This window comes from Candidatus Hydrogenedentota bacterium (assembly GCA_018005585.1).
Lineage (GTDB): Bacteria > Hydrogenedentota > Hydrogenedentia > Hydrogenedentales > JAGMZX01 > JAGMZX01.
Genome location: JAGMZX010000002.1, coordinates 48,078 through 93,656 on the forward strand (window position 1 = coordinate 48,078; position 45,579 = coordinate 93,656).

35 protein-coding genes and 1 tRNA gene are annotated in these 45,579 nt (G+C 62.9%); 9 read left to right on the forward strand and 27 right to left on the reverse strand.

Features of this window, described 5'->3' with window-relative positions:
- From KA184_00545 to KA184_00565, 5 genes are all read left to right on the forward strand, one after another.
- Positions 1-2,141 (forward strand): hypothetical protein (locus tag KA184_00545; protein ID MBP8128038.1); only part of this gene is annotated, 2,141 nt, incomplete at its 5' end.
- Positions 2,142-2,368: 227 nt separating this feature from the next.
- Positions 2,369-4,816, forward strand: coding sequence for an endo-1,4-beta-xylanase (locus KA184_00550; GenBank protein ID MBP8128039.1), 2,448 nt, complete (start codon positions 2,369-2,371; stop codon positions 4,814-4,816).
- A gap of 396 nt (positions 4,817-5,212) precedes the next feature.
- Positions 5,213-6,313: an SGNH/GDSL hydrolase family protein gene (locus KA184_00555; GenBank protein ID MBP8128040.1), complete on the forward strand. Its 1,101-nt coding sequence runs from the start codon at positions 5,213-5,215 to the stop codon at positions 6,311-6,313.
- 141 nt (positions 6,314-6,454) lie between these two features.
- Positions 6,455-7,507, forward strand: coding sequence for a GGDEF domain-containing protein (locus KA184_00560; protein MBP8128041.1), 1,053 nt, complete (start codon positions 6,455-6,457; stop codon positions 7,505-7,507).
- Positions 7,508-7,511: 4 nt separating this feature from the next.
- The gene (locus KA184_00565; GenBank protein MBP8128042.1) at positions 7,512-7,967 is read left to right on the forward strand and encodes a TerB family tellurite resistance protein; all 456 of its coding nucleotides are present in this window, start codon (positions 7,512-7,514) and stop codon (positions 7,965-7,967) included.
- 6 nt (positions 7,968-7,973) lie between these two features.
- Here KA184_00565 and KA184_00570 read toward each other — a convergent pair whose 3' ends face one another.
- The 10 genes from KA184_00570 to flgF form a co-directional block, all read right to left on the reverse strand.
- A complete protein-coding gene (locus tag KA184_00570; GenBank protein MBP8128043.1) occupies positions 7,974-8,492 on the reverse strand; it encodes a hypothetical protein in 519 nt (172 codons plus the stop codon).
- 77 nt (positions 8,493-8,569) lie between these two features.
- The gene (gene flgL / locus KA184_00575) at positions 8,570-9,493 is read right to left on the reverse strand and encodes a flagellar hook-associated protein FlgL (GenBank protein MBP8128044.1); all 924 of its coding nucleotides are present in this window, start codon (positions 9,491-9,493) and stop codon (positions 8,570-8,572) included.
- A 9-nt stretch (positions 9,494-9,502) separates the two neighbouring features.
- The gene (flgN, locus tag KA184_00580) at positions 9,503-10,018 is read right to left on the reverse strand and encodes a flagellar export chaperone FlgN (GenBank protein MBP8128045.1); all 516 of its coding nucleotides are present in this window, start codon (positions 10,016-10,018) and stop codon (positions 9,503-9,505) included.
- Between the two features lie 3 nt (positions 10,019-10,021).
- Entirely contained in the window at positions 10,022-10,381 is a 360-nt protein-coding gene (locus KA184_00585) for a hypothetical protein (GenBank protein MBP8128046.1), read from the reverse strand.
- 4 nt (positions 10,382-10,385) lie between these two features.
- Positions 10,386-10,853, reverse strand: a complete 468-nt coding sequence (locus KA184_00590; protein ID MBP8128047.1) for a rod-binding protein — start codon at positions 10,851-10,853, stop codon at positions 10,386-10,388.
- On the reverse strand, positions 10,853-11,983 hold the full coding sequence (locus KA184_00595; GenBank protein MBP8128048.1) for a flagellar basal body P-ring protein FlgI: 1,131 nt from the start codon (positions 11,981-11,983) through the stop codon (positions 10,853-10,855). Before KA184_00595 ends, KA184_00590 begins: the two co-directional genes overlap by 1 nt.
- A 13-nt stretch (positions 11,984-11,996) precedes the next feature.
- A complete protein-coding gene (locus tag KA184_00600; GenBank protein MBP8128049.1) occupies positions 11,997-12,650 on the reverse strand; it encodes a flagellar basal body L-ring protein FlgH in 654 nt (217 codons plus the stop codon).
- 27 nt (positions 12,651-12,677) lie between these two features.
- On the reverse strand, positions 12,678-13,631 hold the full coding sequence (gene flgA / locus KA184_00605) for a flagellar basal body P-ring formation protein FlgA (GenBank protein ID MBP8128050.1): 954 nt from the start codon (positions 13,629-13,631) through the stop codon (positions 12,678-12,680).
- Positions 13,632-13,650: 19 nt separating this feature from the next.
- A complete protein-coding gene (gene flgG / locus KA184_00610; GenBank protein ID MBP8128051.1) occupies positions 13,651-14,442 on the reverse strand; it encodes a flagellar basal-body rod protein FlgG in 792 nt (263 codons plus the stop codon).
- 21 nt (positions 14,443-14,463) lie between these two features.
- Positions 14,464-15,219: a flagellar basal-body rod protein FlgF gene (gene flgF, locus KA184_00615; protein MBP8128052.1), complete on the reverse strand. Its 756-nt coding sequence runs from the start codon at positions 15,217-15,219 to the stop codon at positions 14,464-14,466.
- Between the two features lie 342 nt (positions 15,220-15,561).
- On the opposite strand from flgF, the gene KA184_00620 reads away from it, so the two are divergent.
- Positions 15,562-16,143 (forward strand): 5-formyltetrahydrofolate cyclo-ligase, encoded by a 582-nt coding sequence (locus KA184_00620; protein MBP8128053.1) that lies wholly within the window; start codon positions 15,562-15,564, stop codon positions 16,141-16,143.
- On the opposite strand, the gene KA184_00625 is transcribed toward KA184_00620, so the two are convergent.
- The 4 genes from KA184_00625 to KA184_00640 all read right to left on the reverse strand — a co-directional run bounded on the left by KA184_00625 (position 16,138) and on the right by KA184_00640 (position 23,231).
- On the reverse strand, positions 16,138-17,280 hold the full coding sequence (locus KA184_00625; protein MBP8128054.1) for a trypsin-like peptidase domain-containing protein: 1,143 nt from the start codon (positions 17,278-17,280) through the stop codon (positions 16,138-16,140). The genes KA184_00620 and KA184_00625 overlap by 6 nt on opposite strands.
- 122 nt (positions 17,281-17,402) lie before the next feature.
- Entirely contained in the window at positions 17,403-19,664 is a 2,262-nt protein-coding gene (locus KA184_00630; protein MBP8128055.1) for a DUF4340 domain-containing protein, read from the reverse strand.
- A 30-nt stretch (positions 19,665-19,694) separates the two neighbouring features.
- On the reverse strand, positions 19,695-22,256 hold the full coding sequence (locus KA184_00635; protein MBP8128056.1) for a Gldg family protein: 2,562 nt from the start codon (positions 22,254-22,256) through the stop codon (positions 19,695-19,697).
- Positions 22,257-22,268: 12 nt separating this feature from the next.
- Positions 22,269-23,231: an ATP-binding cassette domain-containing protein gene (locus KA184_00640; GenBank protein ID MBP8128057.1), complete on the reverse strand. Its 963-nt coding sequence runs from the start codon at positions 23,229-23,231 to the stop codon at positions 22,269-22,271.
- A gap of 308 nt (positions 23,232-23,539) precedes the next feature.
- Here KA184_00640 and KA184_00645 point away from each other — a divergent pair, with 308 nt between their 5' ends.
- On the forward strand, positions 23,540-24,496 hold the full coding sequence (locus KA184_00645; protein MBP8128058.1) for an NTP transferase domain-containing protein: 957 nt from the start codon (positions 23,540-23,542) through the stop codon (positions 24,494-24,496).
- 13 nt (positions 24,497-24,509) lie between these two features.
- On the opposite strand, the gene KA184_00650 is transcribed toward KA184_00645, so the two are convergent.
- Entirely contained in the window at positions 24,510-25,028 is a 519-nt protein-coding gene (locus KA184_00650) for a DUF5610 domain-containing protein (GenBank protein MBP8128059.1), read from the reverse strand.
- Between the two features lie 212 nt (positions 25,029-25,240).
- Between KA184_00650 and KA184_00655 the strand changes: the two genes are divergently transcribed.
- The gene (locus KA184_00655; protein MBP8128060.1) at positions 25,241-26,596 is read left to right on the forward strand and encodes a hypothetical protein; all 1,356 of its coding nucleotides are present in this window, start codon (positions 25,241-25,243) and stop codon (positions 26,594-26,596) included.
- Between the two features lie 51 nt (positions 26,597-26,647).
- Here KA184_00655 and KA184_00660 read toward each other — a convergent pair whose 3' ends face one another.
- From KA184_00660 to rny, 4 genes are all read right to left on the reverse strand, one after another.
- Positions 26,648-27,796: a glycosyltransferase family 4 protein gene (locus KA184_00660; protein ID MBP8128061.1), complete on the reverse strand. Its 1,149-nt coding sequence runs from the start codon at positions 27,794-27,796 to the stop codon at positions 26,648-26,650.
- Positions 27,793-31,380: a chromosome segregation protein SMC gene (gene smc, locus KA184_00665; protein MBP8128062.1), complete on the reverse strand. Its 3,588-nt coding sequence runs from the start codon at positions 31,378-31,380 to the stop codon at positions 27,793-27,795. Before smc ends, KA184_00660 begins: the two co-directional genes overlap by 4 nt.
- 41 nt (positions 31,381-31,421) lie before the next feature.
- A complete protein-coding gene (locus tag KA184_00670) occupies positions 31,422-32,201 on the reverse strand; it encodes a TIGR00282 family metallophosphoesterase (GenBank protein ID MBP8128063.1) in 780 nt (259 codons plus the stop codon).
- Between the two features lie 131 nt (positions 32,202-32,332).
- Positions 32,333-33,898: a ribonuclease Y gene (gene rny / locus KA184_00675; GenBank protein ID MBP8128064.1), complete on the reverse strand. Its 1,566-nt coding sequence runs from the start codon at positions 33,896-33,898 to the stop codon at positions 32,333-32,335.
- A gap of 838 nt (positions 33,899-34,736) precedes the next feature.
- Here rny and KA184_00680 point away from each other — a divergent pair.
- Positions 34,737-35,918 (forward strand): immunoglobulin domain-containing protein, encoded by a 1,182-nt coding sequence (locus KA184_00680; protein MBP8128065.1) that lies wholly within the window; start codon positions 34,737-34,739, stop codon positions 35,916-35,918.
- A 410-nt stretch (positions 35,919-36,328) separates the two neighbouring features.
- On the opposite strand, the gene KA184_00685 is transcribed toward KA184_00680, so the two are convergent.
- The 8 genes from KA184_00685 to KA184_00720 form a co-directional block, all read right to left on the reverse strand.
- The gene (locus KA184_00685; GenBank protein MBP8128066.1) at positions 36,329-36,607 is read right to left on the reverse strand and encodes an ATP-binding protein; all 279 of its coding nucleotides are present in this window, start codon (positions 36,605-36,607) and stop codon (positions 36,329-36,331) included.
- 425 nt (positions 36,608-37,032) lie between these two features.
- A complete protein-coding gene (locus KA184_00690; GenBank protein MBP8128067.1) occupies positions 37,033-38,619 on the reverse strand; it encodes an FMN-binding glutamate synthase family protein in 1,587 nt (528 codons plus the stop codon).
- 23 nt (positions 38,620-38,642) lie between these two features.
- Positions 38,643-39,329, reverse strand: coding sequence for a (2Fe-2S)-binding protein (locus KA184_00695; GenBank protein ID MBP8128068.1), 687 nt, complete (start codon positions 39,327-39,329; stop codon positions 38,643-38,645).
- Positions 39,330-39,353: 24 nt separating this feature from the next.
- Positions 39,354-41,201 carry a 4Fe-4S binding protein gene (locus tag KA184_00700; protein ID MBP8128069.1) on the reverse strand — a complete coding sequence of 616 codons (1,848 nt, stop codon included), beginning with the start codon at positions 41,199-41,201 and terminating at the stop codon, positions 39,354-39,356.
- Between the two features lie 15 nt (positions 41,202-41,216).
- Positions 41,217-41,732: an NAD(P)H-dependent oxidoreductase subunit E gene (locus KA184_00705; protein MBP8128070.1), complete on the reverse strand. Its 516-nt coding sequence runs from the start codon at positions 41,730-41,732 to the stop codon at positions 41,217-41,219.
- 677 nt (positions 41,733-42,409) lie between these two features.
- The gene (locus KA184_00710) at positions 42,410-43,786 is read right to left on the reverse strand and encodes a sigma-54-dependent Fis family transcriptional regulator (protein ID MBP8128071.1); all 1,377 of its coding nucleotides are present in this window, start codon (positions 43,784-43,786) and stop codon (positions 42,410-42,412) included.
- On the reverse strand, positions 43,767-44,924 hold the full coding sequence (locus KA184_00715) for a PAS domain-containing sensor histidine kinase (protein MBP8128072.1): 1,158 nt from the start codon (positions 44,922-44,924) through the stop codon (positions 43,767-43,769). The genes KA184_00710 and KA184_00715 overlap by 20 nt, the downstream gene beginning before the upstream one ends.
- 491 nt (positions 44,925-45,415) lie before the next feature.
- A tRNA-Arg gene (locus tag KA184_00720) sits at positions 45,416-45,492 on the reverse strand.
- Positions 45,493-45,579 lie beyond the last annotated feature (87 nt).

The following is a 45,579-nucleotide window of genomic DNA, read 5'->3' on the forward strand; positions in this document are numbered from 1 at the left end:
CCGACATCGATGGCAAGCCGAATTTCCTCGATACCGACGCGGACGGCGACGGCATCCCCGACCTGAGCGAGAAAACCGGCGACCCGGACGGCGATGGCATTCCGAACTACCTGGACCGGGACAGCGACGGCAACGACATTGACGATGCTATTGAAGGGACCGGCGACATTGACAATGATGGCCGGGGCAATTACGAAGATTCGGACAATGACGGGGACGACATTCCGGATGCAGTGGAGGGTCTGGACGACCCGGACGGAGACACGCTCGCGAACATGAACGACCCGGATGCGGACGGGGACGGCATCGGCGACATCGTCGAAACCATCGAAGACGCAGACGGCGACACGATTCCCAACTACCTGGACCCGGACAGCGACGGGAACGGCATTGATGACGCCGTGGAAGGCGTGGGCGACGCGAACGGCGATACTGTGCCCGATTTCCTCGACCCGGACAATGATGGCGACGGTATCGGCGACATTGTGGAAGGCGGGGGAGACCCGGACGGCGACGGCACGCCGAATTGCAACGACACCGACGCGGACGGCGACGATATCCCCGACCTGACCGAGGGAATCACGGATCTCGACGGTGATGAAACACCGAATTTCCTGGACCCGGACGCTGACGGCGACGGCATACCGGACAGCGTTGAAACGGCCGCCGACCCTGATAACGACGGGGTTCCCAGCTACCTCGACCTCGATTGCGACGGCAACGGCATAGACGACGCCGATGAGGGGCTCGCCGACCCGGATGGGGATGGCAAGCCCAACTTCCTTGATACGGACAATGACGGCGACAACATCCCTGACCAGACGGAAGGCCTGGAAGACCCGGACAATGACGGCGCTCCGAACATGAACGACCCGGACTCTGACGGCGACGGCATGCCTGATATCGTCGAAAGACTGGGCGACCCCGATGAAGACGGCGTCCCGAATTACCTCGACCCCGACAGCGACGGCAACGGCTTGGAAGACGGAACTGAAGGCACGGTGGACGTCGATGCCGACGGCGTGCCCGACTACCTGGACCTCGACAACGATGGGGACGGTATCAGTGACCTCGAGGAGGGGTTTGGCGACCCCGACGGCGACGGTGATGCGAATCTTTACGACTTGGACTCTGACGGCGACGGGATAAGCGATTTGGCGGAGACGGCGGAAGACGCCGACAATGATGATACCCCGAATTATCTTGACCTGGACAGCGATGGCGACGGCATTGCCGATGCTCTGGAGCGCGCGACAGACCCGGACGGCGACACGATACCGAATTTCCTGGATGAAGACAGTGACGGCGATGGTATCGATGATGTCGTCGAAACGGCGGCGGACCCGGACGGCGACTCGCTGCCGAACTACCTGGATGATGATAGCGACGGCGATGGTATCGATGATGTCGTCGAAACGGCGGAAGACCTTGATGGCGACACGACGCCGAACTTCCTGGATGACGACAGCGACGGCGACGGCCTTCCGGACCTCCTGGAAACCGCGTCCGACAGCGATGATGACGGCGCCCCTGATTTCCTGGACACAGACTCGGATGGCGACGGACTGCCCGACCGCCCGCTTGCCATCACGGCACAGCCCCAAAACGCCACTGTCTATACCGGAACTTCGGCAACGTTCCGCGTGCAAACCATCGGCGGCATCGGGACCATCGCCTATGATTGGAGGAAGGACGGCGAGAGTCTCGGCGCCTCAAGCAAGCCGACGTACACGATCGCTGAAGCGCATACGGACGATGTGGGCGCGTATAGGTGCACCGTCGCGGATGCAATGGGCCCAATCGATTCCGACCAAGGGGTCCTGACCGTTGTGGAGCCATCAACCGAGGGTTATCACGCTGCCGACACCTCGCAGGACTGGTCCATCACGCTCAGCGAATTGCTGCGCGTCGTTCAGTTCTATAATTCCAGCACCTTACACTGCGAATCCGGTACCGAGGACGGGTACGACCCGGGGCCGGGCGACCAGGCTTGCGAACCGCATGACAGCGATTTCGCCCCCGCCGATTGGGATATCAGCCTCTCGGAACTGCTCCGCCTGATTCAGTTCTACAACTCGCCGAGCGGCGCTTACCACGTCGAACCGGGCACGGAAGACGGCTTCGCGCCTCAGGCCGGGTGACGATTCGGACGGGCAACGACGCAAGGGCCGTCAGTAATCCGCCGTTTTGACATGCCTTCGGCTCTCAGGGGGTGAAACTGACAGCCATTCGACCATATCCGCGCCCTCTGCCAAGTATTTAAGTCTATCCCCGACAGGCATTTATGAACGTTTCTCCCTCTGGGCATGGCGATTGCTTTTCCTCCCTGAACTCATACCCAGGTTACCGAACACAGGAGGATGAGCCTATGAAACCCACAATCACCGCACTGGTCGCGATAGCGATGCTGCTGAGCACCGCTGCGGGTGCGCTCACCTATCAAACGGCCAGCGCCTCTATCCGGCAGGACCCGAATAGCGGACACCTTTGGACCTATGGCGAGGTGGCCGAATACATTCGTTTCCAGCAGGCCGGCGCGTATCGCGTGACCGTGCGCGCGCTCGGCGTACCGCTTGACAACGTGTGGCCGGTCATGGCGTTGAGCGTGGATGGTTTCCCGGGCGATTACCTGACCGTGGGCACTGGCAGCTGGCAGAACTACTCGTTCGGTGCCGAATTCTCCGCGGGTACCTACACGGTTGGCGCATGGTTCATGAACGACGCCTTGAGCGCATCGGAAGACCGCAACCTGGGCTTGGAGAGCGTCACGATTACCCCGCTGGCGGGGCAGGCGGAGCCCGCGCTGTCCGGTCGTGCCGCGTGGCTCGTGGATGCGCAGGCCCGCGAAGACGCCGTTGTGGCCGCGGCCAACGACGCCATCCGCGAGCACCGCATGGGCGACCTGACCATCACGGTGCGGGACGCCGGCGGCAACCCCGTGGCGAACGCGCAGGTGCGCGCGACGCAGGTCTCGCACGACTTCCTCTTCGGCGCAAGCATCGCCGGGTATAAGCAGTTCAGCGATCCCGCGAAGAATGCCGCGTACGAGCAGAAGTTCCTTGACCTTTTCAACTATGCCACCGTGCCGATGTACTGGAACCTGATGGAGCCCGTACAGGGGCAGCCGAACTACACCCATTTCGACGCTATGACGAACTGGTGTGCCGCGAATGGCCTCGAAGTGAAAGGCCACGCGTTGCTGTGGGCCGCTGAAGGCATGCTGCCTTCCTGGATTGCCGGCGTGCCGGCGCTTACGCAGCAGCAGGAGCACGTGACGGCGGTGATGCAGCGTTACGCGAGCCAAATAGGCACATGGGAAGTCGTGAACGAACCCGCCAACGAACCCGGCATCCCATTGAACCCGGCCCATTCCTGGGCGCGCGCCCTGTCCCCGAACGGCACACTGGTCGTCAATGACTATGGTCATTTCTACAACAGCCTGCTGCCTCTCTACGACCTGCTGACGGTTGCGGCGCAGAACGGCGTGCCGTTCGACGCGATTGGCATTCAGGCGCACGCGCCGGTTGAAATGGCGTTTCCCATGGCCCGCGTGCAGCAGGTGCTCGACTTCTATGCCGGTCTTGGCAAGGCCCTGCACATCACCGAATTCACGCCGGGTTCGAACGGCGCGGCCATCACAGGCTCCCCGTGGCGCGGCGTGTGGAACGAAGCCCAGCAAGCGGACTACGCCGAGAAGTTCTACCGCACCTGTTTTGCGCATCCCGCCGTTGAAGCTATCAGCTGGTGGGACTTCTGTGATTACGGCGCCTGGGTCCCCGGCGGCGGGATGCTGCGCGAAGACCTGAGCTCGAAACCGGTGTACGATGCGCTGCATCAGTTGATCCGTGAGGAGTGGCATACGGACATCCAGGGGCAGACGTACGCCTCGGGCTCGTATCATCTTAAGGGTTTCTATGGCCGTTACCGGGTCACCGTCACGTACAACGGCCAGACGTACGAAACCGAATTCCATCTCCAGAAGGGTGTTCCGGCGGTGCTGGATATCGGGGCCACCCGGCCGCTCGTAACGGTCAACACGCTCGTCAGCCGCACCGCGACTCCCACCCTCTCCGGCTCGGTCGCTAATGCGGAGCAGGTCAGCGTGTCGCTCAATGGCACGGACTATTACCGCGCCGCGATGTCGGGTGGGACCTGGTCGTACACGTTTGCCCAAGGGATCGCGAACGGCGTCTACGACGTTCGCGCCACCGCTACGGACGCGCAAGGCAATTCTGCCGCCGATGCGACCACGGGCGAACTCACCGTTGATACGGTCGCCCCAGTCATTACGCTGAGCGGGCAGGCGACCATGGAACTCGCGTTCGGCCAGGCGTTCACGGACCCCGGCGCCGCGGCGCAGGACAACATCGACGGGGATATCAGCGCGCGCATAATGAAGAGCGGCGTGGTGAACCCGCAAGTGGCCGGCACGTATACGATTGCCTACACCGTGTCCGACAATGCAGGCAATGCCGCCGCGGCGAAGCAGCGAACCGTCACCGTACTTGCTCAGCAGGGCGTGCTGATTGGCGTCATTGGCGACGTCAACAAGGATGGGCGCATCGAAAGCTATGACGTGACCCTAATCCAGTACCTGCTTTTCTGGGGCGAGGCGCGCCTGAACAAAACCCTCAAGCAGCAGGGCAAGCCGCTGGTGGACGCGCGCCTGGCAAATATCGACAAGGCCGGCGGTCTGACCAGTTGGGACAAGACCTTGCTCAGTTACTCGCTGTCGATCGGTCTTGAAGCGCTGAACGCGTCGCTGGCGGATCAAGGCAAGCCCCTGGCACATACTGGTGAGCCGCTCTATCAATAGCGAAGCGTCTCATCTCGCCATACACACACACGCGCGCCGGCCCGAGAAGCCGGCGCACGTGTTTCAAGACCTTGACGTTAGTAGAGCGCTCCGAAAATGAAGAACCACGCTTCCACAATGGCGCTCCAAATCCCATCCAGCGTGTCCAACACAAAGCCAAAGAAGTCTTCCAGCATGTTTTTCCCTTTCTCTACCTGGCTTCCGATGCTCGAACCAGGAAACGGCCCGGCAATTCGAGACTTTCCCGCACAGATTCTATGCGAGCGCGGCGGTGCGTTCAACGTGCGCGGTCTCGCCATGTCGCGTGAGTCCCGGGGGCGAGGAATTGAGCATGAGCGCGAGCGCGAACCGCGAGAGGTGCGCCGTGCGGCGGGGTTCTGGCAAGATTCAAGGACCATGAGCCCCGAAACAGCAGGTAATCCTTCCGAAGTCGCCCTTTCAGGCGCTGACGGGCGCCACAGCCAGCGGCCCCGCCGCCGCTGGGGATGCGCCGCGGCGCTGCTCGTGCTGTTCGCGGCCTTTGGCGGATGGGGCGTGCTCGAGTTCCGGCTGTACCAGCGGTTCGGTTGCCCGCCCGCGATGGAAACGCCGAACATGCCGGATTTGCAGGCCGCGCACGTGACCACCTGGCACCGATGGTATCTGAAGCCGAATCTGACGGAATTTGAAGTGCGCACGCACCACGTGGCCACGCTGCTGACACCCATCCCTCGCGTGTTCCGGTTCTCGACGAACGGCCTGGGCCTGCGCGGTGGTCCTATTCTCCCCGACGGCGGGCGGCTTCGTATCCTGGCTCTCGGCGACTCGACCACCTTCGGCCTTGGCGTGAACGACGAAGAAACATGGCCCGCCTGTCTGGAAATGCTGCTGAACGGCCACGCGGGCGCGGCCCGCTTCGAGGTGGTCAACGCGGGTGTTACGGGCTACACCGTGGTGCAGGGCTGCCAGGCGTGGGTCGGCCGCTGGCAGGCGCTCCGGCCGGCTGTGATTATCGCCACGTTCGGCAACAACGATTGGGAGGTCTGGGACGGTGTTTCGGATTCGGAACGGCTGGCATGGTATACGCCACTTGAACCGGGCGCGGGGCGTCCGCGCGTGCTTGCTTACGTGCAGTTGTTGTACCGGCAGTGGGCCCGCAAGCGCGCCATCGAGGGCGACCCGCGTAACAAGAAGCCGCGCGTGCCCGCGGAGGAATTCCGCGAGACTGTCGCGCGGCTGGATGCGTTCGCGGCGGAGCGGGGCGCGGGCCTCATCTGCGTGTTGTGGCCATGGCGCGAGCAATACGCGGCGCACGACCCGGCGCCCATTCACTATCAGCAGGACCTGATTGATGTCTGCGCGAGCCTGCGCATCCCGCTGGTCGACCTGCGCACCGTGCTACTGGGCGCGCCCGAGGACCCTTTCATCGACATGGTCCACGTGAACCCCGAAGGCTGCCGGCTCGTTGCGGAAGCCGTGGCCGCGGCGGTCGAGGCGACACTTGTAGGGCAGCCCTGATCGCGTCCGCCGACAAGCACAGCCCCGCGCCTGGCCAACCGTATGCGCCTGTCCGGGATTTGTCCGTGCCATCCCCGGGGCGAGCGGCGGGTCGCAGGCGTGTTATCATCTCCTTTTCCGTTTGGTGGAGGCCATTCGCACATGGCGCAACGATCCAGAGCGCGTCTGGGCGGCGATTACCAGTCGCTGCACCGGCAGAACCAGGTGCTCGCGCGCCAGGTGGACCAGCTTTCCATGCTGCGCGAGATAGGCCTCGTCATCAACCGCTCGCTCGAACTCGCCCAAACCCTGCCGGACATCGCTCACGTCGTTCAAGGGACCCTCGAGGTGCGGCGCCTGACGATATTCGAACTCGACGAGGGGCAGAACCGGCTGCGCCCGGTCATTGCGAAGTACGGCGATGACCTGATTACGGCGGACCGGCTCGAGGAGGAATCCGCGCTGTTCCGGGGCACGCCATTCGAGGAGGCCCTGCATTCCGGGGCCGTTGTGCTTGTGCATGAACAGCACCGGCGCGAGGCCTACATCCCGCTCATGGCCGAGTACAGTCCGCTGGGCGTGATGCTGCTCCAGGAACCGCGCGACGGCGAACCGTTTGCTCCCGAAGACCGCGCCTTCTTCTATCAGTTGGGTGCGCAAGTCGCGCTGGCCGTCAACAACGCGAAGTTGTACGCCATGGCGGTGACGGACGGGCTGACCGGTTTGTACGTGCGCCGCTATTTCGAACTGCGCATGCAGGAGGAATTCGACCAGGCCCGGCGCTATGGCCGCTGTTTTTCGCTGTTAATGTTTGACATCGACCATTTCAAGAAGTTCAATGACATGCACGGACACCAGACCGGCGACGCCGTTCTGCGGGCCTTCGCCCAACTGCTCCGCCGCAACACGCGCCGCGCGGACATCTGTTGCCGCTACGGCGGCGAGGAAATGGCGGTAATCCTGCCCGAGACGGGGCTCGAAGAAGCCGCCCTTCTCGCCGGGAAACTGCGTGCTAATATCGAGACAACGGCCTTTGAAAGCGCGGAAGGCGCGCCGCTGTCGGTTACAGCCAGCGTGGGCGTTGCGGCGTTCGAAGAGTTTTTGCAGGGGCCGGAGGACGTGGTGCGCGCGGCGGACAAGGCCCTGTACCTGGCAAAGGAGCGCGGCCGCAACCGGGTTGAACTCGCCGTTAACCGCGTTGCCGAAGAGGAATAGGCTCATGCTGTCCAAATTGCGCGCATTGCTGTCGGCGCAGCCTTCGGGAACCTCACCATCGGGCCTGGACGCCACGCAGGTGGCGGTGTGTGTGCTGCTGCTGGAAGCGGCGGTATCCGATGAGGATTTCACGGAAGCGGAACATGCCTTGGTCCGCCGCGTGCTGCGGCAGCGGTTTCAGCTGGCGCCGGAGGCGGTGGAACAGGTGATTGCCGAGGCCCGGGAAGCGCAGCGCGAGAGCTATGACCTGTGGCAGTTCACGCACGAAATAAACGAATCGCACACGCAAGCCGAAAAAGTCGCGATCATGGAAGACATCTGGCGCGTCCTTTATTCGGACGGACATCTGGACGGAGACGAAGACCACCTGGCCCACAAGCTGCGCCATCTGCTGAACTTGAGCCACCCGCAGTTCATTGCCGCGAAGATGACCGTATTGCGCGAAGTGCGCGGTGAATGATCTGCCCTACAGCTTCGCGCGCTCGCCCTTGGAGCCGTCCCAGCCGCCGCCCGAGTTGAACCGGTAGCGATACACTTCGCGGCCCGTCTCGCCCGTGGGGATATTCGCCGACTCGGCCGCGGCTTCCGTGCGCGTGGGCTTGCGCGGGCTCTGCAGCGTTCGATAGCTGTACTCGATGTAGCCCGTGTATCCGCTTTCGCGCTGGGTTCCAGCAGTGTCCGCGCGCGCGTCAAGCGGATGGAAATCGGTGTATTCGCGGACTTCCTTGTAGTACATGCCGCGCAGGCCGTTTTCCTCGAACTGGATCTCGCCCTCGCGGCCCTCGAAGTTCATGCGCTGCATTTCCGACTCGCCCACGGTGCGTAGACGTTCGTAGACTTTGTCGCTGCCGGAAACGTAGTTCTCATCCGGTTCGCGGATGCCGAAATCGGTGAGCACCTTGTTGGCGACTTCACCCGGCGTGCGCTGGCAGCCCGCCCCAACGATGCTCAAGAGCAAACATGCAAGAAAAGCCCCATTTCTCACGGAAATTCTCCTTTGCAGACGGGTTAAGCAAGAATGAGTATAGCACCGGCGGCTCAACGAAGAAAAAACGGCGGCGCTTAGCCAAGAAAATCGAGGAGACTCGGCTGGATGATGCGCCCCGCGGCGTTCAGCGCGGCCTGATATGCATTGGTTTGCGAATTCAGGTTGACGAGCACTTCGGCAAGGTCAGCGTCGATGTTGTCGGAGATGACCCCGCGCAATTGCACGTTGATTTCGTCGAGGTTGGCGTTCACGTCCTCGAGACGCCGCTGCACGGCGCCGACGCGGGAAACCGTCACGAGGACCTGGTTTTGAGCCTGTTCGAGTTCTCCGAGCCGCGTCTCGAGCGCGCCCGAATCTCCGGCGCGCAGGTTGTCCCGAATCTGGACGAGCGCCTGGAGGATGTCAACGCTCGAAGGCGAACCCGGCGCAAAGGCGTCCAGCCCCGTGATGTTGATGGGCATGCGTATGCCCTCGGAGATCTCAATCTCGATATCCTCGTCATTGCCGGCATAGGTCACGGCCGTGATCTCGCCGTTCGCGTCGCGCGTGGCTTCAAACGGCTCCGAAAGCGTGCGCGTGCCGCCGAAAAGGTAGCGGCCCGAACTGAAGCTGTTCGCCTGCTGCAGGACGCCTTCGATGAGCTGGTTCACCTCGTTTGCGATCTGGTCGCGTTGTTCCTGCGTATTCGTGGAATTGAGCCCTTGAAGGGTCAGTTCATTTGCGCGCTGGATGTAGTCCAGGGTGGTGCGCAACGCGAACTCGGTATCCGCGAGCAGGGGCCGGGCCGACGTCATGCTGGCGATGAACTGCTCATTCGCCGTGATTTCCGATTGCGCTGCGATGGCGCGCCGCGCCGCGAGCGGGTCATCCGAAGGGGTATTCACACGCTGACCAGTCGAGAGCTGCCGTTCGAGGTCCAACAGGCGCCGTGTCTGGCGGTTCAGGTCGGACAGGATCTGGCTCATCACGATGCCCTGGGTGACGCGAATGAACGGCATGAGCTACTCCTACCCGCGGCGGTCAAGAACGGTCGGTTGTTCCGCGGCGCCGCGCCGCTGTTCGCCGCGGGCGTCATAGACGCCGCGCGCGCCGTCCGCTGTCTTGAACGCCGCTTCCATCGCGCGGTTCAGCACATTGAGCGACCGCCGCACGACCATGCGGTTTTCGCGCGTTACGCGGCGCGTCTCTTCGAGTGCGGAGCGCAGGCGCGTCTGAAACTCGCGCAGCCGCGAGGACCACGGCTCCGGCGCGACCACTATAAGTTCCGTGAGCGTCTGTTTTTCTTTTGAGAGCTGGTAGTGGCCGACTACGTCGCGCAGCAATGCGATGCGCGTCTTTTCCGCCTCGACCGTCTCCTGGATGAGCAGGAGCAGCGCGGCGGTCTTGGCTTCGAGTTGTTCGATATCGTGCGCCCTCGCGGCGCAGAGTTGCGCGCGGCACACTTGCAGCACGGTTTCCTGGCGTTCGGCCTCTTCGTCGCAGTGCGCGCAGAGTCTCTCGAGGATTGCGGCGATGTTTATCATGTGCTATCGCCTTGTCTGCGCGTTTTGCAGCGCGTTCAGCGCGGGTTTCGCCACTTCGGCGGCGGTGAGGGCGCCGTCGCCGTCGATGTCCAGTTTCGCGAACGCTTCTTGGGTCAAGCCGCTTTCCTCCAGGGTGAGACGGCCATCGCGGTCCGCGTCGCGAAGCGATATGAAGCGCTCGCTCTGCTTGGTGATTGCCTCAGCGCTCCGCTGCGCGGCCGCCGGGTCATTGCGCTGCAACTGGGCTTGGAGCAACGCCGCGAACGCCGCGTCCGCGGCCTTGGGGCGGCGCAATTCGCGGACCAGCCCGGTGGCCCCGCGCAGCACCGCGGCAGCGCCGTTCAGACTCTGCAGAATATTCATAGCCTCACTCCTGCCCGCGCAGCGGAATTCCTGCATGGTTTATCGGCAGGCCCGCCGCGCCGCTTGAACGTTTTTCCGGTTCGATTCCAACGCCCCGGACCTCGTCGTGGAGGGGAATTTCGGCCCGGACCGCGCGCAACGCAATGCCTTTGCCGCTTGCCTCCAAGGGGCGCGTCACCGTGGCTTCGGCCTGCTGGCGCAATTGTTCCTGGATCTGCTTGCCGAGGCCCATCTGCCCCGACTTGGCCATTTCCCCGGCCAAGACGTCATCCAACATGTCTTCCGCGACCTGCCGGGCCTGACTGTCGCCCCACAAGTCATCACGCGGCACCGTGCGGCGCATTTCACGCAGCAGCGTATAGAGAAAGAACCGCTCGAACTCCTCAACGGCCCGGCCCTCGCGGGCCGCGCCTTTCAGTGCGGCGTCCACGCGCGCGCCGTAACCGGTTTCGAGCGGATTCACGTAGAGCATTACATGGTCTCCAGGTCGGCTTGGAGCGCGCCCGCCTCGCGCAGCGCCTGGAAGATGGAAATCATGTCGCGGGGCGTCACCTTGAGCTTGTTCAGAGCCTCGGCCACCTCGCCCGCCGAAGTGCCCTCGACGGGCATCAGGCTGGCCTCGATCTGTTCCGCTTCCATGTCGATGACCTCGGATTCGATGGCCTGTGCGTCGGTGAAGGGCAGGGGCTGTGCGATAACCGGCGTGGCTGCTATCTTGATCGTAAGACTGCCGTGCGCCACCTGGCACGGCTTGATCATGACACTGCCGCCGACCACGATCGTGCCCGTGCGTTCATTGATCACCACGCGCGCGGGCGGCTCCGTCGCTATGTCCAGTTCCTGCAATGACGCGATGAACGCGACGAGGTTCGCGCGCTCCGCCTCTGGAATGGTTACGCGCACCGTGCCGGCCCCGTAGGCCTGCGCGGCCTCCGCACCGTATTCTTCGCACAAGACTTTCTGGATGGTGTCCGCGGTTATGAAGTCGGGCTCTTTGAGCGCGAGGATGATCCGTTCCCCGTCGGTAATGGTCGCGGGCACCTCGCATTCGACCACCGCGCCCATGGGGATGCGGCCCGCGGTCACGTGGTTTTGGCGCACGCTGGCGCCGCCCGCGTCCGCATTGAAACCGCCGACGGATATGGGCCCTTGCGCGACCGCGTAGACCGTCTCATTGTCGCCCGGGCCGCGCAGGTGCGTTTCGAGGAGCGTGCCGCCCTCGAGGCTGTCCGCGTCATGCAGCGAGGCGACCTGCACGTCGAGGCGCGTGCCCTGTTTCGCGAATGCGGGCAAGTAGGTGGTGACCATGACGACGGCGACGTTGTCGGACTTCATCTGCTTGATGTCCTGGACGTCGACGCCGAGCCGTTCAAGAATGCGCTCCTGGGTTTTCACCGCGATGGAAGCCTTGTCGCCCGTGCCCGCAAGGCCTACGACGACGCCCACACCCTTCAGCAGGTTTGCCTGTGCTCCCTGAATCTCGCAGACGTCGCGCAGTTTCGCCGCGGGCGCCGCGGCGGCGGTCAGGACGGCCACAAGCGCAATTGCGCCGATGCTGAGGCCCGGCGTGGCCCAGGTTGCGTTCTTTGGTTTTCGTGTCATGCGCTGCGTCTCATCAGAACGGCGAGAACCAGTCCAGGAAGCGCGTTATCAGCCCGCGGCGATCGCTGTTCCACAGGTTGCCCTTCCCTTTGAGTTCCACCGTTGCGTTGGCCATCTGCGTTGAAAGCACCGTGTTCTGCGGCGTTACATCTTTTGCGCGCACGATGCCGCGTACGATGAACAACGAGTCTTCCCGATTCGTTGTGATCCGTTTCTCACCCTGGAGCGCCAGGTTGTCGTTTGGCATCACTTCCATCACCGTGCAGGCGATAGTGGTAACGAATTCGTTGGTGCGGCGTGTTTCGCCGCGCGCGCGGTGCTCGTTCTCCGCCTCGATATCCCAGTTGGGCAGTTCGCCCGGATTTATGATGCCGTTTGTGTCGCTGTCCGGCCCGCCGACCAGGAACGTATTTGAGCCGGTGTCTGCCTGGCTCTCGACGTCCGATTCCTTGCGCGTGCGCGTGTCGACGCGCGTGCTGGCTGACGTCTCCTCGCGCACGAGCACGGTGATGATGTCGCCAGGCTTGAATTTCGCCTTTGGCTCGGCGGCCAGCGTGCCTGCCTGCTGGGCTTTCTGGTCAAAGAGCGAGTCGCTCCAGGCGGCCACGGCCGCGGCCAAGACCAGCACGGCCGCGAGGCTGGCGCGCATCCTCACACAGCACTTCATGTTCCATACTCCCAGACTCTTCTTGTCTCAGGGCACGACGACCACGCCGTCCCGGCGCACGACACCCTGGAATTCGCCGTCCGAATTCAGATTGGCGCACAAAACCGTGTCGCCCGCGGCGCCCGCCGTCAGGGCGCGCGCCTGCGTCTGCACGCGCAACCCGCCCGACTGCATCTCGACGGCAACGACTTGATTGCGCCGCACGAGGACGCGCGGCTGCACGTTGCGTTTCGTTATCTCTTGACCTGGAAAGATGGTCGTGCGCGCGATATATCCCTCGAGCTGCGCCGGTTCGGTATACGTGCCCGCTTCCACCTCTGCCAGGGATCGTTTCTCCACCTCGAGCTGCGACGCGGTGATGGGCGAGCCCCGCGGGATATCCGTTGCGGCCACGACCACTTCGCCGTACGCTTCCACGGAAGCCTTGACCGTCAACCGTTTCTGGACCTCGCCGTCGACGAGGATTTCGCCCCGGAACATACCCGGTCCGACGTAACGGTACTGGGGGTTCGGCATCCAATTGAAGGCGACATCGCCGTCGGGAATCCGGAAATCGCCGGTCGCGGGCACCACATCGATAATCGCGTCCACTGGGTCCCACGGCATGGAAGTCTCGATGAACTCGCGCAGCGAACCCGCGATCATGTCGCGCGTGATTTCGAGATAGAGCGTGGTCGCCTTCACGCTGGGCGCGCCGAGCACCTCAATGCCGTCCGTTGCGAGGCCCGCGTCACGGATGCGCGCCTCGACCAGCGCCGCGTACACCCGCTTGGAGTCGCCAGGCAGGGGCGCCGTGCCGAGTTCGATGCCGGCCAACACCGGCGCGAGTTCGCCCTCGATTTGCGCCACCTCGCCCAGGAGGACCTTCGGCCCGCGCACATAGGCTTCGTCTTTGAGCACGAGCGTATCCGCGCCGGCCGCGGCCATGAGACACGCGCCGAGAAGAAGACTTATGCCCGCTCTGCTGTGCATGGCGTTCATGGCGGCTCAACGGTTCCTGTTATCGCCGGATCTGGTTGGCTACTTGAAGCATTTCATCCGAAGTCGTGATTACGCGCGAGTTTGCCTCGTACGCGCGCTGCGCAATGATCAATTGCAGGATTTCTTCGACCACCTGCACGTTCGAGTTCTCCAGAAACCCTTGCGCAATGTTGCCGAGACCGTCCAGTCCCGGCGTGCCGGTGGTCGGCGCGCCGGAAGCCTCCGTTTCCAGCAGGAGATTGCGGCCCAGCCGCGCGTCGAGACCGGCGGAATTCGAAAACCGGGCCAGTTCAAGCTGGCCAAGCGCCTGCGGCGAACTGTCGCCGGGCACGCGCACGGATATGTTGCCGTCGCTGGAGACAGTGACGAGTTCGGCGTCTGTCGGAATGCTGATAGCGGGCGAAAGCTCGAAACCGTCCGCGGTGAGGATGGTCCCCTCCTGATTGATTTTGAAGGAGCCGTCGCGCGTGTAGGCGATGGTGCCGTCCGGCATCTCGATCTGGAAGAAGCCGTCGCCCTCGATGTAGAGGTCCAGCGGTTGACCCGTCTGGATGGCGGCGCCCGGCGTGAAGAGCTTCGAGATGGCGCTCGGGCGCACGCCGTGTCCAACTTGGATGCCCTCCGGGAGGGTTACGCCCGCGGCCGTCTCGTTGCCCGCGGGGCGGATGGTCTCGTAGATAAGGTCCTGAAAATTGACCCGGCTCTTCTTGAACCCGGTCGTGTTGACGTTCGCCAGGTTGTTCGCGATGGTATCCACGTGCAATTGCTGCCCGATCATGCCCGTGGCCGCGGTGAATAAGGCGCGAATCATGGTTGTGGCTCCTCCCCATTATCAGGGCATGGCTACCCGGTCGATAAGTTGAGAAAGGGTATCGTCCGCCGCGTGGATGGCCCGCTGATTGGCCTCGTAGGCCCGCAGGCCGAGCAGCATGTTCGTCATTTCGAGCGAGAGGTTCACGTTGGATGATTCGAGCCGGCCCTGATGCACCACCGTGCCGTCCGCGTTCGCGGTGGCCAGCAACACGCCTTCCGGCGCCGCAAAGAGATTCTCTCCTTCCCGGAGCAACTGCCGCGGCTCCTCGAAGGCGGCTACCTGAATATGGCCCGCGCGCACGCCGTCCACTGAGACCTGCCCGTCACCATTGACCACGATCTTCCTGCCCCTCACGTCCATCGGCTGGCCCTCGACGCTCAGCACCTTGTAGCCGTCGCTGGTGGCCAGGTCCCCCTCGGGGTCGGCCGTGAAGTTGCCGTCCCGCGTGTATCGCACGCCGCGCGGCGTCTCGACGGCGAAGAAGCCGTCTCCATCGATGGCGAGGTGCAGCGGGTCGCCGGTATCCTGCATTGTGCCGTGCGCGAGACCGGTGAACGTTTCCGCAACGCGCACCCCGCCGCCCGGCGCGCGCTGCAATTGCAGTGCGGCTGGGGAGCTAAGCGTGTTCGAGAAGACCTCGTAGAAGCCCATCAAGACCGGCTGATGCCGGCGGAATCCGTTCGTGGACACGTTCGCGATGTTGTTGGCGATGGCGGCCTGACTCTCTTCCAGGGCCATCATTCCATTCGCCGACGTGTACAAGCCTGGTATCATCGCGGGCTCCTGTGGCTCTATCGCGTCGCCCGAAGGCGTTATGTTCGGGTTGGCCCGCGCAAACCTGCGACGGATTCGGGGCGACAATGGGTTGCACACCCCGTTGCGCCGGGCCGACCGCTCAGGACAGACCCTGGTGAAGGTGGGTCTCACTCCAAGGAGAGCAAGCCCTGTGCCATAGTGATGGCCGGTCACAACTCATTGTTTTTCAGCGAGTTGCGCTGTTCCCCCGTTCGCGATAGCGGCCAAATGGAAAGAAATTCCTGCCGTTGCCCGGCACTTTCTGCTGGGGTGCCCGGCCGGGGATTGACACCCCTCCAGCGCTTCTGTAAACATGGCGCCATGACCGGAAAAGACCGGATACGGGCCGATTTTCTCGCGGCGCGGCGGGCCCTGCTCCCGAAAACCGCCAGGGAGCACAGCAGGGCTATTGTCGCGCGCGTTTGTTCCCTTCCCGAGTTTGCCGCGGCCCAAGCCATATTGACCTACGTGGCCTCGAAAGACAACGAAGTCGAGACCCGTGGCCTGATTGAGGCGCTGCTGGCGGACGCGAGGCCCGTCTGGGTCCCCCTTGCGCGCGGGAGCAGCGTCCTGGTCTGGTCGCGCTTGCTGGCGCTGGACGAACTTGCGCCGGGCCGCTTTGGAATCCTCGAGCCGCGGCCCGAGTGCAGGCGCATCCTGGACCTGCCCCGGGATGCGATGGCCCTCGTGCCTGGAATTGCGTTTTCCGCGGCCGGCCAGCGCATCGGTTACGGCGGCGGCTACTTCGACCGGTTCTTGAGCCGGTTCACGGGGACCGCGGCCGGCCTCGCCTACGAATGCCAGATCGCCCCTTCCTGGGCCGTGGATGCCCACGACGTGCCCGTGGCCATGGTGGTCACGGAACGGCGCGTGCTCCGCGCGCGACCCGTTGCCGGCCTATGATTTCAGCGGCGCCAGTTCCTTGACCTTGAAGCGAAGGGTCAAGGGTTGTCCCTGCCGGTCGGCCTTGAGTGTCACGTCGTCGCCAACGAACAAATCCCATGTGAGGTAGTCGACGTCGGCCGGATGCGACACGGGCTCGCCGTTCATTTCGATGATGACATCCCCAAGGCGCAGGCCGGCCTCATAGGCCGGGGCATCCCGCCGGATTTCGGCGACGATGACGCCCGATTCGGCCTGCACGCCCAGCCTCCGTAATGAGTGTTCTTTCAACGCGTTGACCGCTTCGCCGTGAAAACCCAGCCATGGGTCGCGGCGTCGCCCGTAATCGATTAGTTCCCGCGCGACGCGGTTTGCCCGATTCATCGGGATCGCGAATCCGAGGCCCTCGTTGCCGCCGGAACTGCTGAAGATCATGGTGTTGACGCCGATGGCCTCGCCCGTGGCGTTGACCAGCGGCCCGCCGCTGTTGCCGGGATTGATCGCGGCGTCGGTCTGGATCATGCCCTGATACAGGCGGTCGCCGCCGCCCACTTCGCGGCGCACACGCCGGTGCAGCGCGGAGACGACGCCCACGCTCACGCTCGGCATTGGGTCGCGCATCAACAGGCCGAAGGGATTGCCGATGGCGATGACCCATTCGCCAACCAGGAGATTGTCGGAGTTGCCCAGGCGTACGAAGGGGAAATCCTTGCCCTCGGCGCGCAATACGGCGAGGTCGGTCCGCTCGTCGCCGCCCACGTACTCGAAATCCACGACACGGCCGTCCGGAAGCGTGACGGTGCCGTAGTCGGCCCCTTGAATGACGTGATAGTTGGTGAGGATGTGCCCGGCGTCGTCGATGAAGAAGCCGGTCCCGACCGCTTCGACGGCGCGGCGGCGCACCATCGGCGCGGCGCCGAAAAAGCCGAAATTCCGGTAAAACTCCTCGAACATCGGGTCGTAAACGTGTTCCGTCCGGATGTCCACGACGCTGATGGTGACCACGGCCGGGGCGGCGGTCTCGATCGCGCCCACGATCGCGTTACGGCGTGATTGCGTGATGTCGTCCTGACCTGTCGCGACGGCAGGGACGCAGGCCAACGCGGCCAGCACGCAACAGCAGGCGCGGCCCAGGCACGCCCCTGCGCCCCGAGCCATGCGACCGCGCTTCGGAGAACGGATTGACGCAAGCCTGTGGTTACCGGTCATGGCTGTGCTCCCTTCCAAAAACAGACGCGGCACACCTGAAGCTGAGATCAGGTGTGCCGCGAATCCGTCTACTATTGCGGGGTCGCGGCCGCGGGCGCTTCAGGCGCAGCCGGGGGCGCCGCGGGCGCCTCAACAGGCGCGGGGATCACTTGCACTTGTGCGGGTGTTTCCGCAGGCGCCGCGCCGGGCGTTTCCACGGGCAGCAACGTCGGGGGCGGCGTGACCACGGCCTCGGCAGGCGTTTCTGCCGGCGCCGCTTCCGCTGCCGGCGCGGCTTCAACCGCAGGCGCTGCCTCAGGGGCCGGCGCGGCTTCAACCGCGGGCGCTGCCTCAGGGGCCGGCGCGGCTTCCGGCGCTGCGGGTGCAGCCTCAGCGGCTGGCGGCGTTTCCGCCGTGGCCGGGGCCGCAGGCGCGCTCAACTGCGCCTGGACCGTGTCTATCATGCCGCCAATCTGGTCCAAGTCGCTTTTCTTGGCGCTGAACCCGAAGGCCTTGCCGCTCACCATCATGAGATGTTTGCCGTCCTGCTCGGCGCCAAAGGTCAGCGCGTGCGCCGCGCCGTCTTTCATGGTGACCTGGAACTCGGCGAAGGGCGCGCCCTCAAGCTGCGTTACGCCGAGGCGCAAGTCGTCGGCCTGGAACGTGGCTACCCGGGTGACCAGGCTCGAGACCGTGCCGGCCTCGACTGTCCGCGCCGCGCCGTCTAGCGTCGTTTGCCAAGCGTCACCGGCTTTTTCGAGCGCGAGCGACTTCTCGCCGATGCGCAGCTGCAGTCTCTGGACGTCGTTCTCCACCAGGCTCAATACGGTCAGCTGGTACACATCGCGCGGCGTCAAGAGCAGCTTTTTCGAGTCGGCGCGGCTCATCACGAGGACCGGCCCCGCGTCGCCGACCCTGGCATATACGCCGTCGATGGATTTCGAGTCGCCCGCCACGCTGAAGGACCGCGTCTGGCCGCCTGCCGTGATGGTCACGGTCTGTCCAAAGGCGCCCACGTCCGTGGTGGCGTCGGCGTAGTCCGCGGCGGTCCAGCTCAGGAGCGTGGAGGCGAGCGTGCTCAGGGTCGTATCCTGGGTCTTCAAGTCGACCGCGGGTTCGATGACCTTCCACGTGCCGTCAATCTTTTCAACGACGACGTTGCTGCCGTCTGCCTGGCTGACAACGATGCGGCTGAGATCCTCGAGTTTCAGGGTATCGCCGAATTTTGGCAGGTCAAACAATTGCCCGCATTTCGGGAAGACCTGCTCGAAGGTATACGAATCGAGTTCGTAGAGGATTTCCTGCGCGGCCCCGGCCACGCGCACGTAGCCGTTCCCGGTCTTGTTCGGGCGCGAGCCCTCGAGGACCACCGTCTTGCCGTCGTCGATCGTGATCTCCGCGCGATACTGGGGCGCATCGAGGCCGTATTCCGCTTTCTTGGCCGGGTCGACGATATCGCGTGCCGTCAGGTTCTTGAAGCGGCTCAGGATACTCTGAAGATTGGCATCCTTGTGCGGCGTGCCCGGACCGCCCGAAGCCAGAACCCATTCATACTCGACCGGTTTGCTCGCATCCGCCCCGGCGGCAGCCGGCGTCTCCGATTCTGAGGAAGCGGAGATTTCAGCCGTGTTGCCCTCCGCCGCGGGTTGTTCTGTGCCCGTTTCCGGCGCGACGGTTTCGGGCTGTGCCTTGGCGCGGCGTTCGAAGACCAGCTGCTTATCCGGGAGGGTGAACGCGAGGCGCGTGATCTCCTTGCCCTCTTCGGTCTTGGTGACCACCTTGTCGAGCCACTTGCTGGCCGTCGGCGCTTCCGTGGCTTGATAGACGCCCGCGTCGCGCCGCAGGTCCGTACTCTCGCTATACACGGTTGTCTGTCCAGCGAGCCGGACGAAACTGGTGGACATGCCCTCGGATTTGCCGACCAGCACATGATAGGCGGGGGCATCGCTGCCGGCCTTGAACGCCGTGACATGAAACGCCTGGTCGTCCTTGAGCTCATACCTGGCCAGGCGTTCGTCCGGCGCGGCTTCATCGCGCGTCTCGCCCTGCATGCTCAGGAAGGAGGTCAGGTATTCACGCACAGTATCGGCCGTGGCGGGCGCGTTGAAATGACTTGTCACGCGCCAGGGCGCCTCCGGGTTGTCGCGTTCGAGAGTGACTTTCGTGTCGGGCGTGCCGCCCTGATATACTTCGAGCTTGACCACGCTGGCGGCATCGAGTCCCTGGGGCGCCAACGGGACAAGTCCCGCCTGTTCGATGATGCTGGGTTGCTGCTGGCGGCCCTGCTTGACCACAACCAGCGCGATGAGCACCGCAAGCACCAGCGCCAATATGATGAGCGTTTTGCTGTTCATGGTTGTCTCTCCTATCGGTTCAAACAGCGGTCACTTCGGCGCCGATGCATACTTCATCGTGTATGCATTACGCGAACTGTGACGGACCAGCGCGAAAGCGAAACCAGCGCCGGCTATCAAGAGGTTCGCCAGACCGTAATTCACGACCTGCCAGACCACGTAGGCGCGGTACTTCGGATCGTCCGCGTTTTCCGGTTTGCGGACCGTGCGCGGCATGGGCACGCGCGAGCGCAGCTCCGCGACCTGCTTCGACAGCGTGGCCGTATCGACCATTTTCAGGAAGAACTCGGCGTTCATGTCGTTCAGATTGTTCTTCTGGAAGGCCTGCGAGCACCCTATCAGGATCAGCCGGCCCGGTTTTGGCGTCACGTCCGGCGCGGGCCCCTCCTCCTCGGGCTCGGGCGGCGGCACCGGGCGCGACGGGTCCGGCGGCGTCTCCGGCCACGCAGGGCGCTCCTTGCCCGCGAAAGCATCCGGGAACTGGCCGCTGATTTCGGCCAGCAAGGGAAAGCTCTGCATCGACCCGGAATCCGGGGGGTCGAAGCGCATGTTCTCGCCCATCGCGGACGCCGGGATGGTCCAGGATCGTCCGCTGGAAGACATGAGCACCTGCGACTGCAGGCCCAGCTCCTTTAGCTTCTCCGTATTCAAGTTCAGGGCGGTGCCCCAGAGATACAGGAGCCCCGGCAGGTTGTCGGTGATCGGGCTCTTCTGGTCCATCGTCTCCGACTGCACGAAGATCTGCAGCGGCGTGTCGAAGCGCTGCAGCGTCCCGTTGCCGAACATGTAGGTGAGCGGCAGCCGGCTTTCGTCCAGCAGCAAGTCTTCGCTCACCGTCACGCCATAATTTTCAAGCAGCGGGTTTGCTTGCGGCGTCTCTTCGCCGCGCGAGAGATTGAGGCGTCCCTGACGCGAGACGTCGTAATTCCAGGTGTAGTTCTGCACGGCCATGACGACCGTCTTGCCCGCGCGCAGCGCGCGGCCGATTTCCCATTGCTGGCGTTCGTTCAGCGAACGGGGGTTCACCACGACCAGTGTGTCATACTCATCCGGCAGCGGTTCTTCCTTGGTCAGGGCGACGCGGCGCACTTCATACTTGAACTGGCGCAGCAATTGCTCCAGGTCCGCGAACGGGTCCTCGTAGAACTGCGGGGGCATCCGCTGCCCCATCGACTCCATCATGGCGCGCTGCTGCGGGTCGACGTTGAACGCCGTATCCGGCGCGACGAGCGCAATGACCGGCGTCGTGGCGCGCTGCAGCTTGTAGATCGTGCTGATGAGCCGGTATTCGAAATCGGGGGGCAGCCGTTCGCCGCGGCGCTGCGGCACGACCGCGGGGATGATTTCCTCCGGCTTGTCGGCGTATGCGATGCCCAGGCTGGCATATATCATCGCCTGGGTCGCCTGCACGCCCGTGCTGCCCGCGTAGGCGATTGGAGTAATGCCCTTCTCGAGCATCCGTTCCTCGACCTTCTTCTCCTCGGTCTTCTCCTCGTCCTTGTCCTCCTCCGGCGCAAATTGCGAGGACATGGCCGAGATCAGGTTTTCCGCCTCAAGGTAGACCGTCTTGTACTGCAAGTTGCCGTTGGATGCCAAGCGCAGTTCTTCGAGCCGGTCGAGAATGCTCTCTTCCAACCGTTTCAGCTCCGTGGGCATCTTATCGCGCGGCGTGATATACAGCGTCGCAGTGACTTTCGAATCCAGGCCATGGAGGATTTCCGTCGATGCTTCCGCCACGGTGTTAATCCTGTCCTCGGTAAGGTCGAAGCGCTTCAGGCTGCTGCCCGCCGCCAGCCAGTTCAAGAGCATGCCGATGGCGGCGCACAGTAGGGTGACAACGGCGAAATTCAGCTTCGCCTTCGGGCGGCTGCGGCCGTCTATGTACAGCATGTTCAGCCCGAGGAAGATCGCCGACCAGCCCACGAAATAGACCAGGTCAACGACATCCACGACGCCGCGGGTGAACGGCGTGAAATGGGTGAAAACGCCCAGCAGGCTCATCAGCAGTGTGCCGAATCCCGCGATCTTGTTGTCCAGGTAGCCCGCGATGAAATCGGTGCCGCACAGGAACATGATGAAGCAGGCCAGCAGCGTGATGACGAACGCGATGATCTGGTCTTTGAAGAAGCCGGAAAAGAAAATGCCGAGCGCAAAGAACATTGCGCCGACAAACGCCGTGCCCAGGTAGCCGCCCAGGATGACGCCCCAGTCCGGGTTGCCCAGCCACGCGAGCATGGCCGGCACGGTGATGGTCGCCACGAGCGTCAGGCCGAAAAACACGATCGCGGCGAAGTACTTGCCCAATACCAGTTCATGGGCGCGCATGGGAAAGGTGAGCAGCATTTCCCAGGTGTTTTCCTTGCGCTCCTCCGCCCACATCCGCATCGTGACCGCGGGCACGAAAACGCACAGCACGAGCGGAATGTAATCGAAGAAAGGACTCATGTCGATGGCGATTACGGGGCCGCTGAACAGGCCCGTCACATAGAGCCACACGTTCAGCGTCACGAATACCATCATGTAGATGTACGCGATGGGCGATGTAAAGTACGCCGCCAGGTCGCGACGGAATACCGTGATTGTGTTGCGCATGTTCGCGACTCCTCAATTGTTGCCCGTGGATTGGGCTTGCCCCTCGGTCAGGGCCAGGAAGGTTTCCTCGAGCGTCGGCGGGTTTTCCCGCAATTCCCGAAGTTCCCAGCGCTTTTCACGCACCAGCGCGTTGATTTCCGGCCACGGCGACGCGCCCAGCCGCGCATACAAGGTGAACGCGGCCGCGGAGGACGCCTGGTCTTCCACGACCGCCTTCACCTGCGTTACACCGTTGATGCCGGAGAGCAGCCGCTCGACCTCGGCGGCGGGCTGGCCCGTGACGGAGAGGTTGAAGCGCTCGACGCGCTTGGCGCGGCTCCGCAGTTCGTCGATGGTGCCGTCGCCAACGATGCGGCCTTGGCTGATGATCACGATACGGTCGGCGGTTGCCTCGACTTCCTGCAGGATGTGCGTCGAGAGGATAACCGTCTTGTCCTTGGCCAGGGCATTGATGAGGTGGCGGATTTCAAGTATCTGATGCGGGTCGAGACCCGAGGTCGGTTCGTCCAGAATAATGACTTCAGGGTCATGGATGAGTGCCTGAGCGAGTGCGGTGCGTTGCTTGAACCCTTTCGAGAGCTCGCGAATGACCTTCCGGAACATGGGGCGCAGCCCGCACGCGTCAATCACCGCCTCGGTCCGCTCTCTGAGGCGCGCGCCGGTCAACCCGCGCGCGTTCGCGACAAAGCGCAGGTAGGACCGGACCTCCATGTCCAGATAGAGTGGCAGTATCTCGGGCAAATAGCCGATGCTGCGCCGCACTTTCAGCGGCTCCTTCAGCACGTCCATTCCCGCGACCTCCGCCGTGCCGCGCGTCGGATACAGATACGTTGTCAGGATCTTCATTGCGGTCGACTTGCCGGCCCCGTTCGGGCCCAGCAACCCGACGATCTCGCCGCGGCGCACCTCGAACGACACATCGTTCAAGGCGACCACGGGACCGTAATGCATCGTCAGACCTTTCGCCTTAATCATGAATGATCTCCCGATTCCATCCTTGTCCGGTTCGCTTCCGCGCTTACCCCAGCAAGCCGGTGCAGGGACACATGTTTACCCTTGCAGCAGGGTGAGGAGCAATTACTATGCCACATGCCGTCCGATGTTGTAAAGGACGTGTTCCCAGAATAAACCGGCGCGGTACAAGGGTTTATGCCCCTCGCGTCCGTCGCCGCAGCGCCTGCCGGACTGCCCCATATGAGGCACATGACCCCTTTTGCGACTTGCACCGCCGCCTTCGCCTCCGCCACAATTCCGGCCTCAGACGTCCACCGGAGGGCAGGACCATGGCCCCATATCAGGGTGTAATTCTCGCGGCGGGACACGGCTCGCGCATGGGCCCCTTCGGCGAACGCGTGCCGAAGCCCATCGCGCCCATATGCAATAAGCCGTTGCTCGCCTGCCAAATAGACCACCTGCGCGGCTTGGGCATAGACGATATCATTATTGTCATTGGCCATTTGGGCCACGTGATTACACAGATGCTGGGCGACGGGCGGGACTACGGCGTGCGGTTGCGCTACGTTGAGCAAGAGCAGCGGCTGGGTCTCGCGCACGCCGTCGGGCAACTCGAGCGGCACGTGGACCGGCCCTTCGTTCTATTCCTCGGCGACATCTTTTTTCACGTGACGGACTTGCGCCTCATGGTCCAGGAATTCGAGCGGCACGAGGCGGCGGCCGTACTCGCTGTCAAGGAAGAAAACGATGTCGAAGCGATTAAGAAGAACTTCAGCGTCCACCTGGGGCCGGACGGCGCCGTCCGCCGTGTGATTGAGAAGCCGCGTCACGTCACCAACAATCTGAAAGGGTGCGGGCTCTACCTTTTCGACATGCGCATCTTCGACGCAATTCGCCGCACGCCGCGCACCGCCATGCGCGATGAATACGAACTCACCGACTCGGTCCAAATCCTGATCGACTACGAATACCCGGTGCGCGTTGCGCCGGTCGTCGCGTGGGACATGAACATCACGTACATCGGCGACCTGATTGCGTGCTGCGTGTACGAGTTGCGGCGGCGGGGTCTGACCTCGCTGGTGGGGAATCACTGCACCATTGCAGACGGCGTCACGCTCACGGATACGGTGGTCGGCGACAACGTCGCGATAAACGTCCCGATGTCGCTGGAACGCTGTGTCGTCCTCTCAGGTCTCACCCTGACCGAGTCGCGCCGTTACACGGATATCGTCTTTACACCGGACGCGACCCTTGAAGCGTTGCCGCCCCCGCGCGCTTCCCGCTAGGCGCGGCGCCCGGTCAGAGACCCTTCGCTACGAAATCGTCGAGACGCTGCTGGATAATGGACGCCGTGCTCTCTATAAGGTTGTCCGCGTCCGGCGACAGCACCTGCAGTCCCTGGAGGATATCCCGCGCTTCCTGAATACCTTGGCCAATGGCGCCCCCAATGAATTCCGCGAACTGGCGGCGTCCGTCCTCGTCATCGGCCAGGTTGTGATTCTCCGCGTACTTCGAGAAGAAGCTCAATGCAAAATTCACGATGCGGTCCGCGGTTGCCTCCGGCGACGTGTCAAGTGCCGCCCCTTCGGGAATGCCGAGCGCGGCGCGCGCGTCATTCACGACGCCGCGGAGCTTCTCGTAGGCCCGCTCGCGCACGAGGTCCAGCACTTCGCCGGTGGACCGGGCCTTTCCCACGCTCAGCTCGAGCGCGTCGCCCGAAACTCCGGTGGCCTTTTTGGGCCGGGATACCGCCCCTGGCGCCGGTAGACTGTTCGGACGCAGGGCATCGGCAGGCAGAGATTGGATTGCGTTCACCATGGTACTGTCCTCCCGTTCTCTCTATGCAGAAACACTTCCGTCGCTAACGAGATTATCGGCCAGGACACGCAAGACTTGAGCCGGGCGGAAAACACGGGCTTGACAGGCTGGAAACGGCTGTGTTAGGCAGGCGCAGTCACGATTGCCGTTATTTGGCGCGGCGGGGAGAACCGATGCGCGTTTACTGGTGCACATGCGGGCAGAAGATGCGGGTGCCTGAGGAACGCCTTGGGCGCTCCGGCCGCTGTGTCCGTTGCGGCAAAGAAATTACGGTTACCTACGCCAACACCACGCCCCTGGCGGACGCCCCGGCCGCTGCGGCGGCGCCGTCTCCGGGTGCGCCGCCCGGGGGCACGTCCTTCGAGGCGCTCGGCGGTCCGGAAATCGTCGCCCCGCTCCAGGCCCCGGCGCAACCGCCGCACGCCGCGGCGGACCCGCTGCCGCCCGGCTCAAGGCCGACAGCGCAGGCGCTCTTGCACGCGCAGATGATGCCGTACGTGCCGCAACCTGCGTGGACGGCGCCGTCCGGCGGCGATGAAACGCCGCTGGCCCGGGAGGAGGGCGCGTTCTCGCTGGGAGCGTACTTCTGGTTGGCCGCGTTGCTGCTGTTTGGCTGCTTGCTCCCGCGTATCGCCGCGGGGCCGCCCGACTGCCCGGCAAATGTCCATTTTGTCAATTTTGAGGTCATGCTGGACAAGCACGCCCCGCTTGGAGTGCGTCTGGAGAGCGGATATCCGCTGCTGGCGGCGGTCTTGACCATCGCCGCCGCTGCCGTGTTGCCCGGGTTGGCAAGGTCAATCGCGCTGCTGCTGGTGGCGGGAGCCTATCTCGCGTTGACGGCTGCGGACACCCAGTTGCGTCATGCGGCTGGCGACCTCCTGCGCGCCATATTTGATCCCGTCGTAACGGCTTCCGTGGGCGTCGCTGCGTCCTGGGTTGGGCTGGCCGGGCTGTTCGCCGGAAGCCGCGCGCGCTACGTAAGGCCCGGCAGCCGCATCTCCGGAAAGATCGGCGCCATCGGCGCGGCGGCCTACTTGGCGGGACTCGTCATCCCGCGCGCCCAGGGCTGGATGCCGGGTTTTGCCGATGTGTTCGGGTATTGGACAGAAGAGGGACTGCTCGAGCGCGTGCCCGTCTTTGTTCCAATGCTGGTGCTCGGAAACGGCGATGCGCCGTGGCAGTACCGCTGTGCGGCCCTTGCCATATTGCTGGCGGTATTCTTCTTGATAATCGCGAGCCTGCTTTGCCTTTGGAACATCAGGCCGCGACCGGCCTCGGCGGCGCGTGCGCACGGGGCGTTCTGGTTGTGGATGGCCCATTTGGGCGTCGCGTGCGCGGGCTGGGCGATCATTATTGCGGCTCTCATGGGCAAGGCGGGTATTTCGGAATTGCCGGATTCGTATCTCGATGTGCCCGCACTCGACATACCGCTCATGTTCGCGAAAACCCTTTGCTTCCGGTACGGGATGTTGCTGCTGCTCCTGATGGGGGCGGCGGACCTTGTGGTCCGGCTTTCGGACAGGGCCGAGGAGCGCCGCCGGGTGGTCCAGCTTGCCGCAACCCTGTAACTGCGGGGCCGTGCGGCTCTCCTCGCCAGAATGTCGGCGGAGAACGCCCGTCTATGTGGCAGTGGCGAGGCCTGAGCGGTCCAGTACCGCCGCGTAGCAGTCGGCGATGGCGGCGCTCTGCGCTTCGAGTGAATACCGGGTCACGGCGGTGTCGCGCGCGGCGCGGCCCAGCGCGTGCCGCAAGTCGCGGTGCTGTCCCAGCCGCACGAACGCCTCGTGCAGCGCCTGCACGGAGCCGTCCACTACGAGGCCGTCCCGCTCGTGCGTGACGATCTCCCGGAGCATGCCGCGGCGGACCGCGACGACCGGCTTGCCCATAGCCATCATTTCGCGCACGGCCCGGCACGTGCCGTCGCTGCCGGGGGTGAGGAATACGCCCGCGTCAAAGGCGCGCAACATGCCCACGTAGTCTTCGCCGTCGAGGAATCCAGTGAAATGGACGCAGTGCTCCAGGTTCAGGCGCTGGACCGGCTCGAATCCGACCTGTTCCTGGCGGGAGCCGCGGCCGACTACAACGAGCCGCGCGTGGGGGAGTTCGTGTACGAGCAGATACATGGCTTCGAAGAGGTCTTCGTAGTGCCGGTGTGTCTGAAGCCGGGCGACAATGCCGAGGACGAAGCCGTCCGGCCCCAGGTTGAGCCGGCGGCGGCCATCGGGGGTTTCGCGGGCCGGGTCAAAACGCGCAACATCGACCGCGCCGGGCACGACCCGCATCCGTTCGCGGGGGAACCCGAAGGTCTCGGCGTCGTTTTCGAGCGCCGCCTGTGACGGCTCGACCAGGCATGTGGTCCGCGCCGCCAGACGCGCGTGCCGCCTGTCGTTCGGGAAGCCCAGACCGTAGTAACTGGAACGCACCAGGGGTATGCCCGCCGCGCGCGCAGGGCCGGCCGCGATCCGGTGGTCGTTGTCCAGATGGCAATGCACCAAATCGCAACGATTGTCGCGCAGCAGCCGCGACAAAGCGCGGCGGTCCAGCAGGTTCTTGAACGGGTGATTGTGTTTGGTGAGCCACAGGTCAAGGATGGGCTCGATGCCCCGGTCGCGCGCAGTCTCGACGACCTTGTTGATGTTCGCGCCCGCGTCGGGGCTGCACGCGAACGCTGCGTCCACGCCGCGCGCGCGCAGGGCCACGCACAGGTTCAGGGCCGGTTCGGCAGGCCCTGTCCACTTGGCGTTGCTGAACAGGTGAAGCACTCTCATACGGGGGCTTCGGCGTCGGCGACCTCCTCGAAGCGGACCGAGACCACCTGCGAGACGCCGCGCTCCTGCTGGGTCACGCCGAACAGCGCGTCGGCGTGACTCATGGTCTGTTTGCTGTGCGTAATGACCACGAACTGGCTCTGGTTCGTGAACTCGTCGACCAGAGACAGGAAACGCCAGATGTTGGCATCGTCGAGCGGCGCGTCGACCTCGTCCAGCACGCAGAACGGGCTGGGTTTGGCGCTGAAAATGCTGAACAGGAGCGCAATCGCGGTGAGCGCCTGTTCGCCGCCGGACAACAGGGATATGGTCTGTGGCTTCTTGCCGGGCGGCCGCGCCTCGATTTCGATGCCGCTCTCGAGCGGGTCGTCTTCGTTCAGGAGATAGATGCGCGCTTGGCCGCCGTTGAACAGTCGCCTGAAATAGTTCTTGAAATTCTCGCCGACGGTCTCGAACGTGTCCTTGAACATCGCGATGATGGTACGGTCGATACGCTCGATGACGCCGGACAGCGTTTCGCGCGCCTTGCGGAGGTCTTCTTCCTGCGAAATGAGGAATTTCAGGCGCTGGTCAAGGGCCTCATACTCCTCGATGGCGGTGAGATTCACGGCGCCCAGGCGCTGCAGCGCGTCGCGATGATGCTGGATCGTGTTTTCGCGCGTTTCCTCGTCCATTTCATCCGCGCCCACCTCCGCTTCCGAGAGCGCGGGCAGCGCCACATGGTATTCCGTCTGGATACGTTCGTGGAAGAAGGTTATCTGGTCCTCATGATGCGTGAGGTCCTTGTCCAGCGCATGTACTTCCTTCATCCTTGTTGACGTCTGTTCGCGCAGTTCCTTCAGTTTCTGGCCCAGCTCCGAGGCTGCTTCGACGATGTGCTGTTGCCGGTTCTGGGATTCGATGGCCTTGGCTTCCGCCTGCTCACGGCTCTCCGAGAGGGCTCGCGCCATTTCTGCCTTCGAGGCGATGGCTTCCACGAGGTCTTTCTCGCGCGCCTGCAGCTCGGCGGTCAGGTCAATGCGGCGCGCGGCCTCGCGAAGCGCCTCCTCATGGTCGCGCATCTCGCGCTGCCGGTTGCGCTCCGCCTCTTCGAGATTCTGCGTGAGGCCGGCCAGGCGCACGCGCAGGTCCGCCAGCGCATCGGAACAAACGGAGAGCGCCTGCCGTGCCTGGGCCGCGCCCTCCTGGGCTTCCGCCATGCGCCGCTGCAGGGCCTCGTCGTCGTTTTCGATGCCGCTGGCCCGCTCCTGAGCCTCCTTGCGCCGCTGCTCGAGTTCTTCGCGTTCCAGGCAAGCGGCGTCGCGCTCGCGCGCGAGTTGCGCCGCGGCCAGGGTGAGGTTTTCCAGTTCCGTGCTCAGCCGCGCAATGGCGACCTCCGCTTCCGACAGGTCCCGGCGCGTGGCGTCTTCCTCTGTCTGCAGGGTATCGCGCCGCCGCGCCAGTTCCTGTAGCTTCTCGCCCAGGTTTCGCGCCTGAGCGGAGGTCTTTTCGAGATTGCCCCCAAGCTCGCCGACCTGCGTTTCCAATTCGTCGATTTCCGCGCCGCGCCCCAGCAGGCCGCGGCTCTCATGCTTCGTGCGCCCGCCCGTGACCGCGCCCGCGGAGGAAACGACCTCGCCCTCGAGCGTCACCAGGCGGGGGAACCGGCGTTCCGACCGGGCGATGCGAATGGCATCGTCGATAGTCTCGACGATCACGGTGTTCCAGAGCAGATACTCGACCGCGGGCCGGATTCGCGGGTCGAACTGCACGTATTGGATCGCGGGGCCGACGATACCCGGAAGGCCGGCGATTTCGGCGGTGTCGTCGTGCTTGCTGCCGCGAATCGTGTCCAGGGGCAGGAACGTAACGCGACCCGCCCGGTTTTCTTTCAGGAAGGATATGGCGTCCTTGGCGGCGTCGGCGTTCTCCACGACTACATTGTTGATATTACCGCCGAGGGCGGCCTCGATAGCCGTTTCGTATTCCCGTTCCGTGACGAGCAGTTCGCCGACGGGACCCAGGATTCCCTGGCAGGCGGGAACGCCTTCCTGCCTGGCTTGCATGACGGCGCGGACGCCCGTGGCATAGCCCTCATAGCTGTCGCGCAACTCGCGCAACGACCGGAGCCGCGCTTCGAGGCTGCTCTTTTGCTCGCGAAGATTCTGGAGCGAACTCGCGGCCTTTTCCAACGCGCCCGCGGCCTTGCCGTGCGCCTGGGCGACCTCCTGGCGTTCCTTCTGCAGTGCCGCGGCGCGCTCCTTGCCTTGCCGCGCGCGTTCCACGCGCGCCGCATGGTCGTTTGTCACCGCCTGAATGCGGCCGTTCTGCTGCTCCTGCCGCTGATAAATGCCGGCCAGCAGCGTATCGACGCGTTGCAGCCCTTCCTCGATGGTCTCCAGTTCGGTCTGAGTGCGGCTGCGCGAGTGCACCGCTTCCGCGGCGCGCGCCCGGGTCTCCTCGACGCGTAGTTCCGCTTCCGCGAGTTGCCGCGACAACGCGTCGAACTCCTCCTGCTTGGCAGTCAAGGTGGCATTGCCGTCCGCGATTTCACTGCGGAGGGTTGCCGCGCGTTCCTCCGTTTCGCGGCAGGTCTCGAGGATGCGCGCCGCCCGCTCCTGATACTCGTCGTGTTCCGTGCGCGCCTGCTCCTGCTGCTGTTTCGAGAATTCGATTTCCTTGCGCAACAGCGCAATGTCGCTCTCGATACGTTCCATGTCGGTGTCGATTTGGTGGACACCTTCGCGCCGCGCGGTGAGCACCCGTTCCACCTCGATGCGTTCGAGGCTGAGTTGCTCTTCGCGGGCTTCGAGTCCACTGAGTTCCGTGGACAGCGTCTCGTACGCGTCCTGCGTCTTGGCGTATTGCTTTTTCAATTGGCCGGCTTCGGCGGTCAGTTGCCGGAATTTCAGCCAGGCGCTCCGGACCTCGAGTTCGCGCAGTTCCTCGGTGAGTTTGCGGTGGCGCATCGCCGCGGCGACCTGCCGCTTCAGCGACCGCGTCTGCCGCTCGACTTCCGTGATAACGTCGCGCAGGCGCAGCAGGTTCTGGTCCGCGTTTTCCAGCTTGCGCATGGCCGTGCGCTTGCGCGTCTTGTACTTGATGATGCCCGCGGCCTCTTCGAAAAGGAAGCGCCGGTCTTCGGGTTTCGAACTCAGGACCAGGTCGATCTTGCCCTGGCCGATGAGCGAATACGCGTTGGTCCCGATGCCCGTATCCATGAAGAGTTCCTGGATGTCACGCAGGCGGCACGGCATCTTGTTCAGAAGATATTCGCTTTCGCCGGAGCGATACAGCCGTCGCGTGACTTGGACTTCCGCGAAGTCCACGGGAAGGCGGGAATCGGCGTTGTCGAACACCACAGTCACCTCGGACATGCCGGTGGCGGCGCGATGTTCGCTGCCGTTGAAGATGACGTCCTGCATGTGGCTGCCGCGCAGCGACTTGGGACTCTGTTCGCCAAGCACCCAACGCAGCGCGTCGAGAATATTGCTCTTGCCCGACCCGTTTGGCCCGATAATCGCGGTTATACCCGGCTCGAACGGCAGGTAGGTCCTGTCCGCGAACGACTTGAACCCATTCAACTCGATGCTCTTGAAATACATGCAAACCCTATCCGTGCTCCCCTCGGCGGGGAGACAATCGTTTACTCCGTGCGCGCAATCCGCTCCATGCTTGTCGCGCGTCCCGACGCTTCGTCTATCTCCACGAGCACGGCGTTGAGCCATGCCGGGCCCTTGGCCACGCTGAATTGCCGCGGCAGACCCGTGACGAACTTCGTCAGCACGGCGTCGCGGTCCGTGCCGATAATGCCGTCTCGCGGGCCCGTCATGCCGACGTCCGTGATGTAGGCGGTCCCGCCCGGCAGGATGCGTTCATCCGCCGTGGGCACGTGCGTATGCGTGCCCAACACGGCGCTGCACTGTCCGTCCACGCGCCAGCCCATGGCGACTTTTTCCGACGTGGCCTCGGCATGAAAATCGACGATAATGACGCGCGTCAGCGCGCGGAGCGCACGCAGTTCGTGCGCCGCCCGCTCAAACGGGCACTCGAACGGCGTCATGAAGACGCGCCCCATCAGATTCAGGAGTCCCACGCCGCGCCCGTCCGGCAGCGGCAACACGCATGCGCCGCGGCCCGGCACGCCATTGGGAAAGTTGGCCGGCCGGACCACGTCGTTCATGCCGTCAATGGCCGCCAGCAGCGTGGGCTTGCGCCAGGCGTGATTGCCCAGCGTGAACCCCTCGACGCCCGCGCGGCGCAGTTCGTTCAGCACTTCGGGGGTCGCGCCCAGCCCGCCCGCGGCGTTTTCCGCGTTCGCCAGGATGACATCGACCTCGTACTCCCGGCGCAGTTCGGGCAGCCAGCGCGCTGCGGCGCGCCGGCCGGGACGTCCCACAATGTCGCCAACGAAGAGAATTCTCATCGACCCAAGACCCCGGAACACGCCCCACCGCAGCCCTTCCCGTCCGCGAGGAGGGTGCTCAAGGCAGGCGCCAGTATAGCTGAAGCGCGCGCGAACTGATCAATCACGACGCCGGCTCGGCGCGAGAGCACTCATTTTGCGACTTCGACGGCGCGCGTCTCGCGCACGACGGTGATCTTGATCTCGCCGGGATACGTCATCTCGGTCTCGACCTTGCGCGCAATGTCGCGAGCGAGCATTGCCGCGTCCGCGTCCGTAATCTTGTTCGGTTCCACGACGATGCGCACTTCGCGGCCCGCCTGCAGGGCGTACGCCTTCTCGATGCCGCTGAACTGGTCGGCAATCTGCTCGAGCTGTTCGAGCCGCTTGATATAATGCTGCATCGACTCGCTGCGCGCGCCTGGCCGCGCGGCGGACAACGCGTCCGCGGCCTGAACCAGCACCGCGAGCAGCCCTTCCATGGGCATTTCGCCGTGGTGCGCGCCGATGGCGTTGGACACGGCGTCGGTCTCGCCATAACGTTTGGCCAAGTCGTGGCCGAGCACGGCGTGCGACCCTTCCACCTCGTGCGTGAGCGCCTTGCCGATGTCGTGGATGAGCCCGGCGCGTTTTGCCTCGGCAATGTTCGCGCCCAGTTCCGCCGCCATGATCGCGCACAGGTGACAGACCTCGAGGGAGTGACGCAGCACGTTCTGCCCGTATGACGTGCGGAAACTCAGCCGGCCGAGCAGCTTCACGATCTCCGGGTGCAACCCGTGGACATCCGCCTCGAGGCACGCCTGTTCGCCCCGTTCCTTGATCGTCTGCGCGATTTCCTCGTTGACCTTGACGACCATCTCCTCGATCCGCGCCGGATGAATGCGCCCGTCTGACACGAGCCGTTCCAGCGTGACCCGCGCCACTTCGCGCCGAATCGGATCGAATCCGGACAGAATGACCGCCTCGGGCGTGTCGTCGATAATCACATTGATGCCGGTCGCGTTTTCAAGGGCGCGAATGTTGCGGCCTTCGCGGCCGATTATGCGCCCCTTCATCTCGTCATTGGGCAGCGCGACGACGGAAACGGTCGATTCCGCCACGTGGTCCGCGGCGCAACGCTGGATGGCTTCACCGATGATCCACCGGGCCTTCTTCTCAGCGTTCTCGCGCGCTTCTTCCTCGATCTTCTTGAGATGCAGAGCGCTGTCGCGCTTCACTTCGTTCTCGAGGTTGTGGAACAACTCGCGCCGCGCCTGGTCCGCGGTCATGCCCGAGATCGCCTCGAGGCGCTCCGTCTGATGGACAATGATCGCCGCGACCTTGTCTTTCTCCTTCTCCACCGTCTTCTCTCTGCGCACGAGGTCGCGCTCCTGCGCATTGAGTTCGTTCGCCTTCTTGTCGAGGCCCTCCGTCCGTTTGTCCAGCGATTCTTCCTTCGCCTGCAGGCGTTTCTCGAAATTCGCCAGTTCGCGCCGTTGCTCACGCCCTTCCTTTTCGACACGGGCGCGCAGGTCGATTTCCAGTTCCTTGAGATTTGTCTTCGCGTCCTTGAGGATTGAAGCGGCGTCTTTCTCCGCATTGCTCATGATCTGCCCGGCATCGCGCCTGGCTTTGCCGAGCACACTGTTGCCGCGCCAGCGCGCCAATAACATGGCGCTGGCGCTGCCGAGAATCACTCCCGCCACAATCCCGCCAAGGACAAAGATGATGCTATCCATCTGCATAACCTCCCAGTCCTTTTCGGGAACTCGTCAGGGCTTCCTAGCCCGGCAGGTATGACAGAATGGCGGGATCGGAAATGAGTGAAGTTCAGTACATGCGAACCGCGGACGCCGCAAGATGTTGCGCCCTAAGGGTTTTCCTTGTTGCCACCACTTCGCGTTGTGCACCGGATTGCCCAGAAAAGGCAGTGAAGAATCTATCTCGACGCCCGCAGGGGGCGTGTACCGTGCTTCCTTCACAAGGCCGTGCCATTTCCCATCCTACTGCCGGGTAATTCTGCCAATAATGGAAGATATTATAAGGATGTCCAGCGATGATGTCAATTCGCAGGAAGAAGCCTGAAATCGGCCGGGAATAGGCCGTGCACGCACAGCCCTTCTCCCAAGCGCATGCCGTGCTGCGGGGCAGGCCGCTCTTTCCGGGGGGTGGTGTTCGCGAACGGGGTCCAAGCGCCCCGGCTGCTTCCGGCCGGGGGGGAGGCGGCCGGGAAGAGGCCACATCCAAGGCACTGAAAAAAAAGGTTGACACAATCGGGTGAGTTGGCCTATGATACGGCTGCTGGTGGTACAAACCTCTTGGGTGAGTTTGCACAGCTGAGTTTGGGAAGGGGGTTGCATCGCCAGCGAAGATCGGGTATCATTTTGAGGCTAGGTGAAGGCTGCGGGCCATGGTGTTGTAATCCTACTGCAGATGTAGGAAACGGAGGACTAACTAACCATGAAAAAGCTGACGGTAACTTGTGCTCTGGCGCTTCTGGCTCTGGGTATGTTTGCGCCAACCACCGCCCGGGCGGTTCAACCACCCCCCACACAGCCGGTGGACTTCTGTGGAACGATGGACAATATCGTTGCGCTCATCAATGACACCAGTGAAACCGGATTGGCGTGGCTGGCTGCATTGCTCGGCGAAGATGCCGCGCTCCTGCAGGGGTTGGCATGCGACACGGCCGATATCAACGGGCCGCTTGTGGACGATCTGCCCGGCCCGAACGGCATGCTGGACGGCGAATTCGAGCTGGGCGTCCTCAGGGAACTGATGGCCAACGCAGCGGCATATGCCGACTTGGATACGGGCACGATGCCGGGCCAGGTGGCGGCCGGTGTTGATTCCAGCGCTGTTCAGCCTGCGTACGAAGAGAATTACCAGAACCTGTACACGGACGGCATGAACACTCTGATCACGATCACGCTTCCCTCGCTGTGGGGTATTTTGCAAGGCGCGTTCCCCGGCCAGATTCCGAACCTGACGCCTGGACTGCAGGCCAATATTAATGCGACTTTCAAGGGCGTCATGGTCGTGCTGGCGGGTGTTGCGACGCTGGGTGATGACGACTCCATGGGCGTCGTAGTCGCCTTGGCGAATCTGGTCAGTTTCTGCGACGTGATTGCGCCGGGAAGCTGCCTGGTTAACGACATTGAACTGGACCCCGCGAACTACGCTCGCTTGAATGCTATTCTGAGCAAGACCGGCGACGCGGACGGCGACGGCTACACAAACCAGCAGGAATACGACCTGTACGCGCTGGCCAAGACGGCGGCGGATTATGTTGACGCCGCCCTTGACCCGTCTCTGCCCGGTGCCGAAGGCGAAGGGGAAGGAGAGGGTGAAGGCGAAGGCGAGGGCGAGGGCGAAGACGGCCTCGTCCGGATTACCGGCAATGGCGTGGTCGAGGAAGGCGAGACTGTCGAACTGCGCGCGCGCACGGTCGGTGACACAGTCGCGCTGAGCTACCAGTGGAGCCGCCTGAATTCCGAAGGCACGGCCTTTGTTGAGCTGCCGGGTGAAACGGGCAACACGCTGGTGTTCGACCCGGTCGAACTGCAGAACACGGGCTGGTACAAAGTCGTGATTACGTACGACAACGCCGCCAAGGCCATTGTCGAATCGAACTCGGACCCGTTCTACATGGAAGTCGTCCCTGAAGGGACGCTGCCCATCGCGGGCGGTCTGGGCGTGGCGCTGCTGGCCGGTGCCTGTGCATTCGCGGGCGCGGTGAGCATTCGTCGCAAGAAATAACTAAGCTTCTCAGCTAGAACGAGTTACCATCAGGCTGCGAGCCGTCGGCTGATAAGGCCGGCGGCTCGTTGTGTCTATACGAAGGCAAGAAAGGGCCGCGGTATCCAGAAAGAAGCGAAACCTGGACCGGGCCATCTGCCCCCTGACCGGTCAACATGCCGGCTTGGGATTACCAACGTGCTACAGTTGCATATTCCTGCACGAGTAGGCCACCGAATCCGGAGGAGCGCGAGCACCTGATCCGGGTGCTCGCGAGTGGCGGAACGGTGAGCACGATCGGATAGTCCGCAGGATGAGACAGTCCGCAGGGGGGGTGCTTCAAAGCAGCTGTTTTGTATCAGTCCATTGTCGTGGGAGTGAGGGCAACCGGGGGGGCGGTTCCCCTCCCGGAGCGTAGCGACGGATGGCGTTCAACCCTCTTGGAGTTTCTTGCGTTTCTTCCTGAGGGAATCTCCCTTGAGAGCGATCTTGCGGGTGTCGTGCACGAGTCTGTCAAGGACGGCGTCGGCGCGCGAGGGGGTGCCGATGATGGTGTGCCACTTTTCGACGGGAATCTGGCTGGCAATCAGCGTAGAGCGCGGGTCGTAGCGGTCCTTCGTGAGTTCGTGAATATGCCGGCGCTGGTCGGCAAACAGTCCTTGTGTGATGTCTCCCTGATAGGCCCATTCCACCGCTCGCGAGCGTCGGATTCACTGCTCGCGAGCAGCCGGAATCACTGCTCGCGCCCGGAATACGCAACAGTAACATCACTGGTGTGAAATCCCCACCGGTTAAAGAACCCGCCGTATCCGATACCTTCGTATCAGTCTCTCCACGATACGCGACCGCACGCCCCTTCAAGAAGGACAGCAAGTCCTGTGGTTCTTCCGGAACGAGTGTGGAGCATTTGCAGGTTTCGAGCGCCCGGTGCCAAGACCCCGAGACGACGCAGACGCCATGATACCAACAGTGTGCAGCCTTCCGTCGCGGCCCGGCACAGCGACCGGAAGCGGGACGGATTCCCGTTCTTCGCCGAAAGCGCACAAGGTGCTGTCGAGCTATGACCTGTGCCGAAAACCGGGATTCTGTTCCACACTCAATTCGGAGGAACCGGTCTTGTTTCTCGAGCGGAGACCTATCCGAGAATGGATATTGCGTCTTCGGAATCAACATCCATGATGTAGCGTATCCCGGAGATTTCAGCTGCCTCATGAGTCAGAGCCGCGATATCATCGCGCGAAACATGCGATAGAGAGAACTTTCGGCTTCCGGCCATGAGCTGGCGCAGTCCTTGGGCCAGACGTTCGTAGTATGTGTACAGACCCAATGCACCCGTGGGGACCTTTTCGAAGCTGTCCTTATCCAGCTTCTTGCGCAGTTCAACGGCCGTAACAAAGATTTCCTCTTTAGAACTGCCAAACCGCGAAATGTACACCGGTACCTGCCGCGAGTCGATGGTGCGGCCAATGGTCTTGCCCACCATGGCGGCCGCGATGGGCGCTCGCGCCATTCCTACCAGTTTTACGAAGGGCGCGCCAAGCGCGAGACCCTTGAAGATCTGGTCTTCAAATGAGAATCCGCCGGCCACGGCCAATGCGGGCACGTAGTCCCCGCGGTCCGCCAGGCGTTTCGCATATTGGTACAGGAGGGTATGGAGGTAAACGGGCGGCACGCCCCATTCGTTCATCATGCGCCAAGGACTCATGCCGGTGCCGCCGCCCGCGCCGTCGACGGTAAGGAGGTCGAGCTTGTACCGCGACACGTAACGGACCGCGCGCGCCAGGTCCGCGGGTCTGTAGGCGCCCGTCTTGAGGAAGATGTATTGGGCGCCGGCGCTCCGCAACTCCTCGATGCGCCTGGCGAAACACTCCTCTTCGACCATGCCAACCCGAGAGTGGCGTTCGAACGCCTTGAATGCGCCGTTCTCGAACGCCTTGATGATGGCGGGATCGGTCGGGTTGGGTAACACGACGTATCCGCGTTCATGCAGGAGCTGCGCTTTCTTGAGGTCATCAATCTTGACCTCGCCGCCGATGTCCTTCGCGCCCTGTCCCCATTTGAGTTCGACGCATTTCACGCCGAGTTTTTCTATGGCATATTCAAGGACTCCCAGGCGGCTGTCTTCGACGTTAGCCTGCACGATGATCGCCCCGTAGCCGTCCCGCTGGTGCTCCTGGTACAACTTGACGCGCCTTTTCAGGTCCACGGTATCCACCACGCGCCCATTCTTGACGACGGCGTCGACGTCCATTCCAACAACGTTTTCGCCGATGGTAAGCCCTGTTCCGGCGAGCGCGGACCCGATTGCCAGCCCGTCCCAGTTGTTCTTGGCGACGTCTGTTGAGCCAATACCTGGAATGTGCCATGGCACGCGATACTTGATGCCATTGTCATGACCGAACCGCACCTCGAGGTTGACGGCGGGGAAAATTGCCTTGTCGCTATCGGCGTCAATCCCGTGCGCGCCCACCGCGGTGCCCATGATGTTGAAGTGCGAATAATCAACGGGGTACGTCTTCTCGCCGGCCGCCGTGATTACGCCGAACGGCTGGGGATACAAGACCTCGTGGCCGCGATAGGCGGATTTGCCCACTTCGCACATGCCGATGCAGCCGTCCACGCAGGTCACGCAAAGACCGGATGCCGGCACGATGGAATCCGTGGTGCGATTCTTGGTCAAGGTGGCCGCCGAGGAGTTTATTCTGGAGAAGGTACTGGGCATTGTCTTTGCTTCCTTTCCGTAGCTCAGTCGCTTTGCCGCTCGCAGGCAACGCAAGGCGTCATGTAACACATCATGTCATCAAAGGGTTCTTTTTGTAAGCAGGGCGGGGAGAGGTTGGCGCAGGCGCCGCAAACGGCCTTGTCGGGCTCCACATAGGTGCAGCGAAGCTGACAGGCAGGACAGACATACATGCAGGCGCCGCACAACCGGCATTGGTCCGAATGTTTGTCGAAAGGCGTGCCGATGCTTCTCTTCTCGCCGCGATAACGGAAACCGATGGCTTTCGCCATCATTTGTTCTTCGCATACCCGCACGCACAGGCCGCACAGGATGCAATCTTCGTGCTCTTGGCGAAACCGCTGTTGCCGTACATCGTGGGCCGACGCGAGGTCCTGTATCACCTTCGATTGCGGGCAGGAAGCCAGCAACAACTCGAGGACCATCTTGCGGGCCCGGACCACCCGGCTGGACGCCGTCCGCACCCGGAGGCCTTCTTCCACAGGGTACGTGCACGAACTGACGAGCTTGGCGCGCGGCCCTTCGCCAATCTCGACCACGCACAGGCGGCAGGCTCCGTACGGCGACAAGCCGTCCATATGGCAAAGCGTTGGAATCGGGAATCCCAGGAACCGCGCCGCCTCCAGAACCGTCATGCCCTTCTCGACCGATACCAGGAGCCCGTTAATGGTGACGTTAACCATTCCATTCATGCTCTGAGCGACCTCCTCGCCTTGCTAGGCGACCTCCACGGCATCGCGCTTGCAGACAGTCCGGCACGTCCCGCACTTGATGCATTTCGTTGCGTCAATGACCTGTCGCTGCTTGGGGTCTCCCGAGATGGCGTCCGCGGGGCAGTTCGTGACGCACGCCCGACAGCCGGAACAGTTGTCGTTGATCGAAAATGAAATCAGCGGCTTGCAGACACCGGCGCGGCAACGGCGATGTTCGATATGTTCCAGGTATTCATCCCGGAAGTACCGCAGTGTCGAAAGAACCGGGTTGGCGGCGGTCTGGCCAAGGCCGCACATGGTCGTATCCTTCACCACGAGGGCCAGTTCTTCCAAGAGGGCCAACTGCCCCGAGGTCCCGCGGCCCTGCGAGATGTCGTCCAGGATCTCGTGCATCCGCTGGGTTCCTTTGCGGCACGTAAAGCATTTCCCGCACGATTCGTCTTTCAGAAACCCCATGAAGTACTTCGCAACATCGATGATGCAGGTGCCCTCGTCCATCACGATCATGCCGCCCGACCCCATGATCGACCCCGCTTTGGCGAGACTGTCATAGTCGATGGGAAGGTCGAACCGCGCAGCAGGAATACAACCGCCGGAGGGCCCGCCGGTCTGGACGGCTTTGATCGCAGCCTTGCCAACGGGACCGCCGCCAATCTCGTTGACGATTTCGGCGATGGTGATTCCCATGGGGACTTCCACCAGACCCGTGTTCCGGATCTTGCCGACCAGGCTGAAAATCTTCGTGCCGGAATTCTGTTTCGTGCCGACTCGGGAAAAGCCGGCGGCGCCCTGTTCCACGATAATGGGTATGTTGGCCCAGGTCTCGACATTATTTATGCAGGTAGGCTTGCCCAGGATGCCTTCCTGGATGGGGAACGGGGGCCGCTGACGCGGTTCGCCCATGCATCCTTCAATGGAGCGGATCAGGGCGGTTTCCTCGCCGCACACGAACGCCCCCGCGCCTTGGACAACCTGGATGTCAAACGAGAACTCCGTGCCAAGTATGCGTTCCCCGCACAATCCGAGCGCGCGCGCCTGCTCGAGTGCCGTGTGAACATGCTTGATGGCCAGAGGGTATTCGTTGCGGACATAGAGAATGCCGTGCGTGGCGCCCGTTGCGTAGGCGCCAATCAACATGCCCTCCAGGATGCTGTGAGGGTTGCCCTCGAGCACGCTGCGGTCCATGTAGGCTCCCGGGTCGCCTTCATCGGCGTTGCATACGAGGTATTTGCCATGTGCGCCGGGTTGCTTTGCCAGCAGTTCCCATTTAAGGCCCGTGGGAAAACCCGCGCCGCCGCGCCCCCGAAGCCCTGACGATTTCACTTCGCCGAGTACCCATTCGGGCCCGCCCCGCTCCAATACCTTGAGCAGCGCGGTATATCCTCCGGCTCGGAGGTACGATTCAGTGTCTTCCGGGTCCACTTGCTCATTCAGGGCAAGAATGGACCGGCGTTGCTTCTTGAAGAAAGGCACATCCTTCTGGCAGGGGATGCGTGTGCCCGTGGCGGCGTCAGCCCACACGAGGTCTTCCAGAACTTCCCCCAGCCCGGCGGCTTCGACCAGCCTTTCGGCGTCCGCGGTCTTCACTCGTGGGTAGAATATGCCCTCCGGTTCCATCAGGATGGACGGTTCCATCTCACAAAAGCCGTGACACCCGGTGACGCGGACGTGAACCTGACCCGCGAGACCGCTCCGCAACAATGCTTCGCGAACCGCGCGGACCAGTTCACCGGCGCCACTGGCACGGCCGCAGGTACCGGTGGGAATGACGATGGTGCGGCGTTTCAAGTCGGCAGTATCGCGCAGATTCGCTTTGAGGGCATACAAATCTCGCACTGAGTCTAATCTCATCGGCAGGCGGATCCTTTATATGCTAGAGGCAGCCACCTTCACTTGTGCGGCCGGCAACTCGTGTTGGGTTCGGAGCTTTCTCAGGAGCTTCCTCACCCCGGCCCCGTCCACCTTCGAATGGTAAACCCCATCCGCAACGACGATGGGCCCGAGGGCGCACGCGCCCAGGCAATTCACCGTTTCCAGCGTGAACTCGCCATCCTCGGTGGTTTCACCCGCCTTGATGCCCAGTTGCCGCTCCAATTCCTCTGCAACCGTGGGCCCCCCGCGGACATGGCAGGCTGTGCCAAGACACGCGCACAAATAGTGTTTCCCCCGTGGCTTGAGGCAGAACGATCTATAGAATGTCGCCACTCCGTAAAGGTCTACCAGCGAACGGCGGGTCATGTCTGACACTACCCTGAGCGCAGGCTCGGGAAGATACCCGTGTATTGTCTGGATTTCCTCCAGAATCGCGATTATCCCGCCGCAATCGGCATCATGCCTCTTGATGATTTCCAGGATCTCTTGCCGGTCCACACATCTTTCCAAGGGTTTCTCTCCATCCTTCCGGTTGCCCGCCGTGGCTCAGCGGTACTCCTCGCAGTGCCACACGCCCCCCTCGAGTTGGAAAAACAGACATGACCTGCGATTTGCGCAGTCCACACAAATGCCATGAAGCCGGCCAAGGTCGCGCAGGCTGATGTCACTTGTTCTCTTTGCGTTTTCGGGCGCGGGAAGCTGGAGGCCTTCATACGAGCCGCATGTCACGACGGGCTCTCCCGACTCGGCCGGAATCGCGCACCCCGCTCCCCACTTGCACTTGCTGCACAATGGTACGGTTGATTGTATGTTCATCGTGTGGGGTCCTGCCTCAACGCCGAATACTGCTTGGGAATAGCAGATCTCATACCAATGAGATCCTGCCGCCAAAATGGCCCTGTTTCCTGAGCCTCAGTACCTTGAAGTCCGGCTTCTGTCAAGAACAAGAAGAAGTCATTGAACGATCCGCATAAACAATTGCAGTGCAAGTACTTATATTGTGTGACAACTGTGGGGTTTCTTCCCGATTCTCTGGTTTCTGGGCAACGCCCGCGTCACCCTCTATTCTGCGTGGAAGCAGGAGGAACTCACTTGGCGGAATATGGACGGACAGCGGGGAGATTTCGCCCGCCGGGGAAAAACTCCCCAGTTTCCCTGAGTGCGCGAGAACGTCCGGGGAAGGCTGGTCAGCGCTGACCTGGCTTGGGGGAGTCACCCTGCCCGTCGAGGACGGCTGTGACCTTGTCCCGCAAAGTCTTACGGTCGATACCGAGGATTTTCGCGGCCTGCGTCTTGTTGCCGCCCAGGCTGGCAAGCACGTTGCTGACGTACTCGGCTTCGACTTCCGCCAGGGTGCGGTCGAGGCCAGTTCTGCTCAAGGGCGAGAAGCGCATGAGCGGCGGCAGGTCCGGCGCGTCGATGATATCGCCGTCCGTCATGAGAACGAGCCGCTGGACGACGTTCTCCAGTTCGCGGACGTTGCCGGGCCATTCGTAGTTCCTCAAGACGGCCATCGACCGGTCCGAAAAGCGGGGTTCAGTGCGGCCGAGCTCGGCGGCAAATCGCCTGGCAAAATGCCTGGCCAGCAGCAGGATGTCTTCTCCGCGCTCCCGCAGGGGGGGCAGGACAAGGGTAATGACGTTCAGCCGGTAGAACAGGTCTTTTCGAAAAGCATCCTTTTTTACGAGTCCCAGGAGGTCCTTATTGGTGGCGGCCACGATGCGGACATCCACTTTGCGGGCCCGGCTTGACCCGACCATGCAGACCTCCTTGTCCTGCAGGACCCGCAGCAGCTTCACCTGCATCGGGACGCTCGTTTCGCTGACCTCGTCCAGGAAGATGGTCCCTCCGTCCGCCGAATGAAAGAAGCCGGCTCGCGCTTCGGTGGCGCCGGTGAACGCGCCCTTGACGTGCCCGAAAAGCTCGCTTTCCAGCAAGCCGTCTGGGATGCCGCCGCAGTTGACGGGCACAAACGGGGCCGCCGAGCGCGCGCTACCATAGTGGATCGCGCGCGCCACCAGTTCTTTCCCCGTGCCGCTCTCCCCTGTGATCAAGACCGTGGCCGAGGTGGAGGCCGCTTTCCGCACCGCGCGGAGGATCTTCCGCATGGCTTCCGATTCCCCCAGCAACCCGTGACGCATCGTGGCTGCCGGCATGCCGGCGGAGTTGCCGAATCGGCGGACCCGCAGTTTTTCGAGGGCCCGCTTTACGGCTGCGGAAAGTTCCGCGTCAGTAAACGGCTTCGCAACATATTCCTCGGCGCCGGTCTTGATCGCCTGCACCGCACCCTCAATCGACGGGTAACCGGTAATCATCATGACCTCGGTGTCGCGGTAATTTTCCCGGACGTGTCGCACGAGGTCCATGCCGCTGACCTTGGGCATCTTGAGGTCCGTGATAACCAAGTCCACCTTGACTGATTTCAATAGTTCGGCCGCGCCCGCGACACCCGGCGCCGTCAACACGTCATACCCTTCGGCAGACAGATTTCGCTGCAGGACTTCAAGGGTTAGTGGGGAATCGTCTACGACCAGGATCCGTGACCTATCCGCTTTCTTGGCCATCCGGTCGGGCCTCCTCAAATTGGCCGGCGGCCAAGGGCAGCCGCACCTCAAATCGTGTTCCCACACCCACCTCGCTGTGGACGTGAATAGTCCCTTCGTGCGCCGTCACAATCCCGTGCACCACGGGCAAGCCAAGCCCCGTACCTTCGCCAATGTCCTTGGTGGTGAAGAACGGCACGAATACCTGCTGAAGCACCTCGGGACTCATGCCGGGCCCCGAATCTTCCACGTGAAGCACGACAGCATCGGCGGCCGCTTCGGTCTTCAGCCGGAGTGTCCCTCCGTCTGGCATCGCCTGCAACGCATTCACGACGAGGTTCACGACCACCTGGGTGATTTGCGCGGGGTCAGCGGGAATCTGTGGCAACATCGGGTCAAGCATGCACACAACATCCACTCCCGCCCCTGCGCAGCGTGCGCCCAGAAGAGAAAGCGCTTCCTGCACCACCTGACTGAGGTCCAAGAGCGTCTTCTCCGGAGGCAGTTGCCGTCCAAACACCAGCAGCTTCCGGATGACCTCTCTCGCGTGCAGGGATGCATGCTCTATTTTGATGAGATCGCGGTCAGCCGCTTCGGGCAGACCCGGACATTTCCTGGCCAACTGTGCAAAACCCAGGACGTTTCCCAAGGGTTCGTTCAGTTCGTGGGCAATCCCGGCCGCCAACATCCCAATCGTAGCGAGCCGATCCGCATGCAGCAACTGATTTTCCAGGCGGGCCCGGTCCAGCTCCGCCTCTTTGCGTTCCACGACCAATGCCACCTGCTGGGCGACGGCATTGATCAAATTGCGTTCCTCCCTCAGAAATGGGCCCTCATCGCGCTCCGGCATCTCTTCGAGATAAACGACCTCGATAAAACCACGATTGACGTTTTGCACGGCAACCTCGGCGTGCTGGGCATGGGAGCTTTCCCGAAAACCCGGCGCGGCATATACGCATCCGTTCAGGACAATGCGCGCGGAAGCGATTTCGGGATATTGCCAGGCGGACGTCAGCAAGCTCACGGTCTGCTGAAGAATTTCCTCGATGGAAATGCCTGGTTTGGCCGCTATTTCGGCCATTCGGAGCAGACAAGTCAGTTCCTTGACGCGTTCCTGCAACGCCCTCGTTGTAGATTTGCGGCCTCTCTTCTGCGTCATGCGCTCTCCGGGAAGGGGTCCACATTGGGACCTTGCCTCTGTTAAGTCTTGCACGATTTGAACGCCGGTTCAATAATTCGCCCGCCACTCCGTCGGTGTCTTCTTCTCTTGGGTTGTCGCGTATACATTGCCGGATGCGGTCGAGAGCCGCATCGTTGCGGAAACGTGTTCGCAGTAGTCATGTTGCCAAACGGGAACCCCGTTGTCCCGCGCGACGAGACGGTTTCAAGCCCGCGCACGATTTCCGGCAAACCGTGCCGCCGCCCACCCCCCGTGCCCGTAGCCCGTAGGGGCAGGTTTCAAACCTGCCCCAACCGCTGCGGGCGCGTCATATCCCGTAGGGGCAGGTTTCAAACCTGCCCCTACCACTGGCATCGCACGGCGCAACCGTACCAGATAGGCAGTTGAAGGGTCGCGGAAAACACCGTTCAGGAATCGGCAATAATGACAAGGCTTTTCATGAACTGACAACGTCTGGCGGGGAAAAAGAATGGCGCGCCCGGCGCGACTTGAACGCGCGACACCCAACTCCGGAGGCTGGTGCTCTATCCAACTGAGCTACGGGCGCGTAGACGTGGGAAGTATAACACACCGCGCCCGCGCCAGTCGATTCTTCTTGGTCGTGTTTCTTGGTCGTGTCATCAACCATGCGTCT

What these genes read in the sequence shown, in the direction of transcription:
- KA184_00690 (MBP8128067.1), bottom strand. Translation starts at nt 38,619, where the DNA reads ATGCCCAGTACCTTCTCCAGAATAAACTCCTCGGCGGCCACCTTGACC.
- KA184_00620 (MBP8128053.1), top strand. Translation starts at nt 15,562, where the DNA reads ATGACCGGAAAAGACCGGATACGGGCCGATTTTCTCGCGGCGCGGCGG.
- flgN (MBP8128045.1), bottom strand. Translation starts at nt 10,018, where the DNA reads ATGATAAACATCGCCGCAATCCTCGAGAGACTCTGCGCGCACTGCGAC.
- KA184_00710 (MBP8128071.1), bottom strand. Translation starts at nt 43,786, where the DNA reads ATGGCCAAGAAAGCGGATAGGTCACGGATCCTGGTCGTAGACGATTCC.
- KA184_00715 (MBP8128072.1), bottom strand. Translation starts at nt 44,924, where the DNA reads ATGACGCAGAAGAGAGGCCGCAAATCTACAACGAGGGCGTTGCAGGAA.
- KA184_00550 (MBP8128039.1), top strand. Translation starts at nt 2,369, where the DNA reads ATGAAACCCACAATCACCGCACTGGTCGCGATAGCGATGCTGCTGAGC.
- KA184_00565 (MBP8128042.1), top strand. Translation starts at nt 7,512, where the DNA reads ATGCTGTCCAAATTGCGCGCATTGCTGTCGGCGCAGCCTTCGGGAACC.
- KA184_00680 (MBP8128065.1), top strand. Translation starts at nt 34,737, where the DNA reads ATGGACAATATCGTTGCGCTCATCAATGACACCAGTGAAACCGGATTG.
- KA184_00700 (MBP8128069.1), bottom strand. Translation starts at nt 41,201, where the DNA reads ATGAGATTAGACTCAGTGCGAGATTTGTATGCCCTCAAAGCGAATCTG.
- KA184_00635 (MBP8128056.1), bottom strand. Translation starts at nt 22,256, where the DNA reads ATGCGCAACACAATCACGGTATTCCGTCGCGACCTGGCGGCGTACTTT.
- flgG (MBP8128051.1), bottom strand. Translation starts at nt 14,442, where the DNA reads ATGATTCGCGCCTTATTCACCGCGGCCACGGGCATGATCGGGCAGCAA.
- KA184_00670 (MBP8128063.1), bottom strand. Translation starts at nt 32,201, where the DNA reads ATGAGAATTCTCTTCGTTGGCGACATTGTGGGACGTCCCGGCCGGCGC.
- KA184_00560 (MBP8128041.1), top strand. Translation starts at nt 6,455, where the DNA reads ATGGCGCAACGATCCAGAGCGCGTCTGGGCGGCGATTACCAGTCGCTG.
- KA184_00660 (MBP8128061.1), bottom strand. Translation starts at nt 27,796, where the DNA reads ATGAGAGTGCTTCACCTGTTCAGCAACGCCAAGTGGACAGGGCCTGCC.
- flgF (MBP8128052.1), bottom strand. Translation starts at nt 15,219, where the DNA reads ATGATACCAGGCTTGTACACGTCGGCGAATGGAATGATGGCCCTGGAA.
- KA184_00585 (MBP8128046.1), bottom strand. Translation starts at nt 10,381, where the DNA reads ATGAATATTCTGCAGAGTCTGAACGGCGCTGCCGCGGTGCTGCGCGGG.
- KA184_00625 (MBP8128054.1), bottom strand. Translation starts at nt 17,280, where the DNA reads ATGGCTCGGGGCGCAGGGGCGTGCCTGGGCCGCGCCTGCTGTTGCGTG.
- KA184_00695 (MBP8128068.1), bottom strand. Translation starts at nt 39,329, where the DNA reads ATGAATGGAATGGTTAACGTCACCATTAACGGGCTCCTGGTATCGGTC.
- KA184_00590 (MBP8128047.1), bottom strand. Translation starts at nt 10,853, where the DNA reads ATGCTCTACGTGAATCCGCTCGAAACCGGTTACGGCGCGCGCGTGGAC.
- KA184_00555 (MBP8128040.1), top strand. Translation starts at nt 5,213, where the DNA reads ATGAGCCCCGAAACAGCAGGTAATCCTTCCGAAGTCGCCCTTTCAGGC.
- KA184_00645 (MBP8128058.1), top strand. Translation starts at nt 23,540, where the DNA reads ATGGCCCCATATCAGGGTGTAATTCTCGCGGCGGGACACGGCTCGCGC.
- flgA (MBP8128050.1), bottom strand. Translation starts at nt 13,631, where the DNA reads ATGAACGCCATGCACAGCAGAGCGGGCATAAGTCTTCTTCTCGGCGCG.
- smc (MBP8128062.1), bottom strand. Translation starts at nt 31,380, where the DNA reads ATGTATTTCAAGAGCATCGAGTTGAATGGGTTCAAGTCGTTCGCGGAC.
- rny (MBP8128064.1), bottom strand. Translation starts at nt 33,898, where the DNA reads ATGGATAGCATCATCTTTGTCCTTGGCGGGATTGTGGCGGGAGTGATT.
- KA184_00640 (MBP8128057.1), bottom strand. Translation starts at nt 23,231, where the DNA reads ATGATTAAGGCGAAAGGTCTGACGATGCATTACGGTCCCGTGGTCGCC.
- flgL (MBP8128044.1), bottom strand. Translation starts at nt 9,493, where the DNA reads ATGCCGTTCATTCGCGTCACCCAGGGCATCGTGATGAGCCAGATCCTG.
- KA184_00650 (MBP8128059.1), bottom strand. Translation starts at nt 25,028, where the DNA reads ATGGTGAACGCAATCCAATCTCTGCCTGCCGATGCCCTGCGTCCGAAC.
- KA184_00630 (MBP8128055.1), bottom strand. Translation starts at nt 19,664, where the DNA reads ATGAACAGCAAAACGCTCATCATATTGGCGCTGGTGCTTGCGGTGCTC.
- KA184_00595 (MBP8128048.1), bottom strand. Translation starts at nt 11,983, where the DNA reads ATGACACGAAAACCAAAGAACGCAACCTGGGCCACGCCGGGCCTCAGC.
- KA184_00600 (MBP8128049.1), bottom strand. Translation starts at nt 12,650, where the DNA reads ATGAAGTGCTGTGTGAGGATGCGCGCCAGCCTCGCGGCCGTGCTGGTC.